This window comes from Pseudoxanthomonas mexicana (assembly GCF_014397415.1).
Classification (GTDB): domain Bacteria; phylum Pseudomonadota; class Gammaproteobacteria; order Xanthomonadales; family Xanthomonadaceae; genus Pseudoxanthomonas_A; species Pseudoxanthomonas_A mexicana.
On the sequence record NZ_CP060731.1, the window covers coordinates 57,672 to 111,720 of the forward strand.

Consider the following 54,049-nt stretch of genomic DNA (forward strand, 5'->3'; position numbering starts at 1 on the left):
ACGATGCGACCCTCGATCAGAACCTGGTCGACGGGGCGATCGATGACGTTAATCAGCTCGCGCATCTGCGCGATCTTCTTCGGGATGTCACTGATCATCAGCGTGTTGGTGCGCTCGTCGGCCACCAGGCGACCACGCTGCGACAGGAAGCCGTTCTCGTTCTGGTTGTTGCCCGTGCCACCACCGCCGCCGCTGTTGCCGACGCCCTTGGCCTCGGTCAGTGCCTTGAAGATGGCGCTCGCGGAGTGGTAGTTGATCTGCACGTAGTCGGTGACCAGGTCCTCGCGGTTCTCGATCGCGATGCGTGCATCCTCCTTGTCCTGCTCGAACTTGGCGAGTTCGGGCTGAGGCGCGACCCAGATCACCGCGCCATCGCGGCGCTTGTCCAGACCCTTGGCGCGCAGGACGATGTCCAGCGCCTGATCCCACGGCACGTTGACCAGGCGCAGCGTGACGTTGCCCTGCACCGTGTCGGACGCGACGATGTTGAGGTTGGATTCCTCGGCGATCAGCTGCAGTACGGTGCGAACGGGCACGTCCTGGAAGTTGAACGTGACCGGCCGGCCGCTGTAGCGGCGGGCTTCGGTGGCGATCTTCTGCGCGGCGGCCACCACGGCCGACGAGCTGGTGCCCGCCGTGGCGCTCGCGCCGCCCACGGCCTTCTGGCCGGCGCGGGGCACGATCTCCACGACGTACTCGTTGCCCGACTGGTAAGCCAGGGATTCGAAGTCGCCGCGCGTGCTGAGCACCAGCTGCGTGCCGCCGGCCCGGGACTGCGCTTCGACGCGCTGTACGGGCGTGGCGAAGTCGACCACATTCAGCGGCCGCTGCAGGGATGCCGGCAACGTGGCGTTGCCCACATCCACGACGACGGTATTGCCCTGGTTGCGGAGATCGGGCGTGGCGCCCTGGCCGTCGAACCGGACGATCAGCCGGCCGGCGCCGTCCTCACCGCGCCGGAAGTCGATGTTGGAGACCGACACTCCCTGGGCCGCCGTGGCGGCGATCGGAGTGGCGGAGGCCTGCTGGCCCGGGGACGTGGCGCCAGCGGCGCTGGCAGCCGCCAGCAGGCCGATGGCCAATCCCAGAGAGCAGACCCGGAGGGTGGCCAGGCGCCGGGACGGCCGCAGGCGGTAGGCGTTCGAAGCGGTCATCGTGTATCCCCCAATCATTGATCTTCAAGCGCGATCGACGCCGGCCGTTCCAGCCAGCCACCCGCGCCATCCGGCACTAGTTCGACAAGTTCCAAGCCATCTTCGCGGACCGAGGTGACCCGGCCATCGCTCTGCCCCAGGTAGTTCCCCGGACGTACCCGGTAGGTGACCTTGTCGGGCCCCATCACCAGTGCCACCAGCCCCGGGCCCTTGCCGATCGTGCCGACCATGTCCAGGCTGTCCAGCGGGTACTGTTCAAGCGTCTCCTTGCGCCGGTCCGGGTCGGGGCGCAGGCCACCGCCCTCGGCATTGTTCCAGGCATCGCTGAACGGGTCGCGCAGCGTCTGCGCGGCGTACTCGAAGGTCTCGAATTGCTGCATCACGGGCAGCGGGTCCAGCGGCGGCGCGGGGCGCGCCCTCACGTCCGCGACCCAGCTTTCCAGGTTGGGAGCATCGCCCGGCGTGCTGGTGATGCCGCGGGCGCAGCCGCCCGCCATCACCAGCGCGCACAGGATCAGCCAACGGGCGTCACTGCGGATCATGGTTCTCCCCCTGCGGCGGGTGCCGGCGCCGCCTGACCGTTGGCGGCCGCAGCGGCGGCTTCCTGGTCGGCGACTTCCTTTTCATCCAGATAGCGATAGGTCTTCACCGTGCCCGACAGCTCCAGCGCGCCGCGATTCACGCCGCCCTTGCCTTCCTTCGGCTTCAGCGAGATGTCGTGCATGGTCAGGATGACCACGCGCGGCAGCGAGGCCACGCCGCTGACGAAGGCGCCGAACTGGTGGTAGTTGCCCACCATGCGCAGCTGGATCGGCTTCTCGGCGTAGAACTCCTTCAGCGTCTCCGGCTCGGGCTGGAACAGCTCGTTGGCCAGGCCGCTGGACAGCGCGGTCTGCGAGATGTCGATGATCAGGTCCGGCATCTCGGTCTTGCTGGGCAGCTGGCGCAGCATCTGCTGCAGCACCTGCTCCATCTGCGCCAGCTGCTGCTTCAGCGGTTCGAGGTTCGCGGCCTTGGCCTGCTCCTTCTCGAAGTCCTGGCGCAGGCGCACCTCTTCCCCTTCGAGCGATTCCAGCGTCTCCGTCTTCCCCTTGATGAAAAGGAAGTAGGCGAACGCCAGGATGAACAGCGCAAGGATCACCGAGAAGCCGATCTTCGCGTTCTGCGGCCACGCGCCGATGTTGTTGATGTCCAGGTTCTTGAGCGACGTCTTTTTCTGGCTCATGAGGCGCTCCCGGTGGCCGGGGGAGTGTTAGCGGGCGGCGCGGCCGGTGGCGGTGTCGACGGGGCGGGTGTCGACGGCGTTGCAGGCGCGGGCGTGGCGGGTGCAGCCGGCTGTCCCTCCAGCGGCGCCGCGGGCGCGGTACCGGCGGGGGCAGTGCCGGCGGCGGCCGTTTCCGCTTCCTGCTCGGCGGTCGGGTTCGCCAGGCGGACCGTCAGCTTGAACACGTAGGGCAGCGCGCGGCTGGCACCGGTGTTGGTGAGCGTCTTCACCTCTTCCGGCTTGGACTCGATGATCGACAGCTCGGGCTTGGTCATCCAGCCGGAGGTTTCCAGGTTGCGCATGTAGGTACTGACGCGCGCGTTGGACTGGGCCCGGCCCTCGAGGGTCAGGACTTCGCCATCCTGCTTGATGTTGCCCAGCATCACCCCGTCGGGGATGGTGCGCACCAGCGAATCGAACAGGTGCACCATCTGCGAGCGGTTGGCCTGCAGCTTCTCGATCACGTCCTTGCGCGCCAGCAGGCGGCGCTTCTGTTCATCGAGGCGCTCGATTTCCTTGTTCTGCGCCTGGACCTTGGCGATCTCCGCCTTGAGGAACTCGTTGCGCTCGGTCTGGCCGGCCACCTGGCGGTCGTAGTGGAACCACAGCAGGAACGACAGCAGGAGGCCGGCGACGGCGGCGGCGGCCAGCATGACGTAGAACTCGCGCTGCCGCTGGACGCGACGCTCCGCGCGCCACGGGAGTAGGTTGATTCTTGCCATCAGTCGAAGCTCCTCAAAGCCAGGCCGGTGGCGATCATCAGCGCGGGAGCGTCCTGCGCCAGCGCATGCGCCTGCACGCGCGGGCCCAGGGTCATCTGCGCGAGCGGGTTGGCGACGACGGTGGGCACGCCCAATTGCTCCTCCACCATCTCCGGCAGGCCGGGCAACGCCGCGCAACCGCCCGCCAGGACGATCTGGTCGACGCGGTTGAACTCGCTGCCGGCGTAGAAGAACTGCAGCAGGCGGCTGATCTGCTGGACGGTGGCTTCCTTGAACGGCTCCAGCACTTCGACTTCATAGCTTTCGGGCAGCCCGCCCTGGCGCTTGGCCAGGCCCGCTTCCTCGTAGGTCAGGCCGTACCGGCGCATCACCTCGTCGGTCAGCTGCTTGCCGCCGAACACCTGTTCGCGGCTGTAGAGGCTGCGCCCGCGGCGCAGCACGTTCAGCGTGGTCATCGTCGCGCCGATGTCGACCAGCGCCACCACGCCGTCCTGCGGCACCGGCAGGTCGCTGGCCATCAGGGCAAAGGCGTTTTCCACCGCGAAGGCTTCCACGTCCATGACGCGCGCGGTCAGGCCGCCCAGTTCGAGGGCGGACTGGCGCAGTTCGACGTTCTCCGAACGCGACGCCGCCAGCAGCACCTGCACCATCTCCGGGTTGTTGGGCATGGGGCCCAGCACCTCGAAGTCGATGTTCACTTCCTCGATGGGATAGGGAATGTAGTTGACGGCTTCCAGTTCGACCTGCGCTTCCAGGTCGTTCTCGTCCAGGTCGGCCGGCATGGGGATGATCTTTGTGATCACCGCGGACCCGGCCACGGCTGCCGCCGCGTACTTGGCCTTGGTGCCGGCGCGGTTCACCGCGCGGCGGATGGCCTCGCCGACGGCCTCGACCTCGACGATGTTCTTCTCGACCACGGCATTGGGCGGCAGCGGCTCGACGGCGTAGTGCTCAACCCTGAAACGGTTGCCCACGCGCGACAGCTGCAGCAGCTTTACCGCAGTCGAACTGATGTCGACGCCGATCAGCGGCGACTGGCTTTTTGGGATTAGCCCCACGGTCTTTCCCCTTCCGACGGGCACAGGGCGCACGACGCGCGCCCACATTAATAACCAAGTTTTTACGCTTGGCAACCGACGTTGACGTGGCTGTGCGGCTTGTCACGTTTCACGAGGGTTGTTCCCCAAGTCCCTGTTCCCCTTGGGATCGCCCGTGGCGATCCCGGCGGTCATCTATACTCTGCCGTTACGAATTCTGCAATCGGAAAGCACTGGATGTCCCGTTTCCGTCGTCTTCTCCGTTGGACCCTCATCACGTTCCTGATACTTGCCCTGGCCGGCGCCGTCGGCCTGGGGGTGCTGTACTACACGGTCTCGTCCAAGGTCCCGGACGTCCAGGCCCTGCGGAACGTGGAGCTGCAGGAACCCCTCTATATCTATGCCAGCGACGGCCGGCTGATGGGCCTGTACGGGGAGATCCGGCGTTATCCGGTGCAGATCAACCAGGTTCCGGCCCGGGTCAAACAGGCCTTCATCGCCGCCGAGGACAGCAAGTTCTACGAGCACAAGGGCATCGACCCCACCGGCATCGCCCGGGCCGTGTGGCAGATCGTCAGCCGGAAGGAGGGCCGCGTGGCCGGCGGCAGCACGATCACCCAGCAGGTGGCCCGGCAATGGTTCCTGAGCTCGGAGTACAGCTACACCCGCAAGCTGGTGGAGATGATGCTGGCCGTCCGCATCGAGAAGATGCTGACCAAGGACGAGATTCTGGAGCTGTACCTCAACAAGAGCTTCTTCGGCAACCGCTCCTACGGTGTGGCCGCCGCGGCCGAGTACTACTACGGCAAGACCCTGGACCAGCTGACCCTGGCCGAGACCGCCACGCTGGTGAGCGCGCTGAAGTTTCCCTCCAGCGGCAACCCGATCAGCAACCCCGGCCGCAACCAGCAGCGCAGCGCCTATGTGGTGGAGCGGATGCGCGAGGACGGTTACGTCACCGCGGCCGAAGCCGCGCAGGCCAAGGCCGAGCCCATGCATGCCAAACCGCATGAGCGGCCGGTGGAGGTGTACGCCCCGTACGTCGCCGAGATGGTGCGCCAGGACATGATCGCGCGCTTCGGACCGGAAGCGCTGACCAAGGGCTACCACGTCACCACCACGCTGGACGCCACCCTGCAGGCGGCCGCCAACGACGCCGTCCGCGACGGCCTGGGCCTTTACGACCACCGTCATGGCTGGAACGGCATCGAGCGGCACTTCGATGTCGCAGCCGACGCCGACGCCGCCGCCCTGGCCGGCCACTTGCGCGGCATTCCTGCGCAGAACGGCCTGATCCCCACGGTGGTGGCGCGCACCCACGACGATGGCAGCGCCACGGTGGTCACGGCCGACGGCCGCGAAACCACCCTGCCCCCGGCCGCCAGCAAGTGGACCGGGCGCACGCCGGCCAAGCTGTTCAAGCGCGGCGACCTGGCCCGCATCAAGGCAGGCAAGGAGCCCGGCAGCTTCCTGGTCGACCAGATCCCGCGCGCACAGGCCGCGCTGGTCTCGCTGGACGCCAACAACGGCGCCGTACGTGCGCTGGTGGGCGGCTACAGCTTCGCCGGCAACAAGTTCAACCGTGCCACCCAGGCGCGGCGCCAGCCCGGCTCCAGCTTCAAGCCGTTCCTGTACGCGGCCTCGTTCGAGAAGGGCTTCAACCCCGCCTCGATCGTGCTGGACGCTCCGGTCGTATTCCGCGACCGCCGCGGCCACATGTGGCGGCCGCAGAACGACGGCGGCGGGTTCCGCGGCCCGATGCGGCTGCGCGAAGCCCTGGTGCAGTCGCGCAACCTAGTGTCCGTGCGGCTGCTGGATGGCATCGGCGTGCCGTTCGCGCGCACCTACATCAGCCAGTTCGGCTTCGACGAGGCCGAACTTCCGCCCAACCTGTCGATGTCGCTGGGCACCGCGTCGCTGACGCCGCTGTCGGTGGCGCGTGGCTACGCCGTGTTCGCCAATGGCGGGTCGCGGGTGACGCCCTGGTTCATCGACGAGGTGAAGGACCGCGAAGGCAACGTGGTGTTCAAGGAGAACCCGGCCGTCGCCTGCCGCGGCTGCGGCCAGGGGGCGCAGGGCGGGGGCGCACCGGCCAGCCAGGTGGTGGATGGCTTCAATTTCGGCCCGGCCGCGACCACGTCCGCCGCCAAGCCGGCCGAGGCCAAGCCCAAGGCCGAGGAAAAGCCCGCCGATCCGAACGCGGTCACCGCGCCGCGCGCGATCGACGAGCGTACGGCCTACCAGCTGGTGTCGATGATGCGCGACGTGGTCCAGCGCGGCACGGGCACCGCGGCCAAGGTGCTGGGCCGCGAGGACGTGGGCGGCAAGACCGGCTCGACCAACGACCACCGTGACGCCTGGTTCGGCGGCTTCGGCGCGCAGTATGCCACCGTGGTGTGGGTGGGGCGCGACAACTTCCAGTCGCTGGGCTACCGCGAATACGGCGGCAAGGCGGCCCTGCCGATCTGGATCGACTACATGCGGGTGGCCTTGAAGGACAAGCCGGTGGCGCTGAACGATCCACCGGACGGCATGGTGCAGGCCACGCTCAACGGCGTCACCGAATGGGTGAAGGTTGAGGACATGGACCGCATCCAGGACTACGACCTGTATGGTCCGGAAGACGCGGTGCCGGATGAAGAGGCGTTCGACATCTTCTGACGCGGTGGCGTGAAGGCGCCCTGACGGCGCGCATGCGCCGTCATCGACAACGCGGGAGCATGGTGTACATTCGGGTCTGTTTCGACGCGGAGGCCTGTCATGCACCACGCCCGTCAGCACGCCGAAACCCGCACCCGCGAGCGCCGCCAGCGGCTGGCGCACGAAGCCGCCCGGCTGATGGCCGAGGGCGGCATCCGCGACTACCACCAGGCCAAACTCAAGGCCGCCAGCCGGCTGGGCATCCACGACGATGCCTCCCTGCCCCGCAACCGCGAAATCGAGGACGCACTGCGCGAGTACCAGCGCCTGTTCGTCGGCGAGGCGCATGTGACGGGCCTGCGGCGGCGGCGCGAGGCCGCGTTGCGCGCGATGGAATTCCTGTCCGCGTTCGCGCCCCGGCTGGTCGGCCCGGTGCTTGAAGGTACCGCCGATGCCAACACGCCCGTGCACGTCCACCTGCACAGCGACGACCCGGATGCCGTCACCCGGTTCCTGGAAGAACACCGCATCCCCGCCGAGCCGCGCGAGCGCCGGCTGCGCATCGACCGGGAACGCGTGGCCGACCTGCCCGTGTGGGTGTTCAGCGCCGAGGAGCTCAGCTTCGACCTGACCGTGCTGCCGCACGACGCCTTGCGTCAGGCGCCGCTTTCCAGCGTGGACGAGAGGCCGATGAAGCGCGCGTCCGCCACCCGGTTGCGTCAGCTGCTTGCCGAAGAGGACATCGCCCGCTACGAGATGGATGCGGCGCGCCGCTGAAACGATGCGTCAGGGCTTCACGCGCCGCATCTCGCTGGCGACCTTGTAGCGGCCATAGCGCAGCAACGCCTGGGTGAAGTCATCCAGGCCCGTGTCGCTCTCGCAGGCCAGCGTCACCTGGTAGCAGCCTTCGCCGGCGATCTTGCTGGCGCTCTCCACCTCGGCATGTGCCTGCAGGAACGCTTCGAATGCATCGAACTGCGGCGTATCCATGAACACCGTGATGAAGTAGCGCCGCAGATCGCCTCGCGCCACGGTGAAGCCACGGATCGTGCCGCCCTCCACCATTTGCTGCACGCGCGTGGCGACCGCCTGTCCCGTCAGGTGCACGCGCCGGCCGACGGCCTGCCACGTCATGCGGGCGTCGTGCGCCAGCGCCGCCAGGATGGCCCGATCCATCTTGTCGAGGGGCATGTCTTTCGATCCTCAATGAAAACGGCGCGGCTTCTTGTGATCTGCAATTACCACGCGCAGCACCCATCACTACGATGTCGCAACCCGCCCCTTCCAAGGTAACGCATGACCGCCGCCCTGCTCATCATCGACGTCCAGAACGACTATTTCCCCGGCGGCGCGCTCCCGCTATGGAACGCCGAGGCCACGCTCGACGCCGTCGTCAACGCCATCGACCGCGCACGCGCGCGCGGCGAAGCCGTGGTCCTGGTCCAGCATGTGGCCGCGTCCACGGACAGCCCACTGTTCCAGGCCGGCACAACCGGCGTCGGCATCCATGCGCGCATCCTGGCCGCTGCCCCCGACGCGCCCGTCATCGTGAAGCAATACGCGGACAGCTTCCATCAGACCCGCCTTTCCGGCGTGCTGGCCGACCTGGGCGTCACCCGCCTGCGCATCGCGGGGATGATGACGCAGAACTGCGTGGTCTTCACCGCATTGTCGCCGGCGGCGGACCGTTACGAGGTCAGCGTGCTGTCGGACTGCACGACCACCACGGACAGGACGATCCATGGTTTCGCCCTGCACGCCCTGACCACCCGTGTCGCCGTGCGACCGGACGCCTGACCCATGCGGCAAAGAAAAAGGCCCCATCCGGGGCCTTTTTCATCGTGTCGCCAAAGGGGCTCAGCGCTTGTCGGTGGGCACGTAGTCGCGCGGCGCGTAGCCGGTGTAGATCTGGCGCGGACGGCCGATCTTGGCTTCCGGATCGACCTGCTGCTCCAGCCAGTGCGACACCCAGCCGGCGGTGCGGCCGATGGCGAACATGACGGTGAACATCTCGGTGGGGATCTTCAGCGCCTTGTAGATGATGCCGCTGTAGAAGTCGACGTTCGGGTAGAGCTTGCGCTGGATGAAGTATTCGTCCTTCAGCGCGGCCTCTTCCAGCTTCATCGCCACTTCCAGCAGCGGGTCGTCCACGCCCAGCTCGCCGAGCACCTTGTGGGTCATCTCGCGGATGATCTTCGCGCGCGGGTCGAAGTTCTTGTAGACGCGGTGGCCGAAGCCCATCAGGCGGAAGCCGGATTCCTTGTCCTTGGCCTTGGCCACGGCGCTGTCCACCTTGTCCGGCGTACCGATCTCTTCCAGCATCTTCAGCACGGCTTCGTTGGCGCCACCATGGGCCGGCCCCCACAGGGCGGTGATGCCCGCGGCGACCGAAGCGTAGGGGTTGGCGCCGGTCGAACCGACCAGCCGCACCGTCGAGGTCGAGGCATTCTGCTCGTGATCGGCGTGCAGGATGAACAGCAGGTCCAGCGCCTTGGCGACCACCGGATTGAGTTCCAGCGGCTCGCTCGGCACCTCGAACATCATGTGCAGGAAGCGGTCGACGTATTCGAGGTTGTTGCGCGGATAGCGGATCGGCCAGCCGATCGAATAACGGTAGGCGGCGGCGGCCAGGGTCGGCATTTTCGCCAGCAGGCGGATCGCGGCCAGGCGGCGCTGCTCGGGGTCTTCCAGGTCCAGCGTGTCGTGGTAGAACGCCGACAGCGAGGCGACCGTGCCGGACAGCATGGCCATCGGGTGGGCGTCGTAGTGGAAGCCGTGCAGGAAGTTCTTCAGCGACTCATGCATCATCGTGTGATGCGTGACCTCGTGCTCGAACCTGGCGAATTCCTCCTTGGTCGGCAGCTCGCCGTTCATCAGCAGGTACGAAACTTCCAGGAAGCTGGAATGCTGCGCGAGCTGCTCAATGGGGTAACCGCGGTACAGCAGCACGCCGTTGTCGCCATCGATGTAGGTGATGGCCGACTTGCAGCTGGCGGTGGCGGTGAAACCCGAGTCGTAGGTGAAAAGACCGGTTTCCCTGGTCAGCTTGGACACATCGATGCAGTCGTTGCCAAGCGTGGGTTTCAGGACGGGCAGGACGACGGACTTGTCGCCCGCATTCAGCGTGACCTGGTCGAGTTCGGACACAGTGTGCGCTCCTTCGTGGGGATACGCCTGCGGGAAGGCCCGCTCGGCGCGTGACGGGAGTCCAGGGAGTGAACCTTGGATGACCCGAATTATCGCACAGCGGGTCTGGAGCCGTCGCTCGATACCGCACCAAAGTCAGACCAAAGAATGAGGCCGCGGGCGCAACCCTCCGTTCCGGCAGCACGCATGATGCGCCGCGCACAAACGCGAACGGCCGCGCACGAGGCGCGGCCGGACGGGAACAGCGGACGAGGTTCGATCAGCGCGCGTAGCGCTTCTGGAACTTGTCGATGCGGCCGCTGGTATCGATGACCTTGTGCTTGCCCGTGTAGAACGGGTGCGAGGCCGAGGAGATTTCGACCTTGATCAGCGGGTACTCGTTGCCGTCTTCCCACTTCGTCGTTTCCTTGCTGCCCAGCGTGGAGCGGGTCAGGAACTTGAAATCGGAGGTCACGTCGTGGAAGACGACTTCGCGGTAATCGGGATGGATGTCGGCCTTCATGGCGGGCACACCGTGTAGCGGGAATGGAAGAGCGGCATTGTAGCCCGCCCTTCCCTGCCGACGCAACCCGGCCGTCAGCCGGCCGCCAGCGCGGCGCGGATCAGGTCCTGAAACCGGGCCTGGTCGTAGCGCAACAGGATGTTGGCCTGGTCCGGCCCGCCGCCCTCGCGGCGCCAGTCCACCACCGATGCGCCGCGGGCGTGTGTGCCCTGCAGTTCGATCGCCAGTGGCCGCTCGGCCAGCTCCAGCGCACCCTCCGGGGTGAGCACGAAGGCCATCGCCAGCGCGTCGGCCGCGAACCAGTGGTCGCCCCGGCGGTCGGCCGACCACAGCCGGGTCTTCTCGGAGATGCGGGCGTAGAACCGGGCCCGCTCGCTGTCGGCGGCCAACCATGCGTCGACCTCGTGGTGCGGCAGGCCGTGGGCGATGGTGGCTTCCCAGTCGGCCAGATCGTAGCGTCCGAACGCCTGCAGCGTGATGTGGGCCGCTTCGGGGTCGAAGTAGAAGTTGAACTCGGCGGCCGGGGTGATGTTGCCGTGACAGGTGACGGCACCCCCCATCACCACGAAGCGGGCGACACGCTGCGGCAGCGTGGGGTCCAGCTTGAGCGCCAGCGCGATGTTGGTCAGCGGACCCAGCGCAACCAGCACCAGCTTCCCCGCGTGTTGGTGGGACAGGCGCAGGATGGCCAGGGCCGCGTGTTCGTCCTCGGCCTGGCGCACGGCCGGCGCGAAGCCGACGTCGCCGAATCCATCCTGTCCATGCACGTAGCCAGCGTCCGGCGACGGGTGCAGCAGCGGCGCCGGCGCACCGGCGAACACGGGAATGTCTTCACGCCCCGCCACTTCGCACAGCTTCAGCGCATTGCGCACGGTGTACTGCAGGCCCACGTTGCCGGCCGCGATGGTCAGGCCGACGATCTCGTGGCGCGCATCGTTGAAGGCCATCAACAGCGCGAGGGCGTCGTCGACGCCGGGGTCGGTGTCGATCAGCAGGGGAATCTTGTCGGTCATCAGGTTTCGCTTTTTCTATCGGGGGTCGAGTCTCGCACCGATGAATGACCAGCGGAAGTCGCGCCGCATCAGGCCGACGCGTAGCGCGCCGCACCACCGACCCAGCGATGGATCACCCGATCGGCGATCGACGGATCCTCGGCCAGCAGCCGCTCGGCCAGCGCGTGCACCTGCGGCAGCAGGCCCGCATCGCGGGCGAGATCGGCGACGCGGAATGCCGCAAGGCCCGTCTGCCGCGTACCCAGCAGTTCGCCCGGTCCGCGCAGCTCCAGGTCCTTCTCGGCGATCACGAAGCCATCGTTGGTTTCGCGCATCGTCGCCAGGCGGTGCCTGGCCATCGCCGACAGCGGCGGCTGGTACATCAGCACGCAGCTGGATGCGGTGGCGCCGCGCCCCACCCGTCCGCGCAACTGATGCAGCTGCGCCAGCCCCAGCCGCTCCGCGTTCTCGATGATCATCAGCGAGGCGTTGGGCACGTCGACGCCGACTTCGATGACGGTGGTGGCCACCAGCAGGTCGGCCTCGCCCTCCTTGAAGCGGCGCATCGTGGCCTGCTTGTCGGCGGCTTTCATGCGTCCGTGGACGAGGGCAACGCGCAGTTCTGGCAGCGACGCGGACAAGGCTTCGTAGGTGGTCTGCGCGGCCTGCGCCACGACCTCGTCGCTGTCGTCGATCAGCGTGCAGACCCAGTAGGCCTGCCGCCCTTCGGCGCAGGCGGCGCGGATGCGCTCCACCAGCTCTGGCCGGCGCTCCGCGCTCAGGGCCACGGTCTGCACCGGCGTTCGGCCCGGCGGCAGTTCGTCGATGGCGGATACGTCCAGATCGGCATAGGCCGCCATCGCTAGCGTGCGCGGAATCGGCGTGGCCGTCATGACCAGCTGGTGCGGCACGCGGTCCACGCCCGCGCCCTTGTCGCGCAGCGCCAGCCGCTGGTGCACCCCGAAGCGGTGCTGCTCGTCGACGATGGCCAGGCCCAGATCGTGGAAGACCACCGTCTCCTGCATCAGCGCATGCGTGCCCACCACCACCTGCGCCTCACCCGAGGCCACCTGGGCCAGCACCTGCGTGCGCGCCTTGCCGGTCACCTTGCCGGCCAGCCAGGCGACGCGGACGCCCAGCGGCTCCAGCCATGCCCTGAGATTGGCCAGGTGCTGTTCGGCCAGCAACTCGGTGGGCGCGGCCAGGGCGACCTGCTTGCCGGCTTCCACGGCCAGCATGCCGGCCAGCGCCGCGACCACGGTCTTGCCGCTGCCCACATCGCCCTGCACCAGGCGCAGCATCGGCCACGGGCGCGCGATGTCCTCGCGGATCTGTTGGAAGACGCGCTTCTGGGCACCGGTCAGCGCGAACGGCAACGCCTTGACCAGCGCTTTCACCAGCGTGCCCCGGCCCTTCAGCGCAGGCGCCCGGTGTTGCTGCAGGGCCAGCCGCTGGCGCCGCAGGCTCAGGTGGTGCGCGAGCAGCTCTTCGATCGCCAGCCGGCGCTGCGCCGGATGCGTCCCCAGCGCCAGCGCGGCCACGTCCGCATCGCGTGGTGGACGATGCATGGTCAGCAGCGCGTCGCGCAGCGACGGCAATCCGAGGCCTTCGAGCAACGGCGAGGGCAGCAACTCCAGCGCACCCGCCTCGGGCAGGCGCTCGAGTGCCTGACCGATCAGTTTGCGCAGCGTCGCCGGGCCCAGCCCTTCGACGGCCGGGTAGATCGGGTCCAGCGCATCGCCCAGCGCGACGTCGTCCGCTTCGCCCAGCACCCGGTAGCTGGGGTGGATGATCTCCAGCCCGTGCTGGCCGGGCTTGGGTGTGCCGTAGCAGCGAAGGCGGGTGCCCACCGCGAACTGCGCCACCTGCGCCGCGCGGAAATGGAAGAACCGCAGCACCAACGTGCCATGCCCTTCGTCGCCTATCGCCACCCGCAGCACGGGGCGATAGCGGAAGCCGCGCTCGACGGCTTCCACCCGGCCTTCCACCTGCGCGGGCACGCCCGGCTGCAGCAGCCGGATCGGCGTGAGCGTGGTGCGGTCTTCGTACCGCAGCGGCAGATGCAACCACAGGTCCTGCATCGTCGCCAGGCCGCGCGCCGCCAGTTTCTCCGCCACGCGCGGCCCGACGCCCGGCAGGCGGCTCAGGGGTTCGGCGGAGAGATCGACGACGGGGACGTTGCGACGCACGGGCATCGCACAAGCATGCCGTGATAAGCGCCAAACAAAAACCCCGGCACCGTGAGGTGCCGGGGAGCCCACGTCCAGCGCGTCGCCGCGCGGCTCAGAACTTCACGGCCACTTCCATCCCGTAGGTACGCGGCTCGCTGATGGTCGCGCCGACGACGCCCAGCGGACCGCGGCCATAGGTGTTCAGGCCCTTCACGTACTGGTTGTCGAAGATGTTGTTGCCGTAGACGGCCCAACTCCAGGTGCCTTGCGGCGAAGTCCAGCCGACCCGCACATCGGTGCGCTCGCGCGGCTCGCCGATGTCCAGCAGGGCGTTCACACCGCAGTCGCCCTGCAGGTCCGAGCCGGCATTGCAGCGCGTGCGCCCGCGGTAGGCATGGCGCGCGGACAATCGCAGGTCGCCGCTGTCGCCCAGGCTCATCCGGTACGCTGCGCCGACCGAGGCGGTGAAACGCGGCTCGCCGGTCGGCTCGCCGTCCAGATCCACGCCTTCCGGCGTCACGTAATCCTTGTACTTGGAATCGATCCACTCCGCCTGCGCGTCCAGGGTGAAGGTGTCCGTCACCTTCCAGCGCATGTCGAAGTCGATGCCCGTGGCTTCGAGATCGCCGGTGTCGAACACGAAACGCGGGATGTCGACCGGATTGTTCGGGTCCGGGTCGATCAGGCGGATCGACTGACGGTTGTCGTAGCGGTAATGGAACAGCGACGCGTTGTAGGAGAAGCGGCCGAACGAGTGCTTGATGCCCACTTCCGCGTTCCACACGTCCTCGTTCTCGAACGCCGGGCCGATCTGCAGCGCATTGAAGCCACCGGCCTTGTAGCCCTTGGCCAGCGAACCGAACACCATCGCCTTGTCGTTGAAGTGGTAGTCGACCACGAAGCGCGGGCTGAAATCGCTCCAGCTGCGCTTGTCGCGCACCAGCACACCCTTGTTGACCATCGCCGGCGGATCGATGAAGGCCATGTCGAAGGTCAGCAGCTCGCGGGTGATCGGGATGCCCATCTGTGCCAGCGCATCGAAGAAGCCCAGCGATTCCAGCAGGTCCAGCTTGGCTTCCAGCTCGGGCGCGTTGCGGGGCGTGTTGAGCCAGGTGAAGTCCTTCTCGTCGCGGGTGTAGCGCAGGCCGAAGGTCAGGTTGAGCTTGTCGGAGGCGCGCCAGATCACGTCGCCGAAGGCCGCGTAGGCGGTCGTCGACAGCGTGTTGGTGAAGCGCTCGTTCCAGCGGTCGCCGACCAACGAGACAGGGATGCCGGCACTCTGGGCCAGGAACGAAGTGAACCCGAACAGGCTGCCGTCCGGGGTTGGCGCGATGCCGAGATTGCGCACGATGTTGTCGACCGCGGCGGTATTGGTGTTCACCTCGCTGGTCTGATCGGCGTCCTCCTTGAAGAAGCTGGCGCCGGCCACCCAGTCCAGACGCGCGTTGCTGCCGGCGAACTTGAACTCCTGGTAGAACGTCTCGTTGCTCTCGGTGTTGACCGAGTCGATGTAGAGGTCGGCGCGGTTGGTGCCGTCCTCCTCGGTCTGGTTCAGCGCGTCGTACTGCCGCCAGGACGTGGTCGAGGTCAAGTGCCCCCAGGTCAGCGCGTGGTCCACGATCAGGGTGACGCCGTCGAAGGTGCGCCACTCGGCGTTGGTGGCGTCGCTGTAGGTCGGGATGTCGCGCGGGTCGAGGTAGTCGTCGGGATCCACCGGGACCGGCGGCCGCTGCGGATAGGCTGGCAGCGGCACGATGCCGGTGGTCACGCGGCCGTTCTGGTCCAGGCTCTCGTGGTCCCAGCTGACCAGCGCGGTGGTGTTCTCGCCCAGTCCCACCTGCCAGGCGGCGCGCGTGGCCCACACGTTCTCGCCGCCCAGATCCTTGCCGGTGGCGCCGTCCTGGAGCCAACCGTCGCTGTGGTTGAACAGCGCGTTGAAACGCAGGGCCGAGTTGTCGCCGGTCGGGAGGTTCCACATCGCATCGGCGTACTGCTTGCCATAGTTGCCCAGGCGAAGGCGCAGGCGGGCCTCCAGCTCGTCCTGAGGTCGCCGGGTCACCAGCGAGATTGCGCCGGCAGCCGTGTTTCGGCCGAACAGCGTACCCTGCGGGCCCTTCAGCACCTCGATGCGCTCGATGTCGACGAAGGGCAGCAGCACGCCACCACCGCGGCCGCCGTAGACGCCATCGACGAACACGCCCACCGCCGGATCGGTGCCGATGCCGAAGTCGCTGGTTTCCACGCCCCGCAGGCGGAACGAAGGTTGGGTCGGCTGCGCCGCATCCACCACCAGGCCGGGCACGAACGCATCGATGTCGCCCAGGTTGTCCGCCGCCACGTCGTCGAGCAGCTGCTGGTCCACGACCTGCAGCGCGATCGGCACATCCTGCAGCTCCTGCTGCCGGCTTTGCGCGGTGACGACGATGGTGTCCAGGTTGGTGGCGACCTGTTCGCCCTGTGGCGTCGACTGGGCCCATGCCGTACCGCCCGTCCCCAGCACCACGCAGCCGCCGAACAGCGCGCGCCGCAGCCCGACCACCAGATTCCGTTGCGTCACTTTCATCACTCCCTCCCAAGAGGCGTTGGTGCGGAAGCCGGCCTCAACGTGCCGGCGGCATGTTCACGATTCCCCTGCAGCGCTCCCGCAATTCCCCGGCTGCGCGTTGATCCAGTCGCGGATCAGCTGCACGCCCTCGCGGTGCACGACCGAACGGCCGACCTCCGGCATCATGATCGCGGGATCGGCGCTGTCCATGCGGAATTCGAAGATGGAGGCTGCGGCATTCCCCGGCTCGATGTCGTGCAGGCGGTTGCCGGTCCCCTTCCCCGCCGCGATCGGCTGCTTGCAGAAGCCCAGTTTCAGTCGGTCCTGCGTCTGCGCGTCCAGCCACAGGCCCGAGGTGATCGCGGGACCGGTGGCGCTGTGGCAATGGCCGCAGTTGATGTCCAGGTAGGCACGCGCCCGCGCGTCCAGCGGCGCCGCGGCCTCCATCGCATCGACCAGCTGCGGCGGGTTGGCCGGGACGCCGGCCAGGTAGCCGACGCGCACGAGGTGCGCGAGCTGGTTCTCGCGGCCCAGCGCGTAGTCGAAGTCGCGGTTGAGGTGGCGGGCCTTCGGTCCGATCGGCAACAGCTTGCGCGACTTGTTGTCGGTGATGTGGCAGCCGCCGCACTGGTTCTGGTCGGGCACCTGGTACTCGGCCGTCTCGCGTGCGCCGGCGGCGTCGACCAGATCCAGTGTGACCAGCTCGCCGGTGCGCTTGAGCGTGGCCTGCGTCTGTGCTTCGTTCCAGACATAAGGCAGCGCAACCCATCCCTCCGCGCGATGCACCAGCAGGCGGGTCTCGATCAGGCGCACCTTGGCGAGATCGAGGGCTTCACCCTCGAGTGAGGACTGCGACGGCGGCGTGCGCGCGACGGATTTCCCGTCCCACGTCGTACCTGCCGGCAGCGGGTAGTAGAAGGTCTTGCTGAGGATGGTGCCCACCGGAAAATCGAAACTCTGTTCCGGCTGGTACGTCGCCGATGTGCCCTCGGGCATCCACACCGTGCGCAGCTTGTGCGCGTAGTCGCTGAACAAGGGCGTGTTGAGATCGTAAGGCACCACGCCCTGGTTGAGGCGGAGCTTCCCGTCTTCGATGCGCAACACGCCCCACTCATCCAGCGTCTTCGGCTGCCCCTCGGCGAAGAAGTGCACGCCTGCCGACGGACGGCACGCCGAGAGCACCAGGCCCAGGGAGGCGATCACGAGCAGGAGCCCGTGCCAGTACGGTTTGCGCATGCCTTACCCGCGCTTCAGATCGACCGCGGGCAGGCGGGGCAGCTCGCAGTCGTGGGCCTTCGCATCCTTGCTGGGGTTGCCGTAACCGCCGGGACCATCGGCGTTGACCACCCCGCTGACGTCGCGCAGGCAGATCTGCGGCCCGATCTTCTTGCCGTCGACCAGCCGCTCCTTGTTGAAGTAGCCATCCCACAGCACGTCGGGGAAACGGCCGCGCAGCCCGTAGGTCGCCACCTTCAGCGCCTTCAGGTCGAAGCCGTCGGGCGAATCGCCGCCGCCGGACAGCGTGTTGCCATGGATGTAGATGCGCTCCGGATACGGATCGAAGTTCGGCGACGCGCTGCTGTCCTTGTAGCCGGTGGAGTAAACGCTGGAGACGATGATGTTCGCCGTCGCGTTGTCGCGGATCTCGTTGCCGAAGATCTCGATGTCGTCGTTGGAGTTGATGACGATGCCCGACCCCGCCGGCACGCTGGCCACCGGCGTGCCCTTGGCACCGAAGTTCTCGTGGTTGTTGGCGATCACCTTGTTGTCGTAGACGCGGATGTTGCCGCCCTGCTGCGACAGGCCCGGCATGTTGAACACCAGGATGCCGCCGGTGTTGCCGGTCGCCACGTTGTCGTAGACGTCGGCGTTGAGGGTGTTCTCTATTTCGATGCCGGCCACGTTCTGCTCGGCGCGGCTGCGGCGCACGATCACGCCGTCGGACTGGCCCACGTAGATGCCGGCATCGGATGCGCCGATGGACACCGTGTCCTCGATCAACACGTTCTTCGTCAGCACCGGATAGATGCCATAGGCGCCGTTCTTGGTGCTGGGGCCGCCAGTCCACTGCACCTTCACGCCGCGCACGGTGATGTTGGACGACTCGCTGATCTTCAGGCCGTCGCCCTTGGAGTCCTCGATGGTGAGGTTCTCGATGGTGAAGTCGTCGCCGTTGACCAACAGCCCCTCGGCGCCGGCCTTCTGGCCCTTGAAGCTCAGCACGCTCTTGTCCATGCCCGCGCCGCGGATGGTCACCCCGCTCGCGCGCAGGGTCAGGCTGCGGTCGAAGGCGTGGCGACCGGCCGGGATCTCGATGACGTCGCCTGGCTTGGCATCCAGCAGGCGCTCCTGCAGGGTGGTGGCGAAGGCCGCGTCGCCGGCGGGCACCTCGGCCGCCGGAGGCGCGTCGGGCTGGCAACCCCCGGCCAGCAGCGCCAGGGCGCCGGCCACTGCCACGGAAATGCTGCGCTGCATGAATCGCCTCTCCCCATACGGCTGCGTAGTGCCTGGCAGTCTGGTGCGCAGCCCCACGTCACGCAGAGGGCGGGAGCGGCATACTAAGGGGGGGAAAGCGGACAAGCTGGAGGGGCTTCGATGCGCTGGAAAACCGGAATCGGCAACCGCCTGCTGGTGGCCAACCTGCCGACCAACATGCTGTGTGGCCTGGTGCTGCTGGCCGGCGAATTCGGCGTGAATGCCGAAAGCTGGTTCGCCGGCATGCGCCTCAACGTGCAGGAAATCCACGACCCGCAGGCGCGGGTGTCCTACCGCCAGGCAAGCGAGATCATCCGTCGCGCCCTGCCGACCCTGCCGATCGACGGCGTGGGCCTGGCCATGGGCGAGAAGCAGAACGGCGGCAACTTCGGCCTGCTCGGCCTGGCGATGAAGACCGCGCCCACCTTCGGCGACGCCGTGCAGATCGGCCTGGAGTACCAGCGCAACCTCGGCCCGCTGATGGATCTGGACGTGCAGGATCGCGAAGATGGCGCGCTCGCCGTCGTCGCCACGGCGCCGGAGGAGGCCGCCGACCTGCTGCCCTTCCTGTGCGAGGAAATGTTCGCCAGCACGTTGATGCTGGCACGCGAGCTGGCAGGCCCCGACTTCCGCCCGCTCTGGCTGGAACTGGGCTATCCCGCACCGCGTTATGCCAGGCGTTACGACGACCTGTTCGGCTGCGAGATCCGCTTCAACCAGACGCAGCACGCGATGGTGGTGGATCGCCGCTGGCTGGAACTGCCGTTCGCCAGCTACAACCCGGTGACCTCACGGCAGGCACTGGCGCTGTGCCAGGCGCAGCTGGCCGCCATGTCCCTGCGCGGCGAGACCACCGCGGCGGTCGAACGCCAGCTGCGCCCGCGCCTGCGCGACAACCCGCAGATGACCGATGTCGCCGCCGCGCTGCACCTGAGCGAACGCACGCTGCGCCGGCAGCTGGCCGAGGAAAGCACCAGCTTCAGCGCCGTGCACGACCGTGTGCGCACCGAACGCGCGCTCGAACTGCTGCAGGACCTGGAACTGACCATCGCCGCGGTCGGCAGCCAGATCGGCTTCACCGACGTGCGCGAGTTCCGCCGCGCGTTCAAGCGCTGGACCGGGCACACGCCCAGCGAGATGCGCGGCACGCCGACGTAGGGCAGCGCCCGCGCCACGGCGTTTCCACATCCGGGCAACGCCGATCGAAGGTGTTCGGCGCCCGGCGCCCCGCGCATCAGCCGGTCAGTCGAGCACCATCACCGCATCGACTTCGAACGCCGCGCCCTTCGGCAGGCCCGACACTTCGATGGTCGAGCGCGCGGGATACGGCGCGGCAAAGTATTCCTGCATCACTGCATTGACCGCCGCGAACTGCGACAGGTCGGTCAGGTACAGGCCCAGGCGCACGATCCGGTCCAGCGAACCGCCTGCGGCCTCGGCGACGGCCTTGAGGTTGTCGAACGCGCGACGCGCCTGCGCCGCGATGTCGCCATCGACGAGGTTGCCCGTGGCCGGATCCAGCGGGATCTGCCCGGAGAAGTACACCGTGTTGCCGGCGCGCACGGCCTGCGAATAGGGACCGATGGCGGCGGGCGCGTGGTCGGTGTTGATGATCTGCTTGGTCATGGGTTGTCCTGTATGAAGAAAGTTTGACAGTGCTAACGCAGAATTTCGGGTCGTATGTCGTCCTGAAACGCGAAGTCGCAATCGACACGTGGTACCCCACCCACGATCTTGAGCGATGCCAGCGGCGCGCGGTTAGCCGAGCCTGCAGGTACTCTCAGACGGCGATAAACGCCACTCGAAAGATCCCAGTCGTACACATAGAGACCGACAGAAGCATAGTCATCCCAGACGTGCACCGTCCCCCAGTTGGGCGTCTCGATCAGCGACAGTACGGCGTCCAGCGATTCGCGGGCATCTATCGCAGACTTTGGTGCCATCCCTGAGCCTGCGGTAGAAAAAAGCGCCAAACGACCTTCCTTATCGATCGCGAGCCAGTCGAATTCGAAACCGACGATCTCGGGCGCAGGCCGCATACCTTTGTGGATTCCTTACTGCCGACGCACGCCGTGCACGACGTTGAGCCGCCGCAGCCGGCGCATCACTTCCGCCAGGTGGTTGCGGTCGCGCACCTGGATGGAGAAGCGCAGCACGGCGACGTTGATGTCGCGCTCCAGGTACTCCACGCGTTCGATGTTGGACTGGCTCTTGGCGACCGCGGCGGCGACCTGCGCCAGCACGCCGGGACGGTTCTCCACGTCGATCAGCAGCGCGGCGTCGTAGTCGCCGGTGACCTTGGCGTCCCAGGCGATCGGTACCCAGCGTTCCGGCGACTTGCGGAACTCGGTGACGTTGGGGCAGTCCAGGCGGTGCACCACGATGCCCTTGCCGGCGGTGTGATAGCCCATGATCTCGTCGCCCGGGATCGGCTGGCAGCACTGCGCGAAACTGACCACGCCGCGTTCGCCGCCGGTGATCAGGATCTTTTCCTGCGAATGCTTCGAATGGCCGCCACCGCGCAGCTCGGCGAACGCGGTCAGCGCCTGCGCCGCCTGCGAGGGCATCCAGTTGCCCAGGGCGACGTCGGCCAGGAACGCCTCCAGGCGCGGATACTTGTGCTCGCTGAGGAAAGCCTCCAGGCGCTGCTGCGGCAGGCGCTCGAGCGAGCTGTCCAGGTCCTCCAGCGCGCGGTCGAGCATGCGATGCCCCAGCTGCACCGCGTCCTCGTGCTCGAGCTGCTTCAGCTGGTGGCGGATCGCGGTGCGCGCCTTGCTGGTCACCACGAACTCCAGCCACTGCGGCTTGGGCGCGGCTGACTTGGCGGTGATGATCTCCACGCTCTGCCCGCTGGCCAGCTTGGTGCGCAGCGGCACCAGCTTCTTGTCCACGCGCGAGGCCACCGCCTGGTTGCCGACATCGGTATGCACCGCGTAGGCGAAGTCCAGCGCGGTGGCATTGCGCGGCAGCGACAGAATCTTGCCCTTCGGCGTGAACAGGTACACCTCGTCCGGGAACAGGTCCACCTTCACGTTGTCGAGGAACTCCAGCGACGAACCGGCCGCGCGCTGGTTGTCGATCAGCTCGACGATCCACGCATGCGCGCGGTTCTGCGCGCTGTTGGGCGAGTCGGTGCCGTACTTGTAGGTCCAGTGCGCGGCGATGCCGCGCTCGGCGATCAGGTCCATCTCGGTGGTGCGGATCTGCACCTCGATCGGCGAGCCGTACGGCCCGAACAGCACCGTGTGCAGCGACTGGTAGCCGTTGGCCTTGGGAATGGCGATGAAATCGCGGAAGCGGCCGTCCAGCGGCTTGTACTGCGCATGCACGGCGCCCAGGGCGTGATAGCACGACGGCACCGAATCGACGACCACGCGGAAGCCGAACACGTCCATCACCCGGTCGAAGCTCTTTCCTTCGCTGCGCATCTTGTTGTAGATGCTCCAGGGCGTCTTCACCCGGCTGACCAGGCGGTGCTCGATGCCCTCCTTGGCCAGCCGCTGCGACAGGTGCGCTTCGATCTGCGCCATCGATTCGCGGCGCATCACCGGCTGGCTGCGGATGTGCTTGTCGATGACCGCATGCCGCCACGGATGCAGGGCGCGGAAACCGAGGTCCTGCAGTTCGGACTTGACCAGGTTCATGCCCAGCCGCTGGGCGATGGGCGCGTAGATCTCCAGCGTCTCGCGGGCGATGCGCCCACGGGCCTCGGCACTCTGCGCGCCCAGGGTGCGCATGTTGTGCAGGCGGTCGGCCAGCTTGATCATGATCACGCGCAGGTCGCGCGACATGGCCAGCAGCATCTTGCGGAAGCTTTCGGCCGCGGCTTCCTGGCGGTCCCGGAACTTCAGCTTGTCCAGTTTGGTGACGCCATCGACCAGTTCAGCGACGGATTCGCCGAACTCGCCGGCGATTTCCTCACGGGTGAGCGGCGTGTCCTCGATGGTGTCGTGCAGGATGGCCGCGATCAGCGTCTCGGCATCCATGCCCAGTTCCGCCAGCACGCCCGCCACGGCCACGGGATGGGTGATGTACGGTTCGCCCGACTTGCGGGTCTGGCCGGCATGCGCGGCGGCACCGACTTCCCACGCCCGCCGCAGCAGCGGCAGCTGCTCCTTGGGGAGGTACGCCGCCGTCTTCTCGAACTGGGCCACGTAGTCCGGCACGCCGTCGTCGCGCGACGAAGACGGGCTGCGGAGGGCCTTGGCGGAACGACCTGGATTCATGCCGCCAGACTATGCCAGTCAGGTCGTCACGGCAACGCGCACACGGCGCCCGGAAACGCGGAAAGCCCGCTTGCGCGGGCTTTCCAGCGATCGTCCGTTCCGATGGGAACGATGGACGGATGCGATCAGTCGTCGCCCTTGGACAGGTCGTCGTCGGCGACCACTTCGGCGGCGGCCCATTCCAGCGCCTCACGCTCGGCGCGCTCGCGCTCGGCCTTCTCCACGCGGTCGATCAAGTCGTTGTCGATCTTGCGCGCCGCGATCTCGCGCAGCGCCAGCACGGTCGGCTTGTCCTGCGCTTCGGTGTTGTCGATCTGGGCGTCGACGCCGTTGGCCAGCTGGCGGGCGCGCTTGGCGGCCATGGTGACCAGCTCGAAACGGTTGTTGACGACTTCCAGGCAATCTTCGACGGTGATGCGGGCCATGCGGGCTCCCGGCGACCGTTGGCCGCCCAGTGAATACGGAAAGGGGCGGCGATTGTAGGCAGCGGGGCCCGGCAATGCAAGCCTTTCTTTTAAAATCAACCGGTTATCCGAGAAAACCGGCGCTGCGCCGCCCTCAATCGGCCAGCAGGGCGGCAATCAGGCCGGCGTGGCGGACATCCTGGGCCTCACGGCGCAGCCGGCTGGCGGTGAAGATGGCATGCATCTGGGCCACCGCCTCCTCGAACACGTCATTGACGATCACGTAGTCGAATTCGCCGTAATGCGACATCTCCTCGCGGGCCGCCGCCAGGCGTCGCTGGATGACCTCCTCGCTGTCCTGTCCACGGGCGCGCATGCGCTGCTCCAGCGCCTGGCGCGACGGCGGCAGGATGAACACGCTGACCGCATCCGGCACCTTCTCGCGCACCTGGCGCGCGCCCTGCCAGTCGATCTCCAGCAACACATCCTTGCCGGCGGCCAGCTGCGGTTCCACCGACTGGCGCGCGGTGCCCTTCCAGTCGCCGTGCACGCGGGCGTACTCGAAGAAATCGCCGGCGCGGATCATCGCCTCGAACTCCTCGGCGCTGATGAAGTGGTAATGCTGCGCATGGCGTTCGCCCGGTCGCGCGCCGCGCGAGGTGAACGAGATGGACAGGGCGATCTCGGCGTCCCGGGCCAGCACGGCGTTGACGATGCTGCTTTTGCCGGCCCCGGACGGCGCCGCGACGATATAGAGGGTTCCGCGCTTCATTCGATGTTCTGCGCCTGTTCGCGGATCTGGTCGATCAGCACCTTCAACTCGACCGCGATGTTGGTGGTGCGGATGTCCACGGACTTGGACCCCAGCGTGTTGGCCTCGCGGTTGAACTCCTGCAGCAGGAAGTCCAGCCGCCGGCCCTGCGGCTCCTTCTGGGTGAAGATGCGGCGAATCTCCTTCACATGGCTGTCCAGCCGGTCCAGTTCCTCGTCCACGTCCAGCTTCTGCAGCCACAACACCAGTTCCTGCTCCAGCCTGCCCGGCTCCATGTTCTGGGCCACGTCGGCCAGGCGGGTCTCCAGCTTCTGCCGCTGGCCGGCACGGATCTGCGGGATGAGGGTACGCACCTCGGCCGCCAGGGCAGCGATGCCGTCCACCCGCTCCAGGATCGCCGCGACCAGCTTGCCGCCCTCGCGCTCGCGCGCGGCGACGAACTGGTCCAGCACCGCGTCGAGCAACGCCAGCGCTTCGGCCTGCAGGGCCTCCATGTCCACGCCCTTGCTCTGCAGCACGCCGGGGAACTGCAGCAGGTCGGTCAGCCCGGTGCGCAGGTTCGGCATGCGCGAGGACAGGTCCAGCGCCAGTTCCGACAGCTGCGCCACCACGCGCGGGTTGAGCTGCAGCGCGCCGGTGCCCTCGGGCGCGCGCAGGCGCAGGGTCAGGTCCAGCTTGCCGCGCGAGACCCGCGCGACGATGCGCTCGCGCAATGCCGGTTCCAGCACGCGCAGCTCATCGGGCAGGCGCACGCCCAGTTCGAGGAAGCGGTGGTTGACCGCCCGCAGTTCGGCCGCCAGCGTGCCACCCTCGGTGGCGCGTTCGGCGGCGGCGAACGCCGTCATGCTGCGGATCATGCGGAAGCCCATGCGAACAATGAGCGGCGCATCTTAGCAGCACGGGCGCCGGCGTCCCGGCGTGCCGGGGACGGACTGCTAAACTTCGCCCCCCTCACCGCGGATGCCCCCATGTCCTTTTCCCGCCCCAGCGGCCGCCAGCCCGACCAGATGCGCGACGTCAGCATCCTGCGCAACTACACCCGGCATGCGGAAGGCTCGGTGCTGGTCAGCTTCGGCCACACCCGGGTGCTGTGCACCGCCAGCGTCGACAACAAGGTGCCGGGCTTCCTGCGCGGCAAGGGCGAGGGCTGGGTGACGGCCGAGTACGGCATGCTGCCCCGTTCCACCCACACCCGCAGCGACCGCGAGGCCGCGCGCGGCAAGCAGGGCGGGCGCACGCTGGAGATCCAGCGCCTGATCGGCCGCACCCTGCGCGCCTGCGTGGACCGGGGCGCGCTGGGCGAACGCACCATCACCCTGGACTGCGACGTGCTGCAGGCCGACGGCGGCACCCGCACCGCCGCCATCACCGGCGCCTACGTGGCGCTGGTGGACGCGGTGAACTGGCTGAAGTCGCGCAAGGAGATCAAGCGCGATCCGATCCATGGCGCGGTGGCCGCGGTCTCGGTGGGCATCTATCGCGGCACGCCGGTGCTGGACCTGGACTACGCCGAGGACAGCGACTGCGACACCGACATGAACCTGGTGATGAACGACGGCGGCGGCTTCATCGAACTGCAGGGCACGGCCGAGGGCCATGCGTTCCGCCGCGACGAACTGGATGCACTGCTCGCCCTGGGCGAGAAGGGCATGGGCGAACTGTTCGCGGCGCAGCGGGCTGCGCTGGCGGGCTGAGTTCCGCTCCTACGGATATCCGGCAATCCTCATGCAGATCCTCAGCCTGGTCACCCTGCTGGTCGACGATTACGACCGCGCCATCGCGCACTACTGCGGCGCGCTGGGCTTCGCGCTGCGCGAGGATACCGACTTGGGCGGCGGCAAGCGCTGGGTGCGCGTCGCGCCGCCCGGTGACGGCACCACCGACCTGCTGCTGGCCGTGGCCACCACCGACGCACAGCGCGCGCGCATCGGCGACCAGACCGGCGGGCGCGTGGGCTTCTTCCTGCAGACGGACGATTTCTGGCGCGACCATGCGCGGATGTCGGCAGCCGGCGTCGAGTTCCTCGAGTCCCCGCGCGAAGAAAGCTACGCCACCGTCGCCGTCTTCCGCGATGCCTACGGCAACCGCTGGGACCTGCTGCAACCGAAAGGATGACCGCATGAAACTCGTCCTCGCCTCCTCCAACCAGGGCAAGCTGGAAGAACTGCGCGGCCTGCTGGCCGACACCGGCATCGAACTGGTCGCGCAGTCCGACCTGGGTGTGGAGGACGCCGACGAAACCGGCACCACCTTCGTCGAGAACGCCCTGATCAAGGCGCGCCACGCCAGCCTGCAGACCGGCCTGCCTGCGCTGGCCGACGATTCGGGCATCTGCGTGGACGCGCTCAACGGCGCGCCGGGGCTGTATTCGGCCCGCTACGCCGGCGGACACGGCGACGCCCAGCGCAACATCGACAAACTGCTGGACGCGCTGCATGCGGTGCCGGGCGAGCAGCGCGGCGCGCACTTCTACTGCGTGCTGGTGCTGCTGCGCCATGCGCACGACCCGCAGCCGCTGATCGTCGAAGGCGAATGGCAGGGCCGCATCCTGCACGAACGCCGCGGCACGGGCGGCCACGGCTACGACCCGGTGTTCTTCGACCCGCAGTTCGGCCAGTCCGCCGCGGAAATGCCGCTGGACGAGAAGAACCGCATCAGCCACCGCGGCAAGGCGCTGGCGGCGCTGAAGCAGCGCCTGCTCGCACTGGCCTAGTCCATGCTGATCCCGCCGCCCCTGGCGCTCTACGTGCACCTGCCATGGTGCGTGCGCAAATGCCCGTACTGCGATTTCAATTCGCACCAGGGCAAGGGCGGGCTGCCTTTCGATGCGTATGTGGACGCCCTGCTGCGCGACCTGGACCACGACCTGCCGCTGGTCTGGGGCCGCACCGTGCACAGCGTGTTCTTCGGCGGCGGCACGCCGAGCCTGTTCCCGCCGGAGACGATAGACCGCTTCCTGCAGGGCGCCAGCAGCCGGCTGCGCTTCGCGCCGGGACTGGAAGTGACGCTGGAGACCAATCCCGGCACGGCCGAACACGGGCGCTTCGAGCACTACCGCGCCGCCGGCGTGAACCGCATCAGCTTCGGCATCCAGAGCTTCGACGATGCCAGCCTGCAGAAGCTGGGGCGCATCCACGACAGCCTCGAGGCCGAACATGCGGTGAAGCTGGCGCAGGATGCCGGCTTCGACAACCTCAATCTGGACCTGATGTACGCCCTGCCCGGCCAGACGCTGGCGATGGCCGAGCACGACCTGCAGCGCGCGTTCGCCCTGCAGCCTGCGCATGTCTCGCACTACCAGCTCACGCTGGAACCCAACACGGTCTTCTTCGCCCGGCCGCCACAGGGCATTCCCGACGACGACCTGGCCTGGGACATGCAGGAGCATTGCCAGGCGCTGCTGGCCGACGCCGGCTACCAGCACTACGAGGTCAGCGCCTATGCCCGCGCGGGTCGCCGCTGCGCGCACAACCTCAACTACTGGCGTTATGGTGATTACATCGGCATCGGCGCTGGCGCGCACGGCAAGATCACCGTGGGCGCCACGCAACAGGTCCTGCGGCGCTGGAAGGTCAAGCATCCCACCGCCTATCTCGCCGCAGCGGGCACGCCGGACGCGATCGGCGGGGACGACGACATCACGCCGGAACGGCGCCCGTTCGAATTCATGCTCAACGCGCTGCGGCTGCAGGACGGCTTCGCCCTGGCCGATTTCACCGCCACTACCGGGCTGCCGGCGGAACACATCGCGACGCCGTTGGAACAGGCCCGTCAGCGCGGCTGGCTGGCGCTGTCCGGGACGCATGTGATGCCCACCGCGCTGGGGCGCCGCTTCACCAACGACGTGATCGAACTGTTCCTGGACCGTTGACGCCCATCGCTCCGCCAGGGCGACGGATGGATGCGCCGGCAAGGGCGGGTGTGATAATGATGCGGCTACAGGGGAGCCCACTGCACCGATGACCGGCACACGACCGCCTTCGCCCGCTGCCACGCCGACCACCATCGCGTCGTCGGCCTTGCCGCCGCGCGTGCGCCGCGTGCTGCAGAACCTGTACGACCATATCGCGACCGACTTCATCGCCGCGCTGAACGCGATGCTGGTGGAGTTCGAGCAGCAGTTGTTCAAGCAGGCCGAGCAGGCACGCAGCAACCATCTGCAGGCCCAGGTCTTCGTCGACCTGCGTGCCCTGCAGAAGCACCGGACCGAGCTGGTCCCGCACTACATGTTCGGCCTGGAAGCCGAGCTGGCCGGCATCCGCACGCCGCGCCCGGCAGCGGAGACCGCATCGGCGCTGCGCCTGGACTACCAGACGCTCACGCTGGTCGAAGACGCGGTGATGGACCAGGAAATCGTGCTGCGCGAAGTCGCGCGCCGGCACGAGCAGCGCGGCAATGCGCAGATCCTCATGCTGGGCCAGCGCTTCGGCGTGCTGGCCCGGGCACCCGCCTACGACGCGGATACGCTGCCGCTGGGCCCCCACCGTCTCTGCCAGGTGCTGAAGGAGGCCGCCACCTGTCTGCAGCTGTCGCTGGATGCGCAGCTGGTGCTGTATCGCACCTTCGACCACAAGGTGATGCAGAACTACAGCGAATGGGCCGGGACGGTGAACCAGTTCCTGTCGCGCGAAGGCATCCTGCCGGGACTGGTCTACATGCCGCGGCGTGTCCGCGTGCAGGAGGCCATCCGCCATCCGCGCGACGCGGCCGACGGCACGGCCCGCCCCCTGACCGGCTGGCAGGGTGCGGCCTCGCACTGGGCCACGCTTACGCCCGAGCAACTGAACGCGGTGGCGGGCGCCCTGACCGGCAGCAGCACGGCATCCGGCGCGGGCGCGGCGGCGGCGGTCGCTCAGGCGGGCGAGGCTCCACGCACCTCCGCGGACAACGCTGAAACACCGGGCGATGCAGCAGGCTCGTTCGAAGTGCTGCAGAAGCTGCTGGCGATCCGCCGCGGCGGCCTGCAGGCCGATGCACAGGCGCTCGCCGATGCCGCCGTCCAGCCGGGAGGACACGGTACGCTGGCGCAGGGCACAGGCGGCCCCCCCGCAGGACCGACCGGGCCCGGCGACCGTGGCGGCGCTGGCACTCCGTCCGGGCCGGGCGCCGGCGCACCGCGGCTGCTTCCCACCCCCGATGTATTGAACACCTTGCAGGCCATGCAGGCCGCGCCCCTGCCCGCGCGCGCGCCAGAGCAGCCGCGCCGCACGGTGCAGGACCTGCAGCAGGCGATGCTGGCGGCCGCCCGCGCGCAGCATGGACCCGATGCCACGCTGGCCAGCGCGGATTCGGACACCTTCGAACTGCTCGACCTGCTCTACAACGAGATCGAACGCGAGGTGCAGCACGATGCGCCCGCCGCCGACATGCTGGTGCGGCTGCAGGTGCCGGTGGTGCAGGCCGCCCTGCGCGACCGCAACTTCTTCCTCCGCGCACAGCATCCGGCACGCGACCTGCTCAACACCGTGGCCGAGTCGGGCGCCACCTGGCTGGGCGAGGAGGACGTGGACCCGCAGCTGCTGCAGAAACTGCACCAGGCGGTCGAGACCGTGGTGGAGACCTACGAAGGCGACGAGACCGTCTTCGAGGACGCCAGCCGCGAGGTGCAGCAGCACCTGCAGGCCGCCGCGCGCAAGGCCGAACTGGCCGAACGACGGCAGGTCGAGGCCGCCCGCGGCAAGGACCGCCTGGAGATCGCCAAGCAGCGCGCCGCCGAGACCATCGAATCGGCCATGGCCGAGGCCAAGCCGCAGAAGTTCGTGCAGGCCCTGCTCAGCCAGGCCTGGGCCGACGTGCTCACGCTCACCCAGCTGCGCAATGGCGAAACATCCGGTGAGTGGGCCGACGCGCTGCAGACCACCCTGGAAATCGTGGCAGCCACCACCACCGCGCAGGGAGCCAATGCGGAACTGGCCGGCAAGGTCGAGAAATCGCTGGTCCAGGTGGGCTACCACGAAGACGAGGCGGCGGCGATCGCGCGCCGCCTCTCCAGCGCCGAGGAAGACGAGACCACCTCGCGCACCGAACTGACGGCCCGGCTCAAGGCGCGCGCGCGCCTGGGTGGACAGAGCGAGGTCAAGAAGAAGCCGGCGCAGCCGCGCACCCCTGAAGAGCAGGAATGCTACGACTACCTGCGCACGCTGCCATTCGGCACGTGGTTCGAGTTCACCCGCAACCAGCAGGGCGACGTGCAGCGGCAGCGGCTGTCGTGGTTCAGCCCGGTCACCGGCAATGCGCTGTTCGTCAACCAGCGCGGCCAGCGCGTGGGCGAACATTCGCTGGACACGCTGGCGCACCTGATGGCCAAGGGCCAGGCGCAGGTGGTCACCGAAGACCGCGGCCGCCTGATCGACCGCGCCTGGAACGCCACCCTCAATGCGCTGCGCAGCCTGACCGGCCGTCGCGGCGAAGCCGAACCCGCCGGAGGTGCCGCATGATGCGCGAATTCCGCCGCGCCCGCCGGCGCAACGTTCCCAAGCCGGTGGCCGTGTTCGACCTGATGACCGAACAGGTGATCGGCCGCGTGGGCAACCTGTCCGAATCCGGCATGCTGCTGGTGGCCACCGAACCCGTGGTCGACGATGCGCTGTACCAGTTGCGCTTCCACCTGCGCGACGAGCGCGGCCAGGACGTCCCCATCGACGTGGGCGCGCACCTGGTCTGGTCCGCAGCAGCGAACACGCCCGGGCAGGCGTTCGCCGGCCTGCGCTTCCTGACCATCGACCGCGAGCCGCTGGAGCGGCTGCGCCAGTGGGTCAACGCCGGGCCCGAAGCCGAATAGGACCCACACCACGGCCCGTCCGGGCCGGATGCGGCAAAATGGCGACTCTTCCGCACGAGTCGCCACCATGAACGCCCCCGCTTCCTTCGACACCGACCTCGTCCCGCTGTACGCCGATCACCTGGCGACGATGAAGCGGCGTGCCGACGAAGCGTTGGCGCGGGGCGGTTTCGACCACCTGGTCGTGCCCAGCGGCACGCAGCACTGGCAGGTCTTCGACGACCGCGACTACCCGTATGCCGTCAACCCGCAGTTCAAGGCCTGGCTGCCGCTCACGCGCCTGCCCTACAGCTGGCTGGTGTACACGCCGGGCGAACGGCCGAAGGTGATCTACTACCAGCCGTTCGACTACTGGCACGTCGTGCCGGATGCGCCCAGCGGCTGGTGGGTGGACCACTGCGACATCCACATCATCCGCACGCCCGACGAAGCCGCCGCCCTGCTGCCGCCTGCCGCGCGCAGCGCCATCCTCGGCGAGCCACAGAGCACGCTCGGCGACCATGCGCCGAACAACCCGGAGCCCGTGATCCAGTACCTGGAGTACCAGCGTTCGTACAAGACGCCGTACGAGATCGCGCTGATGCGGCAGGCGCAGCGCCTGGCCGTGCGTGGCCACCGCGCCGCCGAAGCAGCCTTCCGCGCGGGGGAAAGCGAGTTCGGCATCCACATGGCCTACTGCACGGCGGTGGGCCAGGACGCCAATGACTTGCCCTACGGCAACATCATCGGCCTCAACGAGCACGCCGCGGTGCTGCACTACATGGAGCTGCAGCGCGTCGCGCCCGACCCGCTGCGCAGCTTCCTGATCGACGCCGGCGCCAGCTTCCACGGCTATGCCAGCGACATCACCCGCAGCTATGCCTACGACACCGGCAGCGAGTTCCAGGCGATGATCGATGCGGTCGATGCCGCCCAGCAGAAGATGTGCGCCGGCGTGCGCAGCGGCGTCGACTACAGGCGACTGCACGTGGACGCCCACCACACGCTGATGGGCATCCTGAAGGACTTCGGCGTGATCACCGTGTCGCCCGAGGCCGCGGTCGCCACCGGCGTCAGCGCGGCGTTCTTCCCGCACGGCCTGGGCCATCCCATCGGCCTGCAGGTGCACGACGTGGCCGGTTTCGCCGCCAGCGACCGCGGTGGCCGCATCGAACGCCCGGCCGGCCATCCCTACCTGCGCATGACGCGTGTGCTGGAACCGGGGATGGTCGTCACCATCGAACCCGGCCTGTATTTCATCGACCTGCTGCTGGAGGAGGTGAAGAAGAACGGCCACGCCGCCAGCGTCGACTGGGCGCGCGTCGATGCATTCCGCCCCTACGGCGGCATCCGCATCGAGGATGAAGTGCTCTGCACCGAGGGCGATGCGGATAACCTGACGCGGCCGGCGTTCGCGGAAGCGCCCTGAGTCGACGCACGACGGGCTGCATGCGTGATGTTCATGATCGGCCAGGGCGAGAACGTGGTGGCGGTCGGTCCGCCCGAGCCGCAGCACTGCCCGCGCTGCGACCAGGTGCGCGATTTCGAGCCGCAGTTCGCGTACAAGTACGGCCGCGTCGACCTGCTGTTCGGCTTCGTCTACGGCCGGCGCTATCAGCTCGCGTGCCCGGTCTGCCACCACGGCTGGCGGCTCGACACCCGTGAAGCCGAGCGCTTGTACGGCCGACCCGACATCCCCTTCCGACTGCGCTACGGCCTGGTGATCCTGCTGGGCGTCTTCGCCGCGCTGGGCGCGGCCTCACTGGCGATGCCGCCAACGGGCTGACACACTCCGCGCCTGCAGCGCACGCGACGCACCGTCAAGACACCCGGAGGTCCAGCATGAAACGCGTCACCGGCATCGGCGGCATCTTCTTCAAGTCGGCGGACCCCCAGGCGCTCAGCGCCTGGTACCGCGACCACCTGGGGCTGGACACGGCCGACTGGGGCGGCGCGATCTGTGGGGCGGTGAAGGAAGCCCCGCGGGCATGACCCTGTGGAGCCCGTTCAAGCAGGACACCACCTACATGGCGCCGAGTACCGCGAGCTTCATGATCAACTTCCGCGTGGCCGATCTGGATGCACTGTTGGCCGCACTGCGCGAAGAAGGCTGCAACGTCGTCGGCGATCCGCAGGTCTCCGAACAGGGCAAGTTCGGCTGGGTGCTGGACCCGGAAGGCAACAAGATCGAGCTGTGGGAACCGCCCGCGGGACAGTAGGAACACACATGCCACTGGGTGATGTCGCGGGTGAAGCGATGAGCGGTACGTTCCGCTTCATCGCACGGATCGTGTTCGAGATCGTCGTGGACGTGATCCTGCGCGGTACGGGCGCGATGATCCTGCGACTGCTGCGCCCGAAGCACGACCCCGGCGAAACCGCCGCCATGATGACCGGCCTGGTGTTCTGGGGCACGGCGATCACGTTGTTTTTCCTGGTGTTTCGAATGGGGCGGTGACATGAAGTTCCTCGCCCCGGCTACTCACTGATTGGATTTCTTTCGAACCTGAAGGCGAACCGCAATGACCCAGTCCGACTATCTGTTGATCTCCCGCGGCCAGTGGGACGAAACCGCATCGCCCCAGGATGTGCAGGCGGCCATCGATCGCTTCTACGCGTGGTACGAACGCGGCCTGGCCGACGGCGTATTGAAGCCCGGCAGCCGGCTGGAGATGCGGGGCAAGCGCGTCACCCGCGACGGCATCACCGACGGACCGTTCGCCGAAGCGAAGGAACTGGTGGGCGGTTACTGGTTCATCGTCGCCGACTCGCTGGAGGATGCCGCACGCATCGCCTCACAGAACCCGTGCCTGGCCTTCGGCCTGGAACTGGAGATCCGGCCGCTGGAGGCCGCGCGCGCGCGGGCGGACGAGGTGACGAACGAAACGCCGCCAGCCTGGCGCTCGAACGACGGCTGATGGCGCCCATCACGGACACGCCCTCCATGCTCGAAGGCGGCTGCCACTGCGGTGCCATCACCCTGGCCTTCTCGACCGCGCGGGTGCCGTCGGACACGGCACCGCGTACCTGCGACTGCAGCTTCTGCCGCGCGCATGGCGCGGCCTGGGTCTCGGATGCAGCGGCGCAGCTGGTCCTCCGCGCGCACCGACCGGACCGCGTCCGCCGCTACCGCCAGGGATCGCTGGCCGCACAGTTCCTGCTGTGCGGCGACTGCGGCGTGCTGGTGGCCGTCGTGTTCGAGGATGGCGCCCGTACGTACGCCGCCGTCAATGCGCGCTGCCTGGAAGTGCGCGACGGGTTCGCGCCTGTCGTGCCGGCGTCGCCGCAGAAGCTGGAACCGGACGAGAAGACGGCGCGCTGGCGCGAGCTGTGGATCGCCGACGTCCGGTGGACCACCGACTGATCCACCGCAAGGTACCGACGCGCCGGCAAGGCGATCAGGCCGCCGTCATCTCCGCTTCGATCTCGTCGGCGCTGCGTGCCAGCGCATCGGTCAGCACGACCGGCCCCTCGGCGGTGACCAGCACATCGTCCTCGGTGCGGATGCCGATGCCGCGCCACTTCGCATCCACCGTGGTGTCGTCGTGGGACACGTACAGGCCCGGTTCGATGGTGAACACCATGCCGGGTTCCAGCAGGCGCGATTCCCCGTCGATGCGGTAGTCGCCCACGTCGTGCACGTCCAGCCCCAGCCAGTGACCGGTCTTGTGGCGGTAGAAGCGGCGGTACGTGCCTTCGGCGAGGTTCTTCTCCAGCTTCCCCTTCAGCAGGCCCAGCTTGAGCAGCCCCTCGGTCAGCGTCTCGACCGCGGCCACGTGGCCGGCCTCGTAGGGCACCCCGACGCGCGCGCAGTCCAATGCGGCGCGCTGTGCGGCGCCGACCAGGTCGTGCAGCGCGCGCTGCGCGGGCGTGAAGCGCCCGTTGACCGGGAACGTGCGGGTGATGTCGGCGGCGTAGCCGCGGTACTCGGCGCCGGCGTCGATCAGCACCAGCTCGCCGTCGCGCGCCTGCGCCGTGTTGGCGCGGTAATGCAGCACGCATGCATTGCGGCCGGCGCCGACGATGCTGTTGTAGGCCGGCCAGGCGTCGTGGGCACGGAACACGCGCTCCAGGTCGGCCTGCAGCTCGTACTCGCGGATGCCCGGGCGCGCGACGCGCATCGCGGCCCGGTGCGCATGCACGCTGATGTCGGCGGCGCGCCGCATCAGCTTGATCTCGTCCTTCGACTTGAACAGGCGCAACTCGTGCAGCAGGTGGCCCAGTTCCAGGAATTCGTGCGGCGGCTGCGCGCCCTGCTTCACGTGCGCACGCACGTGGCGCACCCAGCCGATCAGCTTGAGGTCGAAGTCGGCATCGCGCCCGAAGTGGTAGTAGACGCGCGAGCGCCCTTCCAGCAGCCCTGGCAGGATCTCGTCCAGGTCGTCGATGGGATAGGCATCGTCCATCCCGTAGTCGTTCACCGCGCCGTCCTGGCCGGCGCGCGGGCCGTCCCAGCCTTCCCTCTCGGGATCGCGCTCGCGGCAGAACAGGATGGCCTCGCCATGCTTGCGGCCCGGCACCAGCACCAGCACCGCGTCCGGTTCGGGGAAGCCGCTCAGGTACCAGAAATCCGAGTCCTGGCGGTACGGGTAGTGGGTGTCGTGGCTGCGCACGCGCTCCGGCGCGGCCGGCAGCACCAGGATGGCGTCCTCGCCCGCCATCCGCATCAGCTGCCGGCGCCGGCGGGCGAACTCCGCCGCGGCGATGCCGGTCAGCGCCTTCATCAGTTCAGGCTCCGGCGGTGCCGGGGCCCCAGCACGCAATCGCCATGCAGCAACAGGGCCGCGACGCGCACGAACTCTTCCAGTTCGGCCAGCGCGTCCTCATCTTCCTCGTCCTCGCTGCTCTCGGCCGAGGCCTTGGCCAGGCGTGCCAGGTCCTGCAGCGCTTCACTGCCCTCCTCCGACAGCGGAGGCGCAGCGCCGGCCGCCAGCCCGAACGCGCCCAGGAAACCCCGGCACCAGGAGAACAGGGCTTCGGCGCGCTCGTCCAGCGAGCGATCGGCGACGGGCAACAGCAGGTCGAACGAGAAGCCGCGATCCTCGAGCTGGACGATGGCGGCTTCGCGCAGCTGGTCCAGCACGCTGCCGCGCGCCGGTGCGGGCAGGGCATCGTCGGCCAGCGCGCGCGCCAGCCAGGTGCCGTCGGTGGCGCCGCCGCCGGCCAGCCAGCCGCACAGCGCGCCGTGCAGTTCGGAGGCGTCCATGGCCAGTCCCAGCTGGCGGGAAGCCGCGTCGACGGCGGCGATATCGGGAAGTTCGGGCATAGAAGAACGCAATCCGCCACAGGTTTCGGACACCCGCGCAAGTGTACCAACGAAAAGCCGCATCCCGGCTTGTTGTGCATGCGTACGCATGCCTACACTCCGGTATCGCCTCGGCCCGGACAGCCCGTCCACCCCCATGCTCGCTCTTCCTGTCGCTGCAGTCCTCGCAACGGCGTCCCCGCTGTCGTCCCGAGCGCCGGTCATGCTGCTCGCCGGCGCGGTGCTGCTGGGCGTGGTGGCGATCGGCACGCGGCGCTGGTGGCAGGACTGGCTGGCGGCCCGCCAGGCGCCGCAGGAGCCGCCGCGCAGCGATGCACTGCGCAACCGCGACGAACGCCTGAAGCTGGCCCTGTGGGCCTCGGGCGAACAGTTCTGGGACTACGACCTGGTGCAGCGTCGGCTGTACCGCATGCGGGCGGACGAGACTGCGGTGCAGACGTCGGACATCACGGTGCTCACCCGCCAGGGCGAGGTGCCCACCATCCACGAGGAAGACCTGCCGCTGGTGATGGAACGCCTGCGCCTGCACCTGCAGGGCAAGGCGCCCATCTTCACCTCCGAGCACCGCATGGACATGCAGGGCAACGGCACGTGGGTATGGGTGCGCGCCCGCGGCCGGGTGGTGGAACGCGACGCCGACGGCCAGCCGGTGCGCATCGCCGGCACCGCGCGCGACATCACCGCCAGCCGCAACGCCGAGTACGAGCACCGCATCGCCGGCGAGGTGATGCGCAGCATGAACGAGGCGGTGGCGGTGCTGGACTGGGCGCACCAGTTCATCACCATCAACCCGGCCTTCACCCGCATCACCGGCTATGCCGAAGAGGAGATCATCGGCCAGCCGATGACGATGCTGGACAGCGACCAGCACGAGGACGCCTTCTTCGAGCGGATGAACCGCGAACTGCGCCTGACCGGCCGCTGGTCCGGCGAGGTGTGGAAGGTACGCAAGGACGGTGAGGAGATCCTCTGCCGGATCGAGACCAACGTGGTACCCGACGCCAGCGGCGAACGCCCCCTCTACGTGCAGGTGCTCACCGACATCACAGAGCAGAAGCGCGCCGAACAGGAACTGCGCTACCTGGCCAACTACGACACGCTGACCAGCCTGCCCAACCGCTCGCTGCTGTCCGAGCGCCTGTCGCGCGCCATCGTGCGGGCCCGCCGCGAACACGGACACGTGGCGGTGCTGTTCATCGACCTGGACCGCTTCAAGGACATCAACGACTCGCTGGGCCACGCCACCGGCGACCGCATCCTGCGCGCGGCCGCAGCGCGCGTGCAGCAGACCGTGGGCACGCAGCACACCGTCGCACGGCTGAGCGGCGACGAGTTCACCGTGGTGCTGGAGGATATCAACGGCATGCCCGATGCCGAGGACGTGGCGCAGCGGATCATCCACGCATTCCACGCGCCGCTGAATTTCGGCGAACGGCTGGAGCTGGCGGTATCTCCTTCGATCGGCATCAGCCTGTACCCCGAGCACGCGCAGGTCCCCACCGAACTGCTCAAGCATGCCGACACGGCGATGTACCAGGCCAAGGCGATGGGCCGGCACACCTACCAGGTGTATTCGGAATCGATGGACGAGAAGAACCGCCATCGCGCCATCCTGGCCAGCGCGCTGCGGCGGGCGATCGACCGCAACGAGCTGTCGCTGGTGTTCCAGCCGCGGCTGTCGATCTCGCGCCAGCGCGTCACCGGCGTGGAGGCCCTGCTGCGCTGGGACAGCAAGGAATTCGGCATGGTCTCGCCGGCGCAGTTCATCCCGCTGGCGGAAGAATCCGGCATGATCCTCGAGCTGGGCGCCTGGGCGCTGCGCGAGGCCTGCCTCACGCTGCGCGAATGGCACGAGCAGGGGCTGGAGGAGCTGTCGATGGCGGTCAACGTCTCGTCCACCCAGCTGCAGCGCGGGGACCTGCAGGCGGTGGTGGCGCGTACGTTGCAGGAGACCGGCATTCCCGCCAACCGGCTGGAGCTGGAGCTCACCGAGAGCGTCATCATGACCCACCCCGAGCAGAACGCCGACACCCTGCGCGCGTGCCGCCGCCTGGGCATCTCGCTGGCCATCGACGACTTCGGCACCGGCTACTCGTCGCTGGCCTACCTGAAGCGCCTGCCACTGACCACGCTCAAGATCGACCGCGAGTTCATCGGCGACCTGACCCACGACACCGACGACGAGGCCATCACCAGCACCATCATCACGATGGGGCAGTCGCTGGCGCTGAAAGTGGTCGCCGAGGGCGTGGAGACCTGGGACCAGTACGAGTTCCTGCGCAACCACGGCTGCGACGAGGTGCAGGGTCACTGGGTTTCGCAGGCGCTGGGCGCGGACCAGTGCCTGCGTTTCATCCGCGAGTACTACCCGGGCTCGGGCATGCGCGTGGCCTCCTGACCCTGTAGGAGCGGGCCATGCCCGCGATGCTCTTGCGTGGTCTCATTGAAAAGCATCGCGGGCATGGCCCGCTCCTACAGAGCATCGCCAGCCGCCGCTTGACCGGCCGCCGGGCGCATGCCTAATGTGCCACCATGGATAACGCCGACCTTCTCGACCAGCTCCGCACGCTCGGTACGCGCATCCAGGACCTGGCGGACCGTTGCCAGCGCCTGGCGGACGAGAACCGCAGCCTGCGCCAGCAACAGGAGCACCTGGTCGGCGAACGCTCGCAGCTGCTGGCCAAGAACGAACAGGCGCGCTCGCGCGTGGAAGCGATGATCAGCCGCCTGAAGTCGCTGGAGCAGCACACATGAGCGCCACCGAACCGGTCAGCGTCCATATCCTGGACCGCGAGTACACCGTCGGCGTCGCGCCCGACGAACGTTCCAGCCTGATGGCGGCGGCCAAGCTGCTGGACAGCCGCATGCGCGAGGTGCGCGGCAGCAACCGCATGGCGGCGGTGGACCGCGTGGCCGTGCTGGCCGCCCTCAATCTGGCACACGAATTGCAGCAGCTGCGCGACGAGCAGCAGGCGCGCAACCGCGAGGTCGAGCGCACGCTGCAGGACCTGCACCGCAAGCTGGACAGCGCGCTGGGCACGCCGTAACGCAGCGCGCACCACACCGACTGCCCACTGAATCCGCCGACGAACGGGCTAGGCAAAAACGCGGCATTGGCTATACTGGCCACGCGTCCTCTGCTGTTCTCGACAGTGCGCGCAAACATTCGCCTTGTCCCTTAATGACGACCACGGGAAGGTGACGGTTACCGGGAGTGCAAGTCTGCCTCGCAGCGGAAAGCCCGATGGTTACCCAACCTTCCCACTTGAACCCCGGGTTCAAGGTCGTTTCGCGAACATCGTGCATGGCGGAGGACGTATTTTTCCCGCGGCAGCGGCATCAGCCGCGACCCGGCCGGTCCAGTTGCACCCGCCCTTGAGCGGGAAGACTTCGAAACGAAGCCGATTGCACCAGGGACCCGACGCGCAGGGCCGTGACTGACGCCGCTCCCGCGGTCCCACCGGCAACGCCGGTACGCATGCCGTAAAATTCGCGCATGCCCGACTCCCTGTCTTTCGCCCATGCCGCCGAGCGCAATGCCCTGCGCCGTGAACTGCGTGCGCGTCGCCGCGCCCTGCCCGCCGCCGCGCGCATTGCCGGCGCCGATGCACTGGCCACGCGCCTGTTCGCACTCCCGTTCTTTCCGGCCAAGGGCTACGTCGCCGGCTATTGGGCGATGGATGGCGAAATCGGCCTGCACAGCTGGCAGCTGCGCCTGCCACCCGGCCTGGTCTACTGCCTGCCCGTCCTGGCCGACGACGAGACGCTCCGCTTCGCCCCCTGGCGACCGGGCGACGAACTGGTGACCAACCGCTACGGCATTCCCGAACCGGATGTCGATCCTCGCGCCAGCCTGACCGCCACGGACATGGCGTTGATCGTCGTGCCGTTGGTCGGCTTCGACGGTGCGGGCCACCGGCTCGGCATGGGCGGCGGATGGTACGACCGCACGCTGGCGTCGCGCCTGCAACGCCCCGCGCCGCCCTGGCTGGTCGGTGTCGGCTTCGAGGCCCAGCGCATCGACGCGGTCGGCGCGCAGGCCTGGGACGTACCGCTGGATGCCATCTGCACCGAGCGCGATACGCTGATTCCTTCCTCTTCTTTGCCGGACGCCCCACCATGACCGCCCGCAAGCGCTACTGGCTGATGAAGTCGGAGCCTGATGCCTTCTCCATCGACGATCTTGAAAAGGTCGGCACCGAACCGTGGAACGGCGTGCGCAATTACCAGGCGCGCAACTTCATGCGCAGCATGCAGGTCGGCGACGGCGTGCTGTTCTACCACTCCAACTGCAAGGAACCGGGCATCGTCGGTACGGCGACCGTGTCCAGTGTCGCGTATCCGGACGAAACACAGTTCGATCCGAAGTCCGACTACCACGACCCGAAGAGCACGCGCGAAGATCCGCGCTGGTCGCTGGTCGACGTCACGTTCGAACGCAAGCTCACGCGCACCATCACGCTGGACGAGATCAAGCAGCATTCCGACGCACTGGGCGACGGCTTCGCGCTGATCCAGCGCGGTAACCGGCTGTCCGTGCTTCCGGTCGCCGCCGCGCAATGGAAGTTCCTCTTGGCGCTGGAATGATCTTCCCGCCTCGCCGTAGGAGCGCCCCATGGGCGCGATGCGTTCCGGCATGACCCATCAAGAGCATCGCGCCCATAGGGCGCTCCTGCAGACCTTTCCCCTGTTGAGATGACACCATGAGCGAAGCAAAGCGCCTGGCCGGCGAAAAAGCCATCGAGTTCGTCGAGGACGGCATGATCGTCGGCGTGGGCACCGGGTCCACCGTGGCCTACTTCATCGATGCGCTGGGGCGGGTCAAGGACCGCATCAAGGGCGCGGTGTCCAGCTCCGAGCAGAGCACCGCGCGACTGAAGCAGCATGGCATCGAGGTACTCGATCTCAACCACACCGGCACGCTGTCGCTGTACGTGGACGGCGCCGACGAATGCGATCCGCACAAGCGCCTGATCAAGGGTGGGGGCGCGGCGCTGACGCGCGAGAAGATCATCGCCGAAGCCAGCAAGCAGTTCGTCTGCATCGTCGACCCCAGCAAGCAGGTGCCGGTGCTGGGCAAGTTCCCGCTGCCGGTGGAAGTCATCCCGATGGCGCGCAGCCTGGTCGCGCGCGAGATCCTGGCGCTCACCGGCGGCCAGCCGGTCTGGCGCGACGGCACCGTCACCGACAACGGCAACGTGATCCTGGACATCCACAACCTGTCGATCACCGACCCGGTGGCGATGGAGCGCGAGATCAACCAGATTCCGGGCGTGGTCAGCGTGGGCCTGTTCGCCCGACGCCCGGCCGACATCGTCATCGTCGGCGGGGAGCCGCCGGTCGTCCTGCGCTGAGCGGGCGCGGAACCGGGACCGGCTCAGGCGCTGTCGGACAGCGCCTTGACCAACTCGCCGACCAGCTCGCGCTTCTTCGGCGACAGTTGCAGATAGGCATCGATCGTCTGCCGCTCGCGGCTGCCGACGCCTGCGGGCCATGCGATGCGCGGTTCCGCCACGCGTGATCGCGGCGGGGTGCCGAAGCGCAGCGTGTGCGGCTCCACCCCCAGCAGATCCGCCAGCACCTGCAGCTTGTCCTGCGCGGGTATGGCCTGGGCGCCCAGCCAGCGCGAGGTGGTCTGCACGCTGACGGAGCGTCCGCGATAGTGCGTGTTGAACAGGTGGAACAGGACGGTGGGGCGCGGCTCGTATCCCGCCTGCTGCATGGCGTGCGCCAATCGCTGTGAGAATTTTTCGCGCTCGTTGCCCATGGAGGAAACGTTAGCGGCGACGAATCACACTTATTCACCACTTAAGTTAATTGACGCGCACTTATCGAGTTCATACAGTCGGGGCGTCCTGCTAATCCAGCCCTTCGATCCACCCGGAGCCGGCGACCGCAGGGTTTCCCCTCCGACACAAGGAACTGTCGATGATGCTCTTCGAGACCCGCGCGCCCGATGCGCCCCGCCCTGCCGGCCCGCATGACGGGGCCGCCCTCGCGCCCCTCCATGCCCCACTCGACGATGCACTTCATCTGCTGCAAGCCGACCCCGGCCACAGCCTGGCCGATCCGGGCCTCGCCCGGCTGACGCAGGCCGGCCTGGACCGCCTGTTCGTGGCCGCGCGCCGGCAGGCGGACCGGAGCCATCAAGGCATCCTGCTGCTACTGGACCTGCTGCCGCTGGCGCAGCGTGCCGATCCGGCCACCGCTTCACGGCTGGTGGCCGGCATGGCTCGCCAGTTGCGCCATCACCTTGAAGACCAGCAACGCTGGCAAGCCCTGGCCGACAACGCCGCTTACTACCGCGACAATCGCCAGGTCGCCGAACGCATCGCCGCGCGACTGCTGAGGAGTGACCAGCGCCTGCCACATGCAGCGCTACACTAACCTCTCCCCTGGATGCCGGACTCCGACATGCGCTCCCGAGCTTGGCCTGTGCTTGCTTTCTCCCTCCTCCTGCTCAGCGGCTGCGCCAGCGGGGGTCCTTGGGTGGAGGTCGGTGGCGAGCGTTTCCGTGTGGAGATCGCCGATGACGATGCAGAGCGCGCCCGCGGACTGATGTTCCGCGACCGCCTGGAGGACGGCACCGGCATGCTGTTCATCCACGAGGCCGAGCAACCGCAGGCCTACTGGATGAAGAACACCCGCATTCCGCTGGATATCCTGTACTTCGACAACGCACGCAGGCTGGTGACCCAGCAGCGCAATGTACCGCCGTGTTCCGGTGGCGACCGATGCCCGGCGTATCCCAGCGACCAGCCGGCCCGTTTCGTGCTGGAACTGAACGCCGGCGAAGCCGAACGCCTCAAGCTCCGGGACGGCGCGGAGCTGACCTTCGGCGAAGGCATTCCGCCCGTCCGCTGAGGCTTGATTCGCGGTGGGATTGGCCCCAGTCTGTCGGCATGGGGGATCGACTGACATTGCCGGAATGGAATGCGTTGGCCAGCCAGCCCGATGACACGGTGCCGCTGCTGGAAACCGCGCTGCTGATCGCACGCGACGAGTATCCCGACTTGGACCCCGACCTCTACGACACGCTGGTCCAGAGTCACGCCGAGCACCTGCGCCACGAGATCGCCACGATCGAACCGTGGCCGCTGAAGATGGCCGCCATCAACCGCCATCTGTTCGACGAACTGGGCTACACCGGCAACCACGACGAGTACTACGACCCACGCAACAGCTACCTCAACGAGGTGTTCGAGCGCCGCCTGGGCAATCCGGTGTCGCTGGCGATGGTGCAGATGGAAGTCGCGCGGCGGCTGGGCGTGCCGCTGGATGGCGTGTCGTTCCCCGGCCACTTCCTGGTGCGCCTGCCGGTCGACGACGGCCTGCTGGTGATGGACCCCTTCAACGGTGGCCGCCCGCTCGGCGTGGACGAGCTGCGCGAACGCGCCAAGCCCCATCTGGGCGGCGACATCCCCGACGATGCCGCGCTGCTGCACATCCTCAACCCGGCCTCGCACCGCGCCATCCTGGTGCGCACGCTGCGCAACCTGCACGGCGTCTACGCCGAACGCGAGGAATGGGACCGGGCCGCCCGCAGCGCCGACCGCGTGCTCAAGCTGACGCCCGACCAGCCCGACGCCCTGCGTGACCGCGGGCTGGCGTACCTGAAGATGGATTACCGCGCCGGCGCGCAACACGATCTGGCGCGCTATCTGCACCTGTCGCCGGACGCGAAGGACGCCGCGGAACTGCGCGAACAACTGATCGAACTCAACGCGACGCGCACGTCGCGGATGCATTGAACGCGCAGCGCCTGCCGGCGCCGTTGTAGGAGCGACGCAAGTCGCGACCGCGGAAAGTCCCTTCCATCGAACTGCGGTCGCGCGCGTGTCAAACCACCGAAGCGCGTTGATGGAAGCACGTCATGGCCCATGCCGCCGCAAGGACGCCCGATCCATGCGGTCGCGACTCACGTCGCTCCTACAGTGCCCCGGAAAATCAATCCAGCTCCACCATCTCGAAATCGTCCTTGCCCACGCCGCAGTCGGGGCAGGTCCAGTCGTCCGGGATGTCTTCCCAGCGCGTGCCCGGGGCGATGCCTTCTTCCGGCAGGCCGTCGGCTTCGCTGTAGATGAAGCCGCAGACCACGCACATCCAGCTGCGGTAGAGGGTGGCGGTGGCGTCGGTCACGGGGATAATGCCGGCTTGGAGAAGCGGCCATTGTCCCATCGCCGCCCACGCACCGGAAGTTCGACGATGACACCCCTGCCGCCCACCGTCCGCACCGCCCGCGGGCTGTACCTGATCACCCCGGAGGAGCCGGATACCGCCCGCCTGCTGGCGCGCGTGGCCGCGGTGCTGCCGCAGGCGACCTGGCTGCAGTATCGGCAGAAGGGCGCCGGTCCCGATCTCCGCCTCGTCCAGGCCGCCGGGCTACAGGCCTTGTGCAGGGAGGTGGGCGTGCCACTGATCATCAACGACGACGTGGCGCTGGCTGCGACGATCGGTGCCGCAGGCGTGCACCTGGGCGAAGAGGATGGCGACATCGCCGCCGCACGCACGCAACTCGGTGCCCAGGCCATCATCGGAGCGTCCTGCTACGACGCGCATGCGCGGGCCGAACGTGCCGTCGCCGCAGGCGCCAGCTATGTGGCGTTCGGCGCCTTCTTCCCGACCACCAGCAAGGTCACCACGCGCCGCGCGACACCGGGCTTGCTGGCCGCTGCTGCGACGCTGGGCGTCCCCCGGGTGGCGATAGGCGGCATAACGCCGGACAATATGAGCCCGCTGGTGGCCGCAGGCGCCGACCTGGTCGCCGTGATCGGCGGCGTGTTCGAAGCGGCTGATCCCGTGGCCGCTGCGCAGGCCTATCGATCAGGATTTGACCGCGCGTGACGTTCCTGTGGGAGTGGTGCCGACATGCCGGCACCACTCCCACGACGACCCCTACTTTCTGGAATGCCCATGAACCACGACCAGTCCCACGCCCTCTTCGCCCGCGCCCAGCAGTTGCTGCCCGGCGGAGTCAATTCGCCGGTGCGCGCGTTCAAGTCGGTGGGAGGCGAGCCGTTCTTCGTGCAGCGCGCGGACGGCGCGTACCTGCATGACGTGGACGGCAACCGCTACATCGACTACGTCGGCTCCTGGGGCCCGATGATCGTCGGCCACAACCATCCGGCCGTGCGCGAGGCGGTGCAGGCGGCCATCCAGAACGGCCTGTCGTACGGCGCGCCCTGCCCGGCCGAGGTGACGATGGCGGAAACGATCACGCGCCTGGTGCCGTCGTGCGAGATGGTGCGCATGGTCAACTCGGGCACTGAGGCCACGCTGTCGGCGATCCGGCTGGCGCGCGGGGCCACCGGCCGCAACCGCATCGTCAAGTTCGAAGGCTGCTACCACGGCCACGGCGACTCGTTCCTGGTGAAGGCCGGCAGCGGCATGCTGACGCTGGGCGTGCCGACCTCGCCCGGCGTGCCGGCGGGGCTGAGCGAATTGACCCTGACGCTGAGCTATAACGACTTCGCCGGCGCGACCGCACTGTTCGAGCAGTACGGCAGCGAGATCGCCTGCCTGATCATCGAGCCCGTCGTCGGCAACGCCAACTGCCTGCCCCCGCGCGAAGGCTACCTGCAGCATCTGCGCGCCCTGTGCACGCAGCATGGCGCGCTGCTGATCTTCGACGAAGTGATGACCGGCTTCCGCGTGGCGCTGGGCGGCGCGCAGGCGCACTACGGCATCACGCCGGACCTGACCACCTTCGGCAAGATCATCGGCGGCGGCATGCCGGTGGGCGCCTATGGCGGGCGTCGCGAGCTGATGCAGCAGATCGCGCCGGCCGGCCCGATCTACCAGGCCGGCACGCTGAGCGGCAATCCGGTGGCGATGGCCGCGGGCCTGGCGATGCTGGAGCTGATCCAGGCGCCGGGTTTCCACGACGGGCTCGCCGCCGCGACGGCGGCGCTGTGCGAAGGCATGGAGGCTGCCGCGCGCGAGGCCGGCGTGCCGCTGACCACCACGCGCGTGGGCGCGATGTTCGGGCTGTTCTTCACCGACCAGCAGGTCGATACCTACGCCCAGGCCGTGGCCTGCGACACCGCGGCGTTCAACCGTTTCTTCCACGCGATGCTGGAGCGCGGCGTGTACCTGGCACCGTCGGCGTTCGAAGCCGGCTTCATGTCCAGCGCGCACACGCCTGACATCATCGACGCGACGATTTCCGCCGCCCGCGAGGCCTTCAAGGTGGTTGCCGCGGGATGAAGCCGCGGATCCACCAGGTGCTGTTCGATTTCGACGGCGTCCTGGCGCACTACCGGCACGAAGTCCGGATCGCACACCTCGCGGCGCATGCCGGCTGCGCGCACGAGCGCGTGCGCGAGGTGCTGTTCGTATCGGGGCTGGAAGTCGAGTACGACAGCGGCCGCGTCGACACGGCGACGTACCTGCGCCGGATCGGCGAAGGGATCGGTGTCGCCATCGACGAGGATGCATGGATCGCCTCGCGGATGGCCGGCAGCATGGCCATGGACGATGTACTGACCCGTGTCACCGCACTGCACCCGGACGTGGCGATGGGCGTGCTGACCAACAACGGGGCCATGATGACGCGGGCCATCCCGCGCATCGTCGCGCCGCTGGCAGCGCGGATCGAGGGCCGCGTACTGACCAGCGGCGGCCTGCAGCGTCGCAAGCCGGCACCTGCCACCTTTACGCATGCGCTGGAGCTGCTCGGCTGGGACGCCGCCAGCACGCTGTTCGTCGACGACAAGTTCACCAACGTGCAGGGCGCGCGCGAGGCCGGTCTGCACGCAGAGACCGTCACCGACGGACGTACGCTGGGCAAGGCACTGAAGCGCTATGTCTTCGGCCCCCAGACCGGCTGGTGACCGGCCCGGTTTGAACCTTGATTGATCCGGCGGCCGGACACTGGTGCCCCTCCACCGGAGAACCGTCGTCATGCGCTACATGTCACGCACGTTCCACCTGGCCTGCGCACTCCTGCTGGCCACGGCCGCCACACCGCTGCACGCGGCGAAAGCGGACAGGATCCTGATCGTCGTCAGCGGCGAGGGCCGCGACCAGGGCAAGACCCGCCCCGGTTACGAGTTCGATGAGCTTTCGCAGGCGTGGCTGATCTTCCAGGCCAACGGCTTCGCCATCGATGTCGCCAGCCCGCAGGGCGGCGCGGTGGAGGCCGACAGATACGACCCGCAACAACCCTTCAACGCTGCCCTGCTCGCCGACACGGAGGCCACGCGCATGCTGGCCGCCACGCGCAGGACGGACCAGGTGAAGGCCGAGGACTACGCGGCGATCTATGTGGTCGGCGGCAAGGGCGCGATGTTCGACCTGCCGCGCGACACCGCACTGACCACGCTGCTGGGCGATGCCTACGAACGCGGCGTGGTGATTGGCGCGGTCTGCCACGGACCGGCCGCCCTGGCCGACGTGCGCCTGCGCGATGGCACACCCCTGGTGCAGGGCAAGGCGTTGACCGGATTCACCAACGAGGAAGAAGCGGTCTTCGGCAAGCGCTGGGCGAAGGAGTTTCCGTGGCTGCTCGAGGACCGTATGCGCGCGCGTGGCGCGCAGTGGCAGGAAGCGCCGCTGATGATGGCGAAGGTCGTCGTGGATGGCCGCCTGGTCACCGGGCAGAATCCGTATTCCACCCCCGGCGTCGCGGACGCCATCATCCGTGCCACGGGGCGCACGCCGGTGCCGCGGACGCCGTGGCGCGACGAACTGACGATGGGTCTCGCGGCGCAGGTGCGTGCTGGCGACGTGGGTGCCGCCGCCACCGCACTCGCGACCGATGGCAAGCGCTACCACGTGGACCTGCTCGGCATGCTCGGGTACTACCAGGCGCAGGCCGCGACCCGCGACGAGGACGTGCGCCACGCCCTGCAGCTGATGCAGCTGGCGTTGCCGTACATGCCGCAGCCGGAGTTGAAACTCGGCGCCGCCGAAGCGCATCTGCGCCTGGGCGAACGGGAGCAGGCGAGATCGCTGGTGCGGCAGGTGCTGGCGGGCAAGCCGGACATGGCCGAAGCTAAGGCCCTCATGCAACGCATCGACGGCTGAACGATGGCGGCACCGGCGGCCCGTATCCTGGTGATCGAAGACAACGCGCTGCTGCGGGCGCAGCTGCAGCGGCTGTTCGCCGACGTCGGCATGGCGGTCGAGTTCGCCTCGGACGGCCTGGCCGGATTGCAGATGGCGCTCGACGCGCCGCCCGACGTGCTGGTGCTAGACGTGGGCCTGCCCGGACTCGATGGCCTGCGCCTGTGCGAGCGCCTGCGTACGCACGCCGATCGGCATGTCCCGGTGCTGATGCTGACCGCGCGCGATGCGCTGGAGGACAAGCTGCAGGGCTTCCGCGCCGGCGCCGACGACTACCTGGTCAAGCCCTTCGCGGGTGCGGAACTGCTCGCGCGATGCCAGGCGCTGACCGTCCGCCACCGCAGCGGCGAGACGCACGTGCTGCGGATCGGCACCCTGCGCATCGACCGCCGGCAGGGCCAGGCGACGCGCCAGGACAGGCCGCTCGACGTGCACCAGACCGCCTACCAGATCCTGCTCGCCCTGGCCGAAGCGTGGCCGCGCACGCTGACGCGCAGCGAGCTGATCCAGCACCTGTGGGGCGATGCGCCGCCGGACTCCGATCCGCTGCGCACGCATCTCTACCTGCTGCGCCAGGCGCTGGACAAACCGTTCGCCACGCCGATGCTGAAGACCGTGCACGGCGTAGGCTTCCGCCTGCAGGCCGACGCATGAGCGCATGCCCCCTGCCGCGTCGCCGGTTGCGCAGCCGGTTGATGCTGGTGTTCGCCGGCTTCACGCTGTTGCTGGCCATGCTGTTCGGCCTTTACGCGCTGCTCTTCGTCTATACCGTCGAAGACCGGCTGTTCGACACGCTGCTCGAGCGCGAAGCCGCGGCGCAACAGGCGCACTACGCCGCGCATGGACGCTGGTCGCCGCCGCGCAACGGCTTCATGGACGTGGTGGAGCGGACCGACGCGCTGCCCGACGGCATCGGCGATGTGCTTGGCGAGGAGCCGGCGCGACGGGAGTTCGCCGGCACGCAGGGACGCCATTACCACCTGCGCGCACTGGATCCTCCCGCGCCCGCGCCGCGCGCCTGGCTGGTCGCGGAGGTCGGCGGTCTGCTGGCGGTCCGGCCGATGCGGTCGGAGATGCTGCAGCTGCTGGCCTGGACCGGCGCGATCGCCGTGGTGCTGGCGCTGCTGGTCGGCGGCTGGCTGGCGCGACGGACCACCGCACCGCTCTCGCGACTGGCGGCGGCCGTCGGGGACGCGACCCCGGAACGGCTGCCGCCCCACTTCGCGACCGGCTTCCCCGACGACGAGGTCGGGCTGCTCGCCCGCCGCCTGGACGACCTGATCGCGCGCATCCGCGCCTTCGTGGAGCGCGAACGCGAGTTCACCCGCGATGCGAGCCACGAACTTCGCACCCCCCTGACCGTGATCCGCGCCGCCAGCGAACGGCTTTCCGCCGATCCCGGCCTGGGTGCGGATGCACGCGCCAGTGTCGACCACATCGGCCAGTCGGCCGCGCACCTCGAGCAGACCATCACCCTGCTGCTTGCGCTGGCGCGTGAACAGGAATCGCCGGCCGCGGTGCCGGACACGATCGTGCTGCCGTTGCTGGAACGTGTCGTGGTCGAGCAATCGCCATGGCTCGAAGGCAAGCCCGTGGAGGTGAGCGTGAACGTCGCGACCGACCTCGGCAGCACGCTGCCGGCACCGGTGCTGCAGGTCCTGCTCGCCAACCTGGTCGGCAACGCGTTTGCGCACACCCGCGCGGGGCGCATCGCGATCACGGGCGACGGCGATGCGCTGCGCATCGCCAATCCAGGCGGCGCCGTCGGCGAACACGATTTCGCGCCCTTCGCGAAAGGCGAAGAAAGCACGGGCTTCGGGCTGGGCCTGTCGATCGTGCGCCGGCTGTGCGAGCGGCACGCCATCGACCTGCGCTTCGAACAGGAGGAAGACGGCACGGTGGCCTACCTCCCGCTCCGCAAGGGCGCGGGGCTCAGCCCGGCTTCGCGAACGCCCTCAGCGCTGCTTGCAGGCGACTGAGGCCCTCGCCGACTTCCTCATCGGTGATGTTCAGCGACGGCACGAAGCGCAGCACGTCGGGGCCCGCTTGCAGCATCAGCAGGCCCTTCGCGGCGGCCAGGTCCAGTACCTCGCCCGCACGGCCGGCGTATTTCGCGTCGAGCACGGCGCCCAGCATCAGGCCGCGACCACGCACCTGCGAGAACAGGCCGAGTTCGGCGTTCATCGCATCCAGCCCCTTGCGCAGCGCGGCCGACTGACGCGCCACGTTGTTGGCGATCTGCGGCGAGGCAAGCTTGCGCAGCGCCACGCGCGCCACCGCCGCGGCCAGCGGGTTGCCGCCGAAGGTGGTGCCATGCGCGCCGAACTGCATCGCCTGCGCCACCTTGGGGCCGGCCAGCATCGCACCGATCGGGAACCCGCCGCCCAGGGCCTTGGCCAGCGTCACGATGTCGGGCACCACGCCATCCTGCCAGTGCGCGAACAGCGTGCCGGTGCGGCCCATGCCGGCCTGGATCTCGTCCAGCACCAGCAATGCGCCGTGGTGGTCGCACAGCTCGCGCACCGCGCGCAGGAAGCCGGACGCAGCCGGCATCACCCCGCCCTCGCCCTGCACCGGTTCCAGCATCACCGCGGCCACATCGCCGCAGGACATGGCGATCTCGAGCTGGGTCACATCGTTGAAATCGACGTAGCGGAAGCCGCCGGGCAAGGGCTCGTAGCCTTCCTGGTACTTGGGTTGCGCGGTGGCGGTGACCGCGGCCAGCGTGCGGCCGTGGAAGCTGCCGCGGAAGGTCACGATGACGCGCTGGTCCGGCGCGCGGCCCTGCGATGCCGCCCATTTGCGCACCAGCTTGATCGCGGCCTCGTTGGCCTCGGCGCCGGAGTTGCACAGGAAGACGCGTTCGGCGAAGCGCGAGGCAGTGACCAGCTCCTCGGCCAATCGCAGCGGCGGTTCGCTGTAGAACACGTTGCTGGTATGCCAGAGCTTGCCGGCCTGCTCGGTGAGTGCGGCCACCAGATCCGGATCGTTGTGGCCCAGCCCGCATACGGCGATGCCCGCGGACAGATCCAGGTATTCGCGGCCCTCGCTGTCCCACACGCGTGCGCCCTGGCCGCGCTCCAGGATCACCTCGCGCGGGCGGTACACCGGCAGGTAATAGCGCTGGCCGTGGGCCAGCAGGTCGGCGGTGGTGGAGACGCTCATGGGCGGACGGGCAACAGGAAGGAGGGCGTATTGTGACGCATGCCGGCACCACCGGCGGAATCTGCGCCGCCGTCCCGCAGGACGCACGGTCGCCATTGGTGCATCATCGCGCCCATGAAGTTCCAGCCGCGCCTGTTCTCCGATCCCCAGCTCAATCCCGCCACCGACACGGGCTGGAGAAGGCGCTGGTTCGACATCATCTATCGCCACGACACGCCGCCGTCGCGCAACTTCGACCTGGCGCTGGTGCTGGCGATCCTGGCCAGCGTGATCGTGATCATGCTGGACAGCGTGCAGGCCTTCCACGCCCGCCATGCCGGCGTCCTGTACGCGCTCGAGTGGGCCTTCACCCTGTTGTTCACCGCGGAATACGTGCTGAGACTGGCGACGGTCCGCCGCCCGCTGCGTTACGCGGTCAGCATCTGGGGCATCATCGACCTGCTGTCGATACTGCCCACGTACGTATCGGTGCTTGTCCCGGGTGCGCAGAGCCTGCTGGTGGTACGCATCCTGCGCATCCTGCGGCTGTTCCGCATCCTGAAGCTGACCCAGTACGTCGAAGAGAGCGGGCAACTGGTGGGCGCGCTCTGGCGAAGCCGGCGCAAGATCTTCGTCTTCGTCTGCGCGGTGCTGACGCTGGTCGTCATCTTCGGCGCACTGATGTACGTGGTGGAGGGCCCGGAACACGGCTTCACCAGCATTCCCACCAGCATGTACTGGGCCATCGTCACGATGGCGACCGTCGGCTTCGGCGATATCGCGCCGCAGACCACGGCCGGCAGGGCCATCACCTCGGTGCTGATCCTGATCGGTTACAGCATCATCGCCGTGCCCACCGGCATCTACACCGCCGAACTGGCCAGCAGCCTGCGCGAAGCCTCGCACGAACGCGGCCACCTCGATCGCCGCAGCTGTCCCGAATGCGGCCTGGAGGGCCATGACCCCGACGCCCTGCACTGCCGCCATTGCGGTGCGCGCCTGCCCGTCCCGATGGGCTGAATCCGCCGCCTAGGCAGCGAACGCGATCTCGCCGGCAGGCAGCGCACGGATGCTGACGCCGAAGCTGCGGATGGCCGGCAGCGTGGCGTTGTGGTGGGCGCGGATCTGCGCGGCATCGGCGTGCGCCTTGTCGTGCGTGGTATGTGCGTCCGCCGCCAGCACCACGTGGTAGCCATGCGCCGCCGCGCTGCGCGCGGTGGTATCCACGCAGAACTCGGTGGCATACCCGCACAGCACCACGCCTTCCACGCCGCAGAACGACAGCACTTCGTCCAGGCCGGTGCGCAGGAAGGCATCCGGCGTGGCCTTGCGGACGCGGTAGTCGCCCTCGGCCACCTGCAGGCCCGGATGCAGCGCCCAGCCAGGCGACTCGGCTTCCAGGTCGCCCGCGCGCTCATGCTGCACGAACACCACCGGCATGCCGGCCTCGCGCGCCTTCGCCGACAGCGCGTTGATGCGCTCGACCACCGCATCGGCATCGGCCGGCAGCGGCTGCGGTTCGAACAGGCCGCGTTGCACATCGATCACGAGCAGGGCCAGATTCATCTGCACAACTCCTTGCGGGGGCGTGTCACCAGCTTCCCGTATTCGGCATCGAAAGCCAAGGCTCCTGCGGCGGCAGCGCAGCGCCTTTCTGCAGCAGTTCGATGGAGATCAGGTCCGGCGTGCGGACGAAGGCCATGCGGCCGTCGCGCGGGGGCCGGTTGATGGTGATGCCCATCGACTGCAGGTGCGCGCACAGCGCGTAGATGTCGTCCACTTCGAAGGCCAGATGGCCGAAGTTGCGGGCGCTGCCGTAGTCCTCGGGCGGGCTGCCGTCTTCCGGCGGCCAGTTGTACGTCAGCTCGATTTCCGCTTCGGGATTCACCGGTGCGCCGAAATACACCAGCGTGAACCGGCCCTGCGGGCTCTCCATGCGGCGGGTTTCGCGCAGGCCCAGGCCGTCGGTGAGGAAGCGGCCCGTGGCGTCCAGATCGTGGACGCGGATCATGGCGTGCAGGTATTTCATGGTGAGCTCGGGGTCAGTCCAGGAACAGGTCGGGTAGCGGCGACTGCGAGGGATCCACGGCATAGCCGGAGAAGTCGGCCACGCCGGTCTCGCGCAGCACGTCCTCGTCGATGAGGAACCGGCCGTGGAAGCCGCGCGCCTCGCGCACCAGCACGGCGTGCGCGGCATCGGCCACGATCTGCGGCGTGCGGCAGCGCGGGATCTCCACGCCGGGAATCATGTTCAGCGCATCGGTGGCGATGATGGTACGCGGCCACAGTGCGTTCACCGCGACGCCCTGCGGCCCGAACTCACCGGCCAGGCCCAGCGTCACGAAGCTCATGCCCATCTTGGCCAGCGTGTAGCCGGTGTGCGGCGCCCACCACTTGGGGTCCAGCGACGGCGGTGGCGCCAGCGTCAGGATATGCGGATTGGCGGCCTGCTTCAGGTAGGGCAGGCAGGCCTGCGCGCACAGGAAACTGCCGCGCGCGTTGACCTGCTGCATCAGGTCGAAGCGCTTCATCGGCGTGTCCAGCGCACCCGCCAGCCAGATGGCGCTGGCGTTGTTGACCAGGATATCGATGCCGCCGAAGGCGTCCGCGGTAGCGGCCATCGCCGCCTTCACCTCGTCCTCTTCGCGGATGTCGCACTTCAGCGCCAGGCCGCGGCCGCCTGCGTCGTTGACCGCCTGTGCAGCGGTGTGGATGGTGCCGGGCAGCTTGGGATGGGGCACCGACGACTTGGCGGCGATGGC

60 protein-coding genes and 1 other RNA gene (2 of these 61 only partly in view) are annotated in these 54,049 nt (G+C 68.3%); 34 read left to right on the plus strand and 27 right to left on the minus strand.

Annotated features, from left to right (window positions below; translation table 11 throughout):
• The 5 genes in view from IAE60_RS00255 to IAE60_RS00275 are tightly spaced (at most 14 nt apart) and all read right to left on the minus strand, a layout consistent with a single transcriptional unit that may run on beyond the window.
• Window positions 1-1,154 carry the 5' portion of a type IV pilus secretin PilQ gene (locus IAE60_RS00255; RefSeq protein ID WP_187573409.1) on the minus strand. It extends 790 nt beyond the left edge of the window, so only the first 1,154 of its 1,944 coding nucleotides appear in the window; its start codon is at window positions 1,152-1,154; its stop codon lies off the left edge, out of view.
• Between the two features lie 14 nt (window positions 1,155-1,168).
• Window positions 1,169-1,696 (minus strand): pilus assembly protein PilP, encoded by a 528-nt coding sequence (locus IAE60_RS00260; protein ID WP_162108772.1) that lies wholly within the window; start codon window positions 1,694-1,696, stop codon window positions 1,169-1,171.
• Window positions 1,693-2,379 carry a type IV pilus inner membrane component PilO gene (locus tag IAE60_RS00265; RefSeq protein WP_187573410.1) on the minus strand — a complete coding sequence of 229 codons (687 nt, stop codon included), beginning with the start codon at window positions 2,377-2,379 and terminating at the stop codon, window positions 1,693-1,695. The genes IAE60_RS00260 and IAE60_RS00265 overlap by 4 nt, the downstream gene beginning before the upstream one ends.
• Complete coding sequence (locus tag IAE60_RS00270; RefSeq protein ID WP_187573411.1) at window positions 2,376-3,140, minus strand: PilN domain-containing protein; 765 nt, start codon at window positions 3,138-3,140, stop codon at window positions 2,376-2,378. The genes IAE60_RS00265 and IAE60_RS00270 overlap by 4 nt, the downstream gene beginning before the upstream one ends.
• The gene (locus IAE60_RS00275) at window positions 3,140-4,198 is read right to left on the minus strand and encodes a pilus assembly protein PilM (protein WP_162108769.1); all 1,059 of its coding nucleotides are present in this window, start codon (window positions 4,196-4,198) and stop codon (window positions 3,140-3,142) included. Before IAE60_RS00275 ends, IAE60_RS00270 begins: the two co-directional genes overlap by 1 nt.
• Before the next feature lie 216 nt (window positions 4,199-4,414).
• On the opposite strand from IAE60_RS00275, the gene IAE60_RS00280 reads away from it, so the two are divergent.
• Both IAE60_RS00280 and IAE60_RS00285 read left to right on the plus strand, forming a co-directional pair.
• Window positions 4,415-6,838, plus strand: a complete 2,424-nt coding sequence (locus tag IAE60_RS00280) for a penicillin-binding protein 1A (RefSeq protein WP_187573412.1) — start codon at window positions 4,415-4,417, stop codon at window positions 6,836-6,838.
• Window positions 6,839-6,937: 99 nt separating this feature from the next.
• A complete protein-coding gene (locus IAE60_RS00285) occupies window positions 6,938-7,594 on the plus strand; it encodes a hypothetical protein (protein ID WP_187573413.1) in 657 nt (218 codons plus the stop codon).
• 9 nt (window positions 7,595-7,603) lie between these two features.
• Here IAE60_RS00285 and IAE60_RS00290 read toward each other — a convergent pair whose 3' ends face one another.
• Window positions 7,604-8,008 (minus strand): Lrp/AsnC family transcriptional regulator, encoded by a 405-nt coding sequence (locus IAE60_RS00290; RefSeq protein ID WP_187573414.1) that lies wholly within the window; start codon window positions 8,006-8,008, stop codon window positions 7,604-7,606.
• Between the two features lie 105 nt (window positions 8,009-8,113).
• Between IAE60_RS00290 and IAE60_RS00295 the strand changes: the two genes are divergently transcribed.
• Window positions 8,114-8,614 (plus strand): cysteine hydrolase family protein, encoded by a 501-nt coding sequence (locus tag IAE60_RS00295; protein WP_187573415.1) that lies wholly within the window; start codon window positions 8,114-8,116, stop codon window positions 8,612-8,614.
• Window positions 8,615-8,674: 60 nt separating this feature from the next.
• On the opposite strand, the gene IAE60_RS00300 is transcribed toward IAE60_RS00295, so the two are convergent.
• The 7 genes from IAE60_RS00300 to IAE60_RS00330 form a co-directional block, all read right to left on the minus strand.
• On the minus strand, window positions 8,675-9,964 hold the full coding sequence (locus IAE60_RS00300; RefSeq protein WP_162108764.1) for a citrate synthase: 1,290 nt from the start codon (window positions 9,962-9,964) through the stop codon (window positions 8,675-8,677).
• A gap of 259 nt (window positions 9,965-10,223) precedes the next feature.
• Window positions 10,224-10,466 carry a type B 50S ribosomal protein L31 gene (locus IAE60_RS00305; RefSeq protein WP_162108763.1) on the minus strand — a complete coding sequence of 81 codons (243 nt, stop codon included), beginning with the start codon at window positions 10,464-10,466 and terminating at the stop codon, window positions 10,224-10,226.
• 74 nt (window positions 10,467-10,540) lie between these two features.
• A complete protein-coding gene (locus IAE60_RS00310) occupies window positions 10,541-11,479 on the minus strand; it encodes a nucleoside hydrolase (RefSeq protein ID WP_187573416.1) in 939 nt (312 codons plus the stop codon).
• A gap of 68 nt (window positions 11,480-11,547) precedes the next feature.
• On the minus strand, window positions 11,548-13,653 hold the full coding sequence (gene recG / locus IAE60_RS00315; RefSeq protein ID WP_187573417.1) for an ATP-dependent DNA helicase RecG: 2,106 nt from the start codon (window positions 13,651-13,653) through the stop codon (window positions 11,548-11,550).
• Between the two features lie 88 nt (window positions 13,654-13,741).
• A complete protein-coding gene (locus tag IAE60_RS00320; RefSeq protein ID WP_187573418.1) occupies window positions 13,742-16,192 on the minus strand; it encodes a TonB-dependent receptor in 2,451 nt (816 codons plus the stop codon).
• Between the two features lie 57 nt (window positions 16,193-16,249).
• Window positions 16,250-17,410 (minus strand): SO2930 family diheme c-type cytochrome, encoded by a 1,161-nt coding sequence (locus IAE60_RS00325; RefSeq protein WP_187573419.1) that lies wholly within the window; start codon window positions 17,408-17,410, stop codon window positions 16,250-16,252.
• 3 nt (window positions 17,411-17,413) lie between these two features.
• A complete protein-coding gene (locus IAE60_RS00330) occupies window positions 17,414-18,649 on the minus strand; it encodes a parallel beta-helix domain-containing protein (protein ID WP_187573420.1) in 1,236 nt (411 codons plus the stop codon).
• Window positions 18,650-18,769: 120 nt separating this feature from the next.
• Here IAE60_RS00330 and IAE60_RS00335 point away from each other — a divergent pair, with 120 nt between their 5' ends.
• A complete protein-coding gene (locus IAE60_RS00335; protein WP_222937168.1) occupies window positions 18,770-19,807 on the plus strand; it encodes an AraC family transcriptional regulator in 1,038 nt (345 codons plus the stop codon).
• 84 nt (window positions 19,808-19,891) lie between these two features.
• Here the strand turns inward: IAE60_RS00335 and IAE60_RS00340 are convergent, their stop codons facing one another.
• The 6 genes from IAE60_RS00340 to IAE60_RS00365 all read right to left on the minus strand — a co-directional run bounded on the left by IAE60_RS00340 (window position 19,892) and on the right by IAE60_RS00365 (window position 24,908).
• Entirely contained in the window at window positions 19,892-20,275 is a 384-nt protein-coding gene (locus IAE60_RS00340) for a RidA family protein (RefSeq protein ID WP_187573421.1), read from the minus strand.
• 32 nt (window positions 20,276-20,307) lie between these two features.
• Window positions 20,308-20,688, minus strand: a complete 381-nt coding sequence (locus IAE60_RS00345; protein ID WP_162108737.1) for a hypothetical protein — start codon at window positions 20,686-20,688, stop codon at window positions 20,308-20,310.
• Window positions 20,689-20,703: 15 nt separating this feature from the next.
• Window positions 20,704-22,875, minus strand: coding sequence for a RelA/SpoT family protein (locus tag IAE60_RS00350; RefSeq protein WP_185894183.1), 2,172 nt, complete (start codon window positions 22,873-22,875; stop codon window positions 20,704-20,706).
• A gap of 125 nt (window positions 22,876-23,000) precedes the next feature.
• A complete protein-coding gene (gene rpoZ / locus IAE60_RS00355) occupies window positions 23,001-23,300 on the minus strand; it encodes a DNA-directed RNA polymerase subunit omega (RefSeq protein ID WP_162108735.1) in 300 nt (99 codons plus the stop codon).
• A gap of 133 nt (window positions 23,301-23,433) precedes the next feature.
• Window positions 23,434-24,051, minus strand: coding sequence for a guanylate kinase (gmk, locus tag IAE60_RS00360; protein ID WP_185894184.1), 618 nt, complete (start codon window positions 24,049-24,051; stop codon window positions 23,434-23,436).
• Window positions 24,048-24,908: a YicC/YloC family endoribonuclease gene (locus IAE60_RS00365; RefSeq protein ID WP_187573422.1), complete on the minus strand. Its 861-nt coding sequence runs from the start codon at window positions 24,906-24,908 to the stop codon at window positions 24,048-24,050. The genes gmk and IAE60_RS00365 overlap by 4 nt, the downstream gene beginning before the upstream one ends.
• A 111-nt stretch (window positions 24,909-25,019) precedes the next feature.
• Between IAE60_RS00365 and rph the strand changes: the two genes are divergently transcribed.
• The 13 genes from rph (at window position 25,020) to IAE60_RS00425 (ending at window position 34,175) form a co-directional block, all read left to right on the plus strand.
• Window positions 25,020-25,745, plus strand: coding sequence for a ribonuclease PH (gene rph / locus IAE60_RS00370; RefSeq protein WP_187573423.1), 726 nt, complete (start codon window positions 25,020-25,022; stop codon window positions 25,743-25,745).
• Window positions 25,746-25,776: 31 nt separating this feature from the next.
• Entirely contained in the window at window positions 25,777-26,166 is a 390-nt protein-coding gene (locus IAE60_RS00375) for a VOC family protein (RefSeq protein WP_162108731.1), read from the plus strand.
• Between the two features lie 4 nt (window positions 26,167-26,170).
• Window positions 26,171-26,764, plus strand: a complete 594-nt coding sequence (rdgB, locus tag IAE60_RS00380) for an RdgB/HAM1 family non-canonical purine NTP pyrophosphatase (RefSeq protein ID WP_187573424.1) — start codon at window positions 26,171-26,173, stop codon at window positions 26,762-26,764.
• A gap of 3 nt (window positions 26,765-26,767) precedes the next feature.
• Window positions 26,768-27,922 (plus strand): radical SAM family heme chaperone HemW, encoded by a 1,155-nt coding sequence (hemW, locus tag IAE60_RS00385; RefSeq protein ID WP_187573425.1) that lies wholly within the window; start codon window positions 26,768-26,770, stop codon window positions 27,920-27,922.
• 88 nt (window positions 27,923-28,010) lie between these two features.
• Window positions 28,011-30,488, plus strand: a complete 2,478-nt coding sequence (locus IAE60_RS00390) for a DUF1631 domain-containing protein (protein ID WP_187573426.1) — start codon at window positions 28,011-28,013, stop codon at window positions 30,486-30,488.
• A complete protein-coding gene (locus IAE60_RS00395; protein WP_162108727.1) occupies window positions 30,485-30,832 on the plus strand; it encodes a PilZ domain-containing protein in 348 nt (115 codons plus the stop codon). The genes IAE60_RS00390 and IAE60_RS00395 overlap by 4 nt, the downstream gene beginning before the upstream one ends.
• Before the next feature lie 67 nt (window positions 30,833-30,899).
• Window positions 30,900-32,240, plus strand: a complete 1,341-nt coding sequence (gene pepQ, locus IAE60_RS00400; RefSeq protein WP_187573427.1) for a Xaa-Pro dipeptidase — start codon at window positions 30,900-30,902, stop codon at window positions 32,238-32,240.
• Between the two features lie 27 nt (window positions 32,241-32,267).
• Window positions 32,268-32,597 (plus strand): hypothetical protein, encoded by a 330-nt coding sequence (locus IAE60_RS00405; RefSeq protein ID WP_187573428.1) that lies wholly within the window; start codon window positions 32,268-32,270, stop codon window positions 32,595-32,597.
• A gap of 56 nt (window positions 32,598-32,653) precedes the next feature.
• Window positions 32,654-32,803 carry a hypothetical protein gene (locus tag IAE60_RS18670; protein ID WP_244966616.1) on the plus strand — a complete coding sequence of 50 codons (150 nt, stop codon included), beginning with the start codon at window positions 32,654-32,656 and terminating at the stop codon, window positions 32,801-32,803.
• A complete protein-coding gene (locus IAE60_RS18675) occupies window positions 32,800-33,030 on the plus strand; it encodes a VOC family protein (RefSeq protein ID WP_244966617.1) in 231 nt (76 codons plus the stop codon). The genes IAE60_RS18670 and IAE60_RS18675 overlap by 4 nt, the downstream gene beginning before the upstream one ends.
• Window positions 33,031-33,038: 8 nt before the next feature.
• Window positions 33,039-33,269 carry a hypothetical protein gene (locus IAE60_RS00415; protein ID WP_187573429.1) on the plus strand — a complete coding sequence of 77 codons (231 nt, stop codon included), beginning with the start codon at window positions 33,039-33,041 and terminating at the stop codon, window positions 33,267-33,269.
• 64 nt (window positions 33,270-33,333) lie between these two features.
• Entirely contained in the window at window positions 33,334-33,729 is a 396-nt protein-coding gene (locus IAE60_RS00420; protein WP_187573430.1) for a YciI family protein, read from the plus strand.
• Window positions 33,729-34,175 (plus strand): GFA family protein, encoded by a 447-nt coding sequence (locus IAE60_RS00425; RefSeq protein WP_187573431.1) that lies wholly within the window; start codon window positions 33,729-33,731, stop codon window positions 34,173-34,175. Before IAE60_RS00420 ends, IAE60_RS00425 begins: the two co-directional genes overlap by 1 nt.
• A 34-nt stretch (window positions 34,176-34,209) precedes the next feature.
• Here the strand turns inward: IAE60_RS00425 and IAE60_RS00430 are convergent, their stop codons facing one another.
• Together IAE60_RS00430 and IAE60_RS00435 are read right to left on the minus strand one after the other, a co-directional pair.
• On the minus strand, window positions 34,210-35,535 hold the full coding sequence (locus tag IAE60_RS00430; RefSeq protein WP_187573432.1) for an aminopeptidase P N-terminal domain-containing protein: 1,326 nt from the start codon (window positions 35,533-35,535) through the stop codon (window positions 34,210-34,212).
• Window positions 35,535-36,077, minus strand: coding sequence for a UPF0149 family protein (locus tag IAE60_RS00435; protein WP_187573433.1), 543 nt, complete (start codon window positions 36,075-36,077; stop codon window positions 35,535-35,537). The genes IAE60_RS00430 and IAE60_RS00435 overlap by 1 nt, the downstream gene beginning before the upstream one ends.
• Window positions 36,078-36,279: 202 nt before the next feature.
• Here IAE60_RS00435 and IAE60_RS00440 point away from each other — a divergent pair, with 202 nt between their 5' ends.
• The 7 genes from IAE60_RS00440 (at window position 36,280) to rpiA (ending at window position 41,431) form a co-directional block, all read left to right on the plus strand.
• Complete coding sequence (locus tag IAE60_RS00440) at window positions 36,280-38,475, plus strand: putative bifunctional diguanylate cyclase/phosphodiesterase (protein ID WP_187573434.1); 2,196 nt, start codon at window positions 36,280-36,282, stop codon at window positions 38,473-38,475.
• A 134-nt stretch (window positions 38,476-38,609) separates the two neighbouring features.
• The gene (locus IAE60_RS00445) at window positions 38,610-38,831 is read left to right on the plus strand and encodes a TIGR02449 family protein (protein ID WP_185894201.1); all 222 of its coding nucleotides are present in this window, start codon (window positions 38,610-38,612) and stop codon (window positions 38,829-38,831) included.
• Complete coding sequence (locus tag IAE60_RS00450; RefSeq protein ID WP_185894202.1) at window positions 38,828-39,124, plus strand: cell division protein ZapA; 297 nt, start codon at window positions 38,828-38,830, stop codon at window positions 39,122-39,124. The genes IAE60_RS00445 and IAE60_RS00450 overlap by 4 nt, the downstream gene beginning before the upstream one ends.
• 84 nt (window positions 39,125-39,208) lie before the next feature.
• Window positions 39,209-39,395: non-coding RNA, 6S RNA (gene ssrS / locus IAE60_RS00455), on the plus strand.
• Between the two features lie 178 nt (window positions 39,396-39,573).
• Window positions 39,574-40,200 carry a 5-formyltetrahydrofolate cyclo-ligase gene (locus IAE60_RS00460; protein ID WP_187573435.1) on the plus strand — a complete coding sequence of 209 codons (627 nt, stop codon included), beginning with the start codon at window positions 39,574-39,576 and terminating at the stop codon, window positions 40,198-40,200.
• Window positions 40,197-40,664 (plus strand): EVE domain-containing protein, encoded by a 468-nt coding sequence (locus tag IAE60_RS00465; RefSeq protein WP_187573436.1) that lies wholly within the window; start codon window positions 40,197-40,199, stop codon window positions 40,662-40,664. The genes IAE60_RS00460 and IAE60_RS00465 overlap by 4 nt, the downstream gene beginning before the upstream one ends.
• A 116-nt stretch (window positions 40,665-40,780) precedes the next feature.
• Window positions 40,781-41,431, plus strand: coding sequence for a ribose-5-phosphate isomerase RpiA (rpiA, locus tag IAE60_RS00470; RefSeq protein WP_185894205.1), 651 nt, complete (start codon window positions 40,781-40,783; stop codon window positions 41,429-41,431).
• 23 nt (window positions 41,432-41,454) lie between these two features.
• Here rpiA and IAE60_RS00475 read toward each other — a convergent pair whose 3' ends face one another.
• Window positions 41,455-41,799: a hypothetical protein gene (locus tag IAE60_RS00475; RefSeq protein ID WP_222937170.1), complete on the minus strand. Its 345-nt coding sequence runs from the start codon at window positions 41,797-41,799 to the stop codon at window positions 41,455-41,457.
• 206 nt (window positions 41,800-42,005) lie between these two features.
• Here IAE60_RS00475 and IAE60_RS00480 point away from each other — a divergent pair, with 206 nt between their 5' ends.
• From IAE60_RS00480 to IAE60_RS00490, 3 genes are read left to right on the plus strand one after another with little or no spacing between them, the layout of a single operon-like run.
• Window positions 42,006-42,464, plus strand: a complete 459-nt coding sequence (locus IAE60_RS00480) for a hypothetical protein (RefSeq protein WP_187573438.1) — start codon at window positions 42,006-42,008, stop codon at window positions 42,462-42,464.
• A 27-nt stretch (window positions 42,465-42,491) separates the two neighbouring features.
• Window positions 42,492-42,941 (plus strand): DUF192 domain-containing protein, encoded by a 450-nt coding sequence (locus IAE60_RS00485; protein WP_187573439.1) that lies wholly within the window; start codon window positions 42,492-42,494, stop codon window positions 42,939-42,941.
• Between the two features lie 38 nt (window positions 42,942-42,979).
• Window positions 42,980-43,828 carry a SirB1 family protein gene (locus tag IAE60_RS00490; protein ID WP_187573440.1) on the plus strand — a complete coding sequence of 283 codons (849 nt, stop codon included), beginning with the start codon at window positions 42,980-42,982 and terminating at the stop codon, window positions 43,826-43,828.
• A 196-nt stretch (window positions 43,829-44,024) separates the two neighbouring features.
• Here IAE60_RS00490 and IAE60_RS00495 read toward each other — a convergent pair whose 3' ends face one another.
• Window positions 44,025-44,255, minus strand: a complete 231-nt coding sequence (locus tag IAE60_RS00495; protein ID WP_185894209.1) for a rubredoxin — start codon at window positions 44,253-44,255, stop codon at window positions 44,025-44,027.
• Window positions 44,256-44,282: 27 nt separating this feature from the next.
• Between IAE60_RS00495 and thiE the strand changes: the two genes are divergently transcribed.
• The 6 genes from thiE (at window position 44,283) to IAE60_RS00525 (ending at window position 50,122) form a co-directional block, all read left to right on the plus strand.
• Window positions 44,283-44,921 (plus strand): thiamine phosphate synthase, encoded by a 639-nt coding sequence (thiE, locus tag IAE60_RS00500; RefSeq protein ID WP_187573441.1) that lies wholly within the window; start codon window positions 44,283-44,285, stop codon window positions 44,919-44,921.
• A gap of 69 nt (window positions 44,922-44,990) precedes the next feature.
• On the plus strand, window positions 44,991-46,283 hold the full coding sequence (gene hemL, locus IAE60_RS00505; RefSeq protein WP_187573442.1) for a glutamate-1-semialdehyde 2,1-aminomutase: 1,293 nt from the start codon (window positions 44,991-44,993) through the stop codon (window positions 46,281-46,283).
• Window positions 46,280-46,909: an HAD-IA family hydrolase gene (locus tag IAE60_RS00510; RefSeq protein ID WP_187573443.1), complete on the plus strand. Its 630-nt coding sequence runs from the start codon at window positions 46,280-46,282 to the stop codon at window positions 46,907-46,909. Before hemL ends, IAE60_RS00510 begins: the two co-directional genes overlap by 4 nt.
• A gap of 70 nt (window positions 46,910-46,979) precedes the next feature.
• The gene (locus tag IAE60_RS00515; RefSeq protein ID WP_244966618.1) at window positions 46,980-48,104 is read left to right on the plus strand and encodes a DJ-1/PfpI family protein; all 1,125 of its coding nucleotides are present in this window, start codon (window positions 46,980-46,982) and stop codon (window positions 48,102-48,104) included.
• A 3-nt stretch (window positions 48,105-48,107) separates the two neighbouring features.
• Complete coding sequence (locus IAE60_RS00520; protein ID WP_187573444.1) at window positions 48,108-48,797, plus strand: response regulator transcription factor; 690 nt, start codon at window positions 48,108-48,110, stop codon at window positions 48,795-48,797.
• Window positions 48,794-50,122 carry a sensor histidine kinase gene (locus IAE60_RS00525; RefSeq protein WP_187573445.1) on the plus strand — a complete coding sequence of 443 codons (1,329 nt, stop codon included), beginning with the start codon at window positions 48,794-48,796 and terminating at the stop codon, window positions 50,120-50,122. Before IAE60_RS00520 ends, IAE60_RS00525 begins: the two co-directional genes overlap by 4 nt.
• On the opposite strand, the gene IAE60_RS00530 is transcribed toward IAE60_RS00525, so the two are convergent.
• Entirely contained in the window at window positions 50,076-51,308 is a 1,233-nt protein-coding gene (locus IAE60_RS00530) for an acetylornithine transaminase (protein ID WP_187573446.1), read from the minus strand. The genes IAE60_RS00525 and IAE60_RS00530 overlap by 47 nt on opposite strands.
• 114 nt (window positions 51,309-51,422) lie before the next feature.
• On the opposite strand from IAE60_RS00530, the gene IAE60_RS00535 reads away from it, so the two are divergent.
• Window positions 51,423-52,307, plus strand: coding sequence for an ion transporter (locus tag IAE60_RS00535; protein ID WP_187573447.1), 885 nt, complete (start codon window positions 51,423-51,425; stop codon window positions 52,305-52,307).
• 9 nt (window positions 52,308-52,316) lie between these two features.
• Here the strand turns inward: IAE60_RS00535 and IAE60_RS00540 are convergent, their stop codons facing one another.
• The 3 genes in view from IAE60_RS00540 to IAE60_RS00550 are tightly spaced (at most 25 nt apart) and all read right to left on the minus strand, a layout consistent with a single transcriptional unit that may run on beyond the window.
• Window positions 52,317-52,853, minus strand: a complete 537-nt coding sequence (locus IAE60_RS00540; RefSeq protein ID WP_187573448.1) for a cysteine hydrolase family protein — start codon at window positions 52,851-52,853, stop codon at window positions 52,317-52,319.
• Between the two features lie 25 nt (window positions 52,854-52,878).
• Window positions 52,879-53,316, minus strand: coding sequence for a VOC family protein (locus IAE60_RS00545; protein WP_187573449.1), 438 nt, complete (start codon window positions 53,314-53,316; stop codon window positions 52,879-52,881).
• A gap of 13 nt (window positions 53,317-53,329) precedes the next feature.
• Window positions 53,330-54,049 carry the 3' portion of an SDR family oxidoreductase gene (locus tag IAE60_RS00550; RefSeq protein WP_187573450.1) on the minus strand. Its footprint extends 99 nt past the window's final position, so 720 of the gene's 819 nt are visible here — the last part of the coding sequence; the start codon falls outside the window, past its right edge; it ends in the stop codon at window positions 53,330-53,332.

Coding starts and splice junctions, on each gene's coding strand:
- IAE60_RS00260 (WP_162108772.1), bottom strand. CDS start 1,696: ATGATCCGCAGTGACGCCCGTTGGCTGATCCTGTGCGCGCTGGTGATG.
- IAE60_RS00265 (WP_187573410.1), bottom strand. CDS start 2,379: ATGAGCCAGAAAAAGACGTCGCTCAAGAACCTGGACATCAACAACATC.
- IAE60_RS00270 (WP_187573411.1), bottom strand. CDS start 3,140: ATGGCAAGAATCAACCTACTCCCGTGGCGCGCGGAGCGTCGCGTCCAG.
- IAE60_RS00280 (WP_187573412.1), top strand. CDS start 4,415: ATGTCCCGTTTCCGTCGTCTTCTCCGTTGGACCCTCATCACGTTCCTG.
- IAE60_RS00285 (WP_187573413.1), top strand. CDS start 6,938: ATGCACCACGCCCGTCAGCACGCCGAAACCCGCACCCGCGAGCGCCGC.
- IAE60_RS00290 (WP_187573414.1), bottom strand. CDS start 8,008: ATGCCCCTCGACAAGATGGATCGGGCCATCCTGGCGGCGCTGGCGCAC.
- IAE60_RS00295 (WP_187573415.1), top strand. CDS start 8,114: ATGACCGCCGCCCTGCTCATCATCGACGTCCAGAACGACTATTTCCCC.
- IAE60_RS00305 (WP_162108763.1), bottom strand. CDS start 10,466: ATGAAGGCCGACATCCATCCCGATTACCGCGAAGTCGTCTTCCACGAC.
- IAE60_RS00310 (WP_187573416.1), bottom strand. CDS start 11,479: ATGACCGACAAGATTCCCCTGCTGATCGACACCGACCCCGGCGTCGAC.
- recG (WP_187573417.1), bottom strand. CDS start 13,653: ATGCCCGTGCGTCGCAACGTCCCCGTCGTCGATCTCTCCGCCGAACCC.
- IAE60_RS00320 (WP_187573418.1), bottom strand. CDS start 16,192: ATGAAAGTGACGCAACGGAATCTGGTGGTCGGGCTGCGGCGCGCGCTG.
- IAE60_RS00325 (WP_187573419.1), bottom strand. CDS start 17,410: ATGCGCAAACCGTACTGGCACGGGCTCCTGCTCGTGATCGCCTCCCTG.
- IAE60_RS00330 (WP_187573420.1), bottom strand. CDS start 18,649: ATGCAGCGCAGCATTTCCGTGGCAGTGGCCGGCGCCCTGGCGCTGCTG.
- IAE60_RS00335 (WP_222937168.1), top strand. CDS start 18,770: ATGCGCTGGAAAACCGGAATCGGCAACCGCCTGCTGGTGGCCAACCTG.
- IAE60_RS00340 (WP_187573421.1), bottom strand. CDS start 20,275: ATGACCAAGCAGATCATCAACACCGACCACGCGCCCGCCGCCATCGGT.
- IAE60_RS00345 (WP_162108737.1), bottom strand. CDS start 20,688: ATGCGGCCTGCGCCCGAGATCGTCGGTTTCGAATTCGACTGGCTCGCG.
- IAE60_RS00350 (WP_185894183.1), bottom strand. CDS start 22,875: ATGAATCCAGGTCGTTCCGCCAAGGCCCTCCGCAGCCCGTCTTCGTCG.
- rpoZ (WP_162108735.1), bottom strand. CDS start 23,300: ATGGCCCGCATCACCGTCGAAGATTGCCTGGAAGTCGTCAACAACCGT.
- gmk (WP_185894184.1), bottom strand. CDS start 24,051: ATGAAGCGCGGAACCCTCTATATCGTCGCGGCGCCGTCCGGGGCCGGC.
- IAE60_RS00365 (WP_187573422.1), bottom strand. CDS start 24,908: ATGATCCGCAGCATGACGGCGTTCGCCGCCGCCGAACGCGCCACCGAG.
- rph (WP_187573423.1), top strand. CDS start 25,020: ATGTCCTTTTCCCGCCCCAGCGGCCGCCAGCCCGACCAGATGCGCGAC.
- IAE60_RS00375 (WP_162108731.1), top strand. CDS start 25,777: ATGCAGATCCTCAGCCTGGTCACCCTGCTGGTCGACGATTACGACCGC.
- rdgB (WP_187573424.1), top strand. CDS start 26,171: ATGAAACTCGTCCTCGCCTCCTCCAACCAGGGCAAGCTGGAAGAACTG.
- hemW (WP_187573425.1), top strand. CDS start 26,768: ATGCTGATCCCGCCGCCCCTGGCGCTCTACGTGCACCTGCCATGGTGC.
- IAE60_RS00390 (WP_187573426.1), top strand. CDS start 28,011: ATGACCGGCACACGACCGCCTTCGCCCGCTGCCACGCCGACCACCATC.
- IAE60_RS00395 (WP_162108727.1), top strand. CDS start 30,485: ATGATGCGCGAATTCCGCCGCGCCCGCCGGCGCAACGTTCCCAAGCCG.
- pepQ (WP_187573427.1), top strand. CDS start 30,900: ATGAACGCCCCCGCTTCCTTCGACACCGACCTCGTCCCGCTGTACGCC.
- IAE60_RS00405 (WP_187573428.1), top strand. CDS start 32,268: ATGTTCATGATCGGCCAGGGCGAGAACGTGGTGGCGGTCGGTCCGCCC.
- IAE60_RS18670 (WP_244966616.1), top strand. CDS start 32,654: ATGAAACGCGTCACCGGCATCGGCGGCATCTTCTTCAAGTCGGCGGAC.
- IAE60_RS18675 (WP_244966617.1), top strand. CDS start 32,800: ATGACCCTGTGGAGCCCGTTCAAGCAGGACACCACCTACATGGCGCCG.
- IAE60_RS00415 (WP_187573429.1), top strand. CDS start 33,039: ATGCCACTGGGTGATGTCGCGGGTGAAGCGATGAGCGGTACGTTCCGC.
- IAE60_RS00420 (WP_187573430.1), top strand. CDS start 33,334: ATGACCCAGTCCGACTATCTGTTGATCTCCCGCGGCCAGTGGGACGAA.
- IAE60_RS00425 (WP_187573431.1), top strand. CDS start 33,729: ATGGCGCCCATCACGGACACGCCCTCCATGCTCGAAGGCGGCTGCCAC.
- IAE60_RS00430 (WP_187573432.1), bottom strand. CDS start 35,535: ATGAAGGCGCTGACCGGCATCGCCGCGGCGGAGTTCGCCCGCCGGCGC.
- IAE60_RS00435 (WP_187573433.1), bottom strand. CDS start 36,077: ATGCCCGAACTTCCCGATATCGCCGCCGTCGACGCGGCTTCCCGCCAG.
- IAE60_RS00440 (WP_187573434.1), top strand. CDS start 36,280: ATGCTGCTCGCCGGCGCGGTGCTGCTGGGCGTGGTGGCGATCGGCACG.
- IAE60_RS00445 (WP_185894201.1), top strand. CDS start 38,610: ATGGATAACGCCGACCTTCTCGACCAGCTCCGCACGCTCGGTACGCGC.
- IAE60_RS00450 (WP_185894202.1), top strand. CDS start 38,828: ATGAGCGCCACCGAACCGGTCAGCGTCCATATCCTGGACCGCGAGTAC.
- IAE60_RS00460 (WP_187573435.1), top strand. CDS start 39,574: ATGCCCGACTCCCTGTCTTTCGCCCATGCCGCCGAGCGCAATGCCCTG.
- IAE60_RS00465 (WP_187573436.1), top strand. CDS start 40,197: ATGACCGCCCGCAAGCGCTACTGGCTGATGAAGTCGGAGCCTGATGCC.
- rpiA (WP_185894205.1), top strand. CDS start 40,781: ATGAGCGAAGCAAAGCGCCTGGCCGGCGAAAAAGCCATCGAGTTCGTC.
- IAE60_RS00475 (WP_222937170.1), bottom strand. CDS start 41,799: ATGCAGCAGGCGGGATACGAGCCGCGCCCCACCGTCCTGTTCCACCTG.
- IAE60_RS00480 (WP_187573438.1), top strand. CDS start 42,006: ATGATGCTCTTCGAGACCCGCGCGCCCGATGCGCCCCGCCCTGCCGGC.
- IAE60_RS00485 (WP_187573439.1), top strand. CDS start 42,492: ATGCGCTCCCGAGCTTGGCCTGTGCTTGCTTTCTCCCTCCTCCTGCTC.
- IAE60_RS00490 (WP_187573440.1), top strand. CDS start 42,980: ATGGGGGATCGACTGACATTGCCGGAATGGAATGCGTTGGCCAGCCAG.
- IAE60_RS00495 (WP_185894209.1), bottom strand. CDS start 44,255: ATGGGACAATGGCCGCTTCTCCAAGCCGGCATTATCCCCGTGACCGAC.
- thiE (WP_187573441.1), top strand. CDS start 44,283: ATGACACCCCTGCCGCCCACCGTCCGCACCGCCCGCGGGCTGTACCTG.
- hemL (WP_187573442.1), top strand. CDS start 44,991: ATGAACCACGACCAGTCCCACGCCCTCTTCGCCCGCGCCCAGCAGTTG.
- IAE60_RS00510 (WP_187573443.1), top strand. CDS start 46,280: ATGAAGCCGCGGATCCACCAGGTGCTGTTCGATTTCGACGGCGTCCTG.
- IAE60_RS00515 (WP_244966618.1), top strand. CDS start 46,980: ATGCGCTACATGTCACGCACGTTCCACCTGGCCTGCGCACTCCTGCTG.
- IAE60_RS00520 (WP_187573444.1), top strand. CDS start 48,108: ATGGCGGCACCGGCGGCCCGTATCCTGGTGATCGAAGACAACGCGCTG.
- IAE60_RS00525 (WP_187573445.1), top strand. CDS start 48,794: ATGAGCGCATGCCCCCTGCCGCGTCGCCGGTTGCGCAGCCGGTTGATG.
- IAE60_RS00530 (WP_187573446.1), bottom strand. CDS start 51,308: ATGAGCGTCTCCACCACCGCCGACCTGCTGGCCCACGGCCAGCGCTAT.
- IAE60_RS00535 (WP_187573447.1), top strand. CDS start 51,423: ATGAAGTTCCAGCCGCGCCTGTTCTCCGATCCCCAGCTCAATCCCGCC.
- IAE60_RS00540 (WP_187573448.1), bottom strand. CDS start 52,853: ATGAATCTGGCCCTGCTCGTGATCGATGTGCAACGCGGCCTGTTCGAA.
- IAE60_RS00545 (WP_187573449.1), bottom strand. CDS start 53,316: ATGAAATACCTGCACGCCATGATCCGCGTCCACGATCTGGACGCCACG.